General features: G+C 33.5%; 48 protein-coding genes and 1 tRNA gene. 18 read left to right on the top strand and 31 right to left on the bottom strand.

Annotated elements, in window-relative coordinates; translation table 11 throughout:
- The first annotated feature begins 314 nt into the window (after positions 1-314).
- The 8 genes from ACGH6Q_RS04760 (at position 315) to ACGH6Q_RS04725 (ending at position 7,949) form a co-directional block, all read left to right on the top strand.
- Positions 315-533: a hypothetical protein gene (locus tag ACGH6Q_RS04760; RefSeq protein ID WP_411592130.1), complete on the top strand. Its 219-nt coding sequence runs from the start codon at positions 315-317 to the stop codon at positions 531-533.
- Positions 534-1,978: 1,445 nt separating this feature from the next.
- A complete protein-coding gene (gene rpsB, locus ACGH6Q_RS04755) occupies positions 1,979-2,716 on the top strand; it encodes a 30S ribosomal protein S2 (RefSeq protein ID WP_034947534.1) in 738 nt (245 codons plus the stop codon).
- Between the two features lie 84 nt (positions 2,717-2,800).
- Positions 2,801-3,658 (top strand): translation elongation factor Ts, encoded by an 858-nt coding sequence (gene tsf, locus ACGH6Q_RS04750; protein ID WP_065590774.1) that lies wholly within the window; start codon positions 2,801-2,803, stop codon positions 3,656-3,658.
- A 118-nt stretch (positions 3,659-3,776) separates the two neighbouring features.
- On the top strand, positions 3,777-4,511 hold the full coding sequence (gene pyrH, locus ACGH6Q_RS04745; protein WP_034911998.1) for a UMP kinase: 735 nt from the start codon (positions 3,777-3,779) through the stop codon (positions 4,509-4,511).
- Positions 4,512-4,540: 29 nt separating this feature from the next.
- A complete protein-coding gene (gene frr, locus ACGH6Q_RS04740; protein WP_065560532.1) occupies positions 4,541-5,098 on the top strand; it encodes a ribosome recycling factor in 558 nt (185 codons plus the stop codon).
- A gap of 363 nt (positions 5,099-5,461) precedes the next feature.
- Positions 5,462-5,788: a hypothetical protein gene (locus tag ACGH6Q_RS04735; protein ID WP_411592129.1), complete on the top strand. Its 327-nt coding sequence runs from the start codon at positions 5,462-5,464 to the stop codon at positions 5,786-5,788.
- 154 nt (positions 5,789-5,942) lie between these two features.
- On the top strand, positions 5,943-6,617 hold the full coding sequence (locus ACGH6Q_RS04730) for a hypothetical protein (RefSeq protein WP_411592127.1): 675 nt from the start codon (positions 5,943-5,945) through the stop codon (positions 6,615-6,617).
- A gap of 843 nt (positions 6,618-7,460) precedes the next feature.
- A complete protein-coding gene (locus ACGH6Q_RS04725) occupies positions 7,461-7,949 on the top strand; it encodes an NADAR family protein (protein ID WP_296300555.1) in 489 nt (162 codons plus the stop codon).
- A 262-nt stretch (positions 7,950-8,211) separates the two neighbouring features.
- Here the strand turns inward: ACGH6Q_RS04725 and ACGH6Q_RS04720 are convergent, their stop codons facing one another.
- Positions 8,212-8,847 carry an NAD(P)-dependent oxidoreductase gene (locus ACGH6Q_RS04720; protein ID WP_296300556.1) on the bottom strand — a complete coding sequence of 212 codons (636 nt, stop codon included), beginning with the start codon at positions 8,845-8,847 and terminating at the stop codon, positions 8,212-8,214.
- A 140-nt stretch (positions 8,848-8,987) separates the two neighbouring features.
- Between ACGH6Q_RS04720 and ACGH6Q_RS04715 the strand changes: the two genes are divergently transcribed.
- Complete coding sequence (locus tag ACGH6Q_RS04715) at positions 8,988-9,353, top strand: winged helix-turn-helix transcriptional regulator (protein ID WP_411578409.1); 366 nt, start codon at positions 8,988-8,990, stop codon at positions 9,351-9,353.
- Here ACGH6Q_RS04715 and ACGH6Q_RS04710 read toward each other — a convergent pair.
- Positions 9,350-9,877, bottom strand: a complete 528-nt coding sequence (locus tag ACGH6Q_RS04710) for a hypothetical protein (RefSeq protein WP_143422114.1) — start codon at positions 9,875-9,877, stop codon at positions 9,350-9,352. The two genes, ACGH6Q_RS04715 and ACGH6Q_RS04710, sit on opposite strands and share 4 nt — an antisense overlap.
- Positions 9,878-10,138: 261 nt before the next feature.
- On the opposite strand from ACGH6Q_RS04710, the gene treR reads away from it, so the two are divergent.
- The 4 genes from treR (at position 10,139) to ACGH6Q_RS04690 (ending at position 15,179) form a co-directional block, all read left to right on the top strand.
- Positions 10,139-11,101 (top strand): trehalose operon repressor TreR, encoded by a 963-nt coding sequence (gene treR / locus ACGH6Q_RS04705; protein ID WP_174799295.1) that lies wholly within the window; start codon positions 10,139-10,141, stop codon positions 11,099-11,101.
- A 178-nt stretch (positions 11,102-11,279) separates the two neighbouring features.
- The gene (gene treB, locus ACGH6Q_RS04700) at positions 11,280-12,707 is read left to right on the top strand and encodes a PTS trehalose transporter subunit IIBC (RefSeq protein ID WP_085165870.1); all 1,428 of its coding nucleotides are present in this window, start codon (positions 11,280-11,282) and stop codon (positions 12,705-12,707) included.
- 76 nt (positions 12,708-12,783) lie between these two features.
- A complete protein-coding gene (gene treC, locus ACGH6Q_RS04695) occupies positions 12,784-14,457 on the top strand; it encodes an alpha,alpha-phosphotrehalase (protein WP_411592125.1) in 1,674 nt (557 codons plus the stop codon).
- Positions 14,458-14,630: 173 nt separating this feature from the next.
- On the top strand, positions 14,631-15,179 hold the full coding sequence (locus ACGH6Q_RS04690) for a hypothetical protein (protein WP_296302270.1): 549 nt from the start codon (positions 14,631-14,633) through the stop codon (positions 15,177-15,179).
- Positions 15,180-15,303: 124 nt separating this feature from the next.
- Here the strand turns inward: ACGH6Q_RS04690 and ACGH6Q_RS04685 are convergent, their stop codons facing one another.
- The 4 genes from ACGH6Q_RS04685 to ACGH6Q_RS04670 form a co-directional block, all read right to left on the bottom strand.
- The gene (locus ACGH6Q_RS04685) at positions 15,304-16,365 is read right to left on the bottom strand and encodes a DNA polymerase beta superfamily protein (RefSeq protein ID WP_411592122.1); all 1,062 of its coding nucleotides are present in this window, start codon (positions 16,363-16,365) and stop codon (positions 15,304-15,306) included.
- Between the two features lie 15 nt (positions 16,366-16,380).
- Positions 16,381-17,136, bottom strand: a complete 756-nt coding sequence (locus tag ACGH6Q_RS04680) for a DNA polymerase beta superfamily protein (protein ID WP_085165866.1) — start codon at positions 17,134-17,136, stop codon at positions 16,381-16,383.
- 78 nt (positions 17,137-17,214) lie between these two features.
- Positions 17,215-17,355, bottom strand: coding sequence for a hypothetical protein (locus tag ACGH6Q_RS04675; protein WP_296317585.1), 141 nt, complete (start codon positions 17,353-17,355; stop codon positions 17,215-17,217).
- A gap of 1,053 nt (positions 17,356-18,408) precedes the next feature.
- Positions 18,409-19,155, bottom strand: coding sequence for a transposase (locus tag ACGH6Q_RS04670; protein ID WP_411592119.1), 747 nt, complete (start codon positions 19,153-19,155; stop codon positions 18,409-18,411).
- Between the two features lie 154 nt (positions 19,156-19,309).
- On the opposite strand from ACGH6Q_RS04670, the gene ACGH6Q_RS04665 reads away from it, so the two are divergent.
- Positions 19,310-20,029 (top strand): JAB domain-containing protein, encoded by a 720-nt coding sequence (locus tag ACGH6Q_RS04665; RefSeq protein ID WP_411592117.1) that lies wholly within the window; start codon positions 19,310-19,312, stop codon positions 20,027-20,029.
- An 87-nt stretch (positions 20,030-20,116) separates the two neighbouring features.
- Here ACGH6Q_RS04665 and ACGH6Q_RS04660 read toward each other — a convergent pair whose 3' ends face one another.
- The 7 genes from ACGH6Q_RS04660 to ACGH6Q_RS04630 all read right to left on the bottom strand — a co-directional run bounded on the left by ACGH6Q_RS04660 (position 20,117) and on the right by ACGH6Q_RS04630 (position 29,072).
- Complete coding sequence (locus ACGH6Q_RS04660) at positions 20,117-22,168, bottom strand: DUF3732 domain-containing protein (RefSeq protein ID WP_411592116.1); 2,052 nt, start codon at positions 22,166-22,168, stop codon at positions 20,117-20,119.
- Positions 22,165-22,629 carry a three component ABC system middle component gene (locus ACGH6Q_RS04655; RefSeq protein ID WP_411592114.1) on the bottom strand — a complete coding sequence of 155 codons (465 nt, stop codon included), beginning with the start codon at positions 22,627-22,629 and terminating at the stop codon, positions 22,165-22,167. The genes ACGH6Q_RS04660 and ACGH6Q_RS04655 overlap by 4 nt, the downstream gene beginning before the upstream one ends.
- Positions 22,626-23,771: a hypothetical protein gene (locus ACGH6Q_RS04650; RefSeq protein ID WP_411592112.1), complete on the bottom strand. Its 1,146-nt coding sequence runs from the start codon at positions 23,769-23,771 to the stop codon at positions 22,626-22,628. The genes ACGH6Q_RS04655 and ACGH6Q_RS04650 overlap by 4 nt, the downstream gene beginning before the upstream one ends.
- Positions 23,772-24,095: 324 nt before the next feature.
- Entirely contained in the window at positions 24,096-25,703 is a 1,608-nt protein-coding gene (locus ACGH6Q_RS04645; RefSeq protein ID WP_411592111.1) for a hypothetical protein, read from the bottom strand.
- A gap of 163 nt (positions 25,704-25,866) precedes the next feature.
- The gene (locus ACGH6Q_RS04640) at positions 25,867-27,087 is read right to left on the bottom strand and encodes an RtcB family protein (RefSeq protein ID WP_411592109.1); all 1,221 of its coding nucleotides are present in this window, start codon (positions 27,085-27,087) and stop codon (positions 25,867-25,869) included.
- 56 nt (positions 27,088-27,143) lie between these two features.
- On the bottom strand, positions 27,144-28,295 hold the full coding sequence (locus tag ACGH6Q_RS04635; protein ID WP_411592136.1) for a slipin family protein: 1,152 nt from the start codon (positions 28,293-28,295) through the stop codon (positions 27,144-27,146).
- 701 nt (positions 28,296-28,996) lie between these two features.
- Positions 28,997-29,072: transfer RNA gene (locus ACGH6Q_RS04630), tRNA-Pro, on the bottom strand.
- Between the two features lie 314 nt (positions 29,073-29,386).
- On the opposite strand from ACGH6Q_RS04630, the gene rtcR reads away from it, so the two are divergent.
- Positions 29,387-31,000 carry an RNA repair transcriptional activator RtcR gene (gene rtcR / locus ACGH6Q_RS04625; RefSeq protein WP_296317579.1) on the top strand — a complete coding sequence of 538 codons (1,614 nt, stop codon included), beginning with the start codon at positions 29,387-29,389 and terminating at the stop codon, positions 30,998-31,000.
- 57 nt (positions 31,001-31,057) lie between these two features.
- Here the strand turns inward: rtcR and ACGH6Q_RS04620 are convergent, their stop codons facing one another.
- Entirely contained in the window at positions 31,058-31,822 is a 765-nt protein-coding gene (locus ACGH6Q_RS04620; RefSeq protein WP_411592107.1) for a DUF6882 domain-containing protein, read from the bottom strand.
- Between the two features lie 243 nt (positions 31,823-32,065).
- Here ACGH6Q_RS04620 and ACGH6Q_RS04615 point away from each other — a divergent pair, with 243 nt between their 5' ends.
- Positions 32,066-33,463 (top strand): RtcB family protein, encoded by a 1,398-nt coding sequence (locus ACGH6Q_RS04615; RefSeq protein WP_296300563.1) that lies wholly within the window; start codon positions 32,066-32,068, stop codon positions 33,461-33,463.
- 108 nt (positions 33,464-33,571) lie between these two features.
- On the opposite strand, the gene pdxY is transcribed toward ACGH6Q_RS04615, so the two are convergent.
- The 7 genes from pdxY to ACGH6Q_RS04580 form a co-directional block, all read right to left on the bottom strand.
- A complete protein-coding gene (pdxY, locus tag ACGH6Q_RS04610) occupies positions 33,572-34,438 on the bottom strand; it encodes a pyridoxal kinase PdxY (RefSeq protein ID WP_411592106.1) in 867 nt (288 codons plus the stop codon).
- Positions 34,439-34,450: 12 nt separating this feature from the next.
- Positions 34,451-35,728: an MFS transporter gene (locus ACGH6Q_RS04605; RefSeq protein ID WP_411592104.1), complete on the bottom strand. Its 1,278-nt coding sequence runs from the start codon at positions 35,726-35,728 to the stop codon at positions 34,451-34,453.
- Positions 35,729-35,866: 138 nt separating this feature from the next.
- Entirely contained in the window at positions 35,867-36,868 is a 1,002-nt protein-coding gene (locus ACGH6Q_RS04600; RefSeq protein WP_065561599.1) for a peptide ABC transporter ATP-binding protein, read from the bottom strand.
- Positions 36,858-37,835 (bottom strand): dipeptide ABC transporter ATP-binding protein, encoded by a 978-nt coding sequence (gene dppD, locus ACGH6Q_RS04595; RefSeq protein WP_065561598.1) that lies wholly within the window; start codon positions 37,833-37,835, stop codon positions 36,858-36,860. The genes ACGH6Q_RS04600 and dppD overlap by 11 nt, the downstream gene beginning before the upstream one ends.
- 13 nt (positions 37,836-37,848) lie before the next feature.
- The gene (gene dppC / locus ACGH6Q_RS04590; protein ID WP_065610751.1) at positions 37,849-38,772 is read right to left on the bottom strand and encodes a dipeptide ABC transporter permease DppC; all 924 of its coding nucleotides are present in this window, start codon (positions 38,770-38,772) and stop codon (positions 37,849-37,851) included.
- 14 nt (positions 38,773-38,786) lie between these two features.
- Positions 38,787-39,803, bottom strand: coding sequence for a dipeptide ABC transporter permease DppB (gene dppB / locus ACGH6Q_RS04585; protein WP_411592101.1), 1,017 nt, complete (start codon positions 39,801-39,803; stop codon positions 38,787-38,789).
- Between the two features lie 147 nt (positions 39,804-39,950).
- The gene (locus tag ACGH6Q_RS04580; RefSeq protein ID WP_411592098.1) at positions 39,951-41,564 is read right to left on the bottom strand and encodes an ABC transporter substrate-binding protein; all 1,614 of its coding nucleotides are present in this window, start codon (positions 41,562-41,564) and stop codon (positions 39,951-39,953) included.
- 878 nt (positions 41,565-42,442) lie between these two features.
- Here ACGH6Q_RS04580 and ACGH6Q_RS04575 point away from each other — a divergent pair.
- Both ACGH6Q_RS04575 and ACGH6Q_RS04570 read left to right on the top strand, forming a co-directional pair.
- Positions 42,443-43,501: an ATP-binding protein gene (locus ACGH6Q_RS04575; RefSeq protein WP_034915564.1), complete on the top strand. Its 1,059-nt coding sequence runs from the start codon at positions 42,443-42,445 to the stop codon at positions 43,499-43,501.
- Positions 43,501-45,738 (top strand): S8 family peptidase, encoded by a 2,238-nt coding sequence (locus ACGH6Q_RS04570; RefSeq protein WP_160408630.1) that lies wholly within the window; start codon positions 43,501-43,503, stop codon positions 45,736-45,738. The genes ACGH6Q_RS04575 and ACGH6Q_RS04570 overlap by 1 nt, the downstream gene beginning before the upstream one ends.
- Before the next feature lie 42 nt (positions 45,739-45,780).
- Here ACGH6Q_RS04570 and ACGH6Q_RS04565 read toward each other — a convergent pair whose 3' ends face one another.
- From ACGH6Q_RS04565 to ACGH6Q_RS04520, 10 genes are all read right to left on the bottom strand, one after another.
- Positions 45,781-46,062: an integrase core domain-containing protein gene (locus ACGH6Q_RS04565; RefSeq protein WP_255471437.1), complete on the bottom strand. Its 282-nt coding sequence runs from the start codon at positions 46,060-46,062 to the stop codon at positions 45,781-45,783.
- 94 nt (positions 46,063-46,156) lie between these two features.
- Positions 46,157-46,831 carry an antirestriction protein ArdA gene (locus ACGH6Q_RS04560; protein ID WP_411592095.1) on the bottom strand — a complete coding sequence of 225 codons (675 nt, stop codon included), beginning with the start codon at positions 46,829-46,831 and terminating at the stop codon, positions 46,157-46,159.
- 65 nt (positions 46,832-46,896) lie between these two features.
- Positions 46,897-48,144: a tyrosine-type recombinase/integrase gene (locus ACGH6Q_RS04555; protein WP_411592093.1), complete on the bottom strand. Its 1,248-nt coding sequence runs from the start codon at positions 48,142-48,144 to the stop codon at positions 46,897-46,899.
- An 86-nt stretch (positions 48,145-48,230) separates the two neighbouring features.
- Positions 48,231-48,440 (bottom strand): helix-turn-helix transcriptional regulator, encoded by a 210-nt coding sequence (locus ACGH6Q_RS04550; RefSeq protein WP_160408637.1) that lies wholly within the window; start codon positions 48,438-48,440, stop codon positions 48,231-48,233.
- A gap of 126 nt (positions 48,441-48,566) precedes the next feature.
- Entirely contained in the window at positions 48,567-49,880 is a 1,314-nt protein-coding gene (locus ACGH6Q_RS04545; RefSeq protein ID WP_411592090.1) for a hypothetical protein, read from the bottom strand.
- Positions 49,881-50,093: 213 nt separating this feature from the next.
- Positions 50,094-50,546: a RadC family protein gene (gene radC, locus ACGH6Q_RS04540; RefSeq protein WP_411592087.1), complete on the bottom strand. Its 453-nt coding sequence runs from the start codon at positions 50,544-50,546 to the stop codon at positions 50,094-50,096.
- 117 nt (positions 50,547-50,663) lie between these two features.
- Positions 50,664-51,254: an EcsC family protein gene (locus ACGH6Q_RS04535; RefSeq protein ID WP_075524134.1), complete on the bottom strand. Its 591-nt coding sequence runs from the start codon at positions 51,252-51,254 to the stop codon at positions 50,664-50,666.
- 348 nt (positions 51,255-51,602) lie between these two features.
- Positions 51,603-51,788 (bottom strand): hypothetical protein, encoded by a 186-nt coding sequence (locus ACGH6Q_RS04530; RefSeq protein WP_411592085.1) that lies wholly within the window; start codon positions 51,786-51,788, stop codon positions 51,603-51,605.
- On the bottom strand, positions 51,781-51,948 hold the full coding sequence (locus ACGH6Q_RS04525) for a hypothetical protein (protein WP_155266141.1): 168 nt from the start codon (positions 51,946-51,948) through the stop codon (positions 51,781-51,783). The genes ACGH6Q_RS04530 and ACGH6Q_RS04525 overlap by 8 nt, the downstream gene beginning before the upstream one ends.
- Before the next feature lie 119 nt (positions 51,949-52,067).
- On the bottom strand, positions 52,068-52,391 hold the full coding sequence (locus ACGH6Q_RS04520; protein WP_143426343.1) for a hypothetical protein: 324 nt from the start codon (positions 52,389-52,391) through the stop codon (positions 52,068-52,070).
- Positions 52,392-52,459 lie beyond the last annotated feature (68 nt).

Raw genomic sequence — 52,459 nt, 5'->3', positions numbered from 1 at the left:
AAACACAACAACCAACTTAGAAAGGGTGCACTACTTGCTACTTTAAATGGTAATAGCATTGCTGCGCTGGCTGGCTTAGGGCATGTCAATGGTAATGACCGTAGTAATAAGGAAAACTTAAATTAGTTCCTAAAATTGATAAAACTTTTAAACCTAGCAAACTTTATCCAGCTACGAAAGTATTCAAATTATTTCATTATGGAAGACAGGATCTGACACGAGCATATAAACAAATGAGTAAATTATTCTTAACTTTAGAAATAGTCGGCGATAGTATATCATTATTTAAAATTTATAACAAAACTAAAAATATAATGGTTAAAGATGATAATAGTGATAATGCGGATCTATTTATTGCTCATCCAGAAGAAATTACTAATACAGAAGAAGTTATAGAAAACTGTTCACTTGTAATCCGTATTACTGGGAGTGAATCTGATACTGATAATCAGCCTAATTATTGGTTATGTAAGCGCATAGATGGTACTGAATATTTAAAATATTACGATGGACATATTCAAGAAAAGGAATAGCATACATGATTATATTAATCTATATTGCATATTATTTTTTATCTCTTTTGCCTATTATATTTTCTTATCGATTCAGAAAATATACAATAAGCGATTATCATTATAATAAGCAATTGAATTGGAAAAAACGAGGGGGTGCTAATTTTCAATTATATCGCTTTAATTTTTCAGGTAATAGTTGCAGGTGAACTAAAAAGTAAATTAAAAAGCCTAGATAATTCTATTTTAGGTTATGAGCCTATTTTAGTTTCAGCATACATATTTCTTATTGTTTATGCATTCTTTTCTATATCATGGTTAGAAAGTCCTAAATCTTATATAAAAAAGAAAAAATTTAAATAAAAAATGATTCAAGGTGAAAGAAGGAATTGTTAAACGTGGTTATTTTGATTTATATTTTATCTTGTTTCTATTCTACCCATTTTGGTTACTATTCGTTATAGGGGATATAGTAGAATAGATTATATGGCAAATAAGCGTTTAAGATGGGAAAGGCGAATAATGTTATTTTTGTGTGTTATTATTGGATTTACTCATATTTTTATTCTTTGCGCTAACAAAACTATCATTAGTTATTCCTCTGAATATAAACCATTAGTTTTTTCTGCATTTGCGTTTTTTCTCTTTTATTCATTCTTTCCTTTATCATGGTTAACCGAAAAAATATAACCGTCTAAAATAGGATAGCAAAAGAGTAAAAAATTCTCCATGATAAAAGTATAATAAGAATAGCTGAACACTAAATCGTATCTATATTAAAAGAAACGGAAAAGACCCCATGAAGCATTAAATAATACGATATCCATTGAATATTAGACACGAAAACAAGCAGCATAATTTACTACGTGAATCGTGTATTAAGTTTGGGCTATTTATAAAAATTACGATAATAGATCTGTAACTCATTAAAGAATAAAAATCATGATAGCCAGAATAGAACTCAATCAACTCGAAAAACGCATTAAAGACTACTTATTGACTTTTTTACTTTTTAAATGATGCATTGTTTAGTGAACTTGCTTATGACTATCGAAATAACCAAACTTATTAAGTATATTTTATTTCTACAAATCATCACCCAAAAAACCGTCAAAAATCACTTTGATTTTATTTATGTTTTTGTCTTTATGTTTGTACGTTAAATAAAAAGTGAAAGTTTAATAAAACTTACCTACATCTAAATAACAATAATTAACTCCGCTAACAACAGTTAATATTACAAATAAAGCTAGCAATCTTATACTATTTATGGTATAAAACGCGCGCTACATTTCACATTATTTTTTTGCAAAAGTAATGATGGATAAAAGCATTAAATTTAATGATTAATTAACGTTATAACACACACATATCATTACACTTTTCCGGGGTGCCTTTTACTTTATGTATAGGTCGGATAGAGCGGATATGTGGAGGCATAACCCCAACGTCAAAATGAGGAAATCATGACTACAGTATCAATGCGCGATATGTTACAAGCGGGTGTACACTTTGGACACCAAACTCGTTATTGGAACCCAAAAATGAAACCATTTATTTTTGGTGCACGCAATAAAGTTCATATTATCAATCTTGAAAAAACAGTACCACTGTTTAACGAAGCATTAGCTGAATTAAACAAGATTGCCGCTCGTAAAGGTAAAATTTTATTTGTTGGTACAAAACGTGCAGCTAGCGAAGCAATTAAACAAGCTGCTGAAAGCTGTGGACAATACTACGTTAATCACCGTTGGTTAGGTGGTATGTTGACTAACTGGAAAACAGTACGTCAATCAATCAAACGTCTAAAAGATTTAGAAACACAAGCTAGTGATGGTACATTCGATAAATTAACCAAAAAAGAAGCACTAATGCGTGCTCGTGAAATGGCTAAATTAGAAAATAGCTTGGGTGGAATTAAAAATATGGGTGGCTTACCTGATGTGATCTTTGTTATTGGTGCAGACCACGAACATATCGCTATCAAAGAAGCTAACAACTTAGGTATTCCAGTCATTGCTATTGTTGATACTAACTCAGATCCTGATGGTATTGATTACGTTGTTCCAGGTAATGATGATGCGATTCGTGCAATTCAATTATATGCAAATGCAGTTGCTGAAGCAGTACGTTCTGGTCGTGAACAAAACCAATCTCCAGTATCTGAAGAAAGCTTCGTAGAAGAAGCGCCAGCAGCAGAGTAATAAACTCAAATATTTTCAGGGTCGATAATAATATCGACCCATTCTAATGAAAATCATCACAATGGTTAAATAGAGGATTAAAAAATGGCTGAAGTTACCGCTTCTATGGTAAAAGAACTGCGCGAAAGAACTGGCGCAGGTATGATGGAATGTAAAAAAGCATTAGTTGAAGCAAACGGTGATATCGAACTTGCAATTGACAACATGCGTAAATCAGGTCAAGCAAAAGCAGCTAAAAAAGCAGGTCGTGTTGCGGCTGAAGGTGTTATTATTTCTAAAATCTCTGCGGATAAAAAATTTGGCGTAATATTAGAAGTAAACTGCGAAACAGACTTTGTTGCTAAAGATGCAGGATTCTTAGCATTTAGTGATAAAGTTGCAGAGGCGGCATTAACAGAACGCATTAGCGATATTGCTGCATTACAAGCTAAATTTGAAGAAGAGCGCACAGCTTTAGTTGCTAAAATTGGTGAAAACATCGGTATTCGTCGTGTTGCTGAAATTGCTGGTGACGTAGTAGGTAGTTACCAACACGGTGCTCGTATTGGTGTATTAGTTGCTGCAAACGGTGCTGACGATGAATTAGTTAAACACATCGCAATGCACATTGCTGCAAGCAAACCAGAGTACGTTGATCCAAGTGACGTACCTGCTGACGTGGTTGAACATGAACGTAACATTCAAATTGATATCGCAATGCAATCAGGTAAACCACGTGAAATCGCTGAAAAAATGGTTGAAGGCCGTATGCGTAAATTCACTGGTGAAGTATCACTAACTGGTCAACCATTTGTAATGGAACCTTCAAAAACTGTTGGCGACTTATTAAAAGAAAAGAGCGCAGCAGTTACTTCATTCATTCGTTTTGAAGTGGGTGAAGGTATTGAAAAAGTCGAAGTTGACTTCGCAGCAGAAGTTGCAGCAATATCAAAACAATCTTAATTGTTTTATAAAACCGCCGTTAAGGCGGTTTTGTTTATCTACAAAATATTTTAAAATTACTGCTAGATAGGAGCCCTAGCTCCTTATTTTATTAAATAACGAAACAGTGAGACATCATATGGTAACCCCTTTTTATAAACGTATTCTTCTTAAACTCAGTGGTGAAGCACTACAAGGTGACGAAGGTTTTGGTATTGATGCAACCGTTCTTGATCGTATGGCTCAAGAAATAAAAGAGCTTATTGAAATGAATGTTGAAGTTGCTGTTGTTATTGGGGGTGGTAATCTATTTCGTGGCGCAGGGCTTGCTAAAGCGGGAATGAACCGAGTAGTTGGTGATCACATGGGCATGCTTGCAACTGTCATGAATGGACTTGCGATGCGAGATGCATTGCACCGAATAGAAGTAAACGCTCGCCTAATGTCAGCCATTCCATTAAATGGCGTGTGCGATGACTATCGTTGGACTGAAGCAATTAGCTTGCTTCGTCATGGTAAAGTCGTTATCCTTTCTGCTGGAACTGGTAATCCTTTTTTCACAACCGATTCAGCAGCATGCTTACGAGGTATTGAAATTGGTGCAGATGTTGTCTTAAAAGCGACCAAAGTAGATGGTGTTTACTCTGCCGATCCTGTTAAAGATCCAACAGCAACACTTTATAAAACACTAAGCTATGAAAAAGTGCTTACAGATGAGCTTAAAGTAATGGATTTAGCGGCATTCACATTAGCAAGGGATCATAATTTACCAATTTGTGTCTTTAATATGAATAAACCTGGAGCGTTGCGTCGTGTTATATTAGGTGAACAAGAAGGGACATTAATTAATAACAAAGCAACAGTAACCAGTTAATTATCTTTATTTTAAATAAGGCTTTTATTATGTTAAACGAGATTCAAAAAGAAGCGCAAACGCGCATGGAAAAAAGTATTGATGCGTTTCAAAATCATATTTCTAAAGTAAGAACGGGTCGCGCATCACCAAGCTTATTAGATGGTATTATGGTTGAATATTATGGTAGTCCAACGCCATTACGCCAACTAGCTAACATCGTTGCTGAAGATGCAAGAACGCTAGCGATTACTGTATTTGACAAATCACTTACGCCACTAATTGAAAAAGCAATCTTAACATCAGATTTAGGACTTAACCCAGCATCAGCAGGTACCGTTATTCGCGTTCCATTACCGCCACTAACCGAAGAACGCCGTCGAGACTTAACCAAAATTGTCCGTAACGAAGCAGAACAAGGTCGAGTATCGATCCGTAATATTCGCCGTGATGCCAACGACCAAATCAAAGCATTACTAAAAGATAAAGAAATATCTGAAGATGATGAACGTAAAGCACAAGATTTAATCCAAAAAGCGACAGATGCCGCAATTAAAAAATTAGATACAGTGCTTGCCGATAAAGAAAAGGAACTAATGGAATTCTAATTTTTATCTTCTTTTTTCTCTTTTCTTCCAAACGCTTTGTTTTATAAAGCAGAGCGTTTTTCCTTGATTTTAAAAATCGGTCAGTAAATGAATTGATTTTATTTATTTTTTAATCTAATTTTCATCCAAAACAGCCCCCTAAAACAGTCATCCAAAACCGAACTCCAAAAAAACATCCCACAGCACCAACATCCGCCGTTACCTCACTACGCACAATTATTTACAAAAAAGTCCGCCAAAAAACTAGCCAACTATTTTATAAATGGTTATACTTTTATCGCTGTAGGAAAACAAGCTTATTAAATAAGCGAATAATTATAAAAATTCAAATAAAACAAAATATTACTTGACACGAGGAACGTAATGCATTATCATTTTAGGCACAAGCACTGGCAAACCTATGTCTTAAATTTATCAAATAATCCTATTCGACGAGTTTTTACACAAAACTTATTTATACCTTCCAAATTATCTCTCAACGAATTATCGAAATTATCGCTCAAATCACCTAAAACAGCTTTGCTAGTATCAGTACTGTTATTATTGTCATTGTCATGGAATGTACAGGCGAATGGCAAAAAGTATCGAGCGGGTAATCGTAGTGATGCAATAATATTACTATCCGAACCATTACCAGCGGAGCCAGTTATGCCAGTTATCAAATGTAAGGCCGAATCTATATCAGGGTGAGGGAAAACACGCAGGCCCTGCTAACATATGGAATCCTAAAAAGGGCTTTTTAGTTCAATCAACCAATCCAGGATCATATAACCTCAATTTTCCAACTACAGGTGCGGATAATTTATATTTTGATTTACTCATTACAGGAATAGATGTAAGAGAATTGACATGGGCACCTGTCACGCATGAGGGAATTACTGCAAGCGTGATAAATGTTGTACCTAATGATTACTGGATTCCTTATGAAGATAGGGGACAAGTTGTAGCACGTGTTAAGCTAACAGGTCCAGAGGCAAGAAATCAAAGGTTCAGACCTGGCCGAATAGTTAGGCCAAGGTTACCGCAGACGTTTGAGTTAGTGGGTAGAGATAAAGATGGTTATGAGTTAGTAAAATATGGATTTGTGTTGAAGAAGTGGTTCATCAGTAGTGGGGCCGTAAGAAGATATTATAATGAACAATCTGGATGGTGTAGAGGTTTGGGTTATCACATGCCGGGGACAAGTGATTTAACCAATGCGAAGTGTGGTGTAAGAGGAGATCATTTTTTCCCATGTATAAAAATAAAAGTGGGTAGAGATTATATCATAATGAACGATGGCGCCAAGCCATCGTCAGGACATGGGGAATACCAACGTCAAATAGGCGCTGGATTTTTCACGGAGTGGGGCAGCATGAACAGCTACGCTGATGCGGGTTTCATCGGCAGCGGCTACTGGTTAGGTGGCAGCCGATCAGGTGATAATATGATGCTCGCTGTTAGCTCGAGCAAAGGCTACGTCTATAGGCACAGTGATAACTTCGGCGGTAACGATGGTCTTTGCTTAAGTGGTGGTTAATTAATCCTTATGGCGCGGAAGGTGGTTATGGTGTCTGAAAGAACAATATAAAAAAGAATAAAGCCCCAGTATAAGTTTGGAGCAAACCCCTTAGGGTTGAGCAGTTGCGGTAAAGCCACAATCGCGCCCCCCCGCCACCAACGCTGAAAGCGTGGCTGGCGGGGGCACAAGGACAAGCAAATAAACAAAGAGGAGTCATGCAATGGAAATTAAACAAAAATTAGCATTAAGTGACAACCCGATTCATTTTTTGAGAGAAGGACTTTTTTAAAGACATACAACCAATCGTTTTATGTGATAAATCAATTATTAGGATTCAACATAAAACCAATAATCAAACACATAAAAAAACTCGACCAAATGTGCGAGCGCATCAACGTAGCTCAGATGTAGAAACTTAGCATTCACATCAGATAGGAAAAAGCTGTGGGGCAACTCAGCTAAAATCCACTTTGCTGTTGATAGTGGTGGTCTACCTTAATAATTCACTTAAAAAAACATTTAGTTAGCAATACAACAAGCTTTAGAAAAATGGACTATGCCAAAACTAGAAAAATACAATGAGTCGGTTTATTATAAAATTTTGTGACAAAATTAATTATCACCTTTAATGGGCAAATATACAAATTTAGTATGGATTTATAAAGGGATATATTCTGAATCAGCAAATATTTGCAGATTCACCATATAGAGAATAAAATTTTAGGCGATTTATTAACTTTTATAATATGGTTAAAACGCATCATGAATTTTTAAAGAGTTATTTTAATTATGAAGTGTAAACAATCCAGAGGTTTCTTAGCTGTAAGTTTATTTATTCTACAAAAGGAGCAATTTAAATAGATGAAACAAGTCGGAAAGAAGAAAATGATTTTCTTTTTTAGTCCTGATCATTATCTATCTCAGTGGTATCCTTGTCATTTTGTTATTAATGAAATAGCATTTACTAGTGCAGAACAATGGATGATGTATTCTAAAGCGTTGTTATTTAAAGATATAGAGAGTGCCAATGCTATTCTATCTATTCCGTCATCTAAAATGCAAAAAAAGCTGGGGCAAACTGTGCGTAATTTTGATGAAAATATATGGAATAAGCATAAAAAAGAGATTGTTTTTGAGGGTAATTATGCAAAATTTTCTCAAAATGATGAGCTTAAAAAATATCTATTATCAACCAAAGATAAAGTATTAGCAGAAGCAAGCCCTTATGATAAGATTTGGGGAATTGGTTTAAGTATTGATGACGAAATGAGATTTAATATGACTAAATGGCGCGGCAAAAATTTACTTGGTGAAGTTTTAATGCAAGTAAGGAAGGCATTAAAAGCGTAATTCTAAATAACTATTAATCATCTATTTTTATACTGAAACACATAGTTACCTGAAACTTTTTGACAAAACTATCAATCTTTTTATCAACTTTTTTGTTTATGGCGCTAACATAGATTAGCTTTTTGTTAAAAATATCCCAAGCCAAATCCAACCACTAAAATAATAAGCGTTGAATATTTTTGTTGGGATATTTTATTAATTGTTATAAAAAATAAACAATTATTTCTGCTTTGAAAAGCTTAGCAACTGAATTTTAAAAATATCACTCAGTAGCCACAGTAAAACGTTGCTTAATATGCTTGGCTTTTTCTGCTTCATCAATCATGGCAATAGCATAATCGGCATAACTGATTTGGCTTTTTCCTTGGCTGTTAAATAACACCTCTTCACCGCCCAAGATATAATGCCCAGTTCTTTCCCCATCAGCATTAAACTCAATGGCTGGGCTTAAATAAGTCCATTGTACATCTTCACATTTTTTAAGCTCATCAAGTGCTTTTGCCATATTGATTGCTAATGGTTTAAATTCATCAGGAAAATCAGGTGTATCAACCAAACGAATTGAATGTTGTGGATTAACGTATAAACTTCCTGCACCACCAACAACTAATAGGCGATTAACTTTACCGCTCAAGATATCGGTTAAATGTTTTAAACTGGTTTGATGCAATGGCAGTGATTCAAGTGTCCATGTGCCAAATGCATCAATAATCACATCAAAGGGTTTTAAATCAGTATAGGTTAATTCGAACAGATCTTTAATTAGCACATTTGCTTTGGGATCGAGCGGTTGACTCGCTTTGCGCACTATTGCGGTAACATCATGCCCTCGTGAAATCGCCTCTTTGACTAAAAGTTGCCCTGTTTTACCACTCGCACCAATGACTGCTATTTTCATACTTTACTCCTTTTAATCGTTTAAGGATTAACATGATATAAGAATGGTTTTATATTAGTCTTTAACGTTTCTACTGTAAAGTAGGTACCAAATAGTGCTATAGTAACTTTTTTGAAACTATTGTTGAATTTTAAGGATTAATGATTAAATTAAATAATGATTTGCCTATTTGCCCTGTTGAAATAACATTAATGTTAATAGGTGATAAGTGGAAAGTTTTAATTGTGCGAGACCTGCTTACGGGAACCAAGCGCTTTGGTGAACTAAAAAAATCGCTGACTGGTATATCACAAAAAGTTTTAACTCAGCACCTGCGAGCTATGGAAAAAAATGGGTTATTAACCCGCAAAGTGTATGCCGAGGTTCCCCCCAGAGTTGAATATACATTAACCGAGGTTGGACAAAGTCTAAAACAGGTGCATGATGCCATGTTAGAGTGGGGAAAGGCCTACAAATTAAAAGCGGATGAGTCACCTTTTCCTCATCCGTCAATCAATCATAATTAACTATCAAATTCTTCGCAGCCAAAATAAAACTCATCTGAGTTGGCATTTTTGTCACGACCGATAAGAATGATACTAGGAAAATGATTTTCTTCTGTGATTGGGGCTGTATATTGATAATATTGTCCTATATCACCCCAAGACATTTCTTCTTTTAAATGGGCAGGGATTGGGATTGCCCCCATTGCTTTGGCAAATGTATCTATATCACCTTTGGCAACAGCATAAAAATATGAACCGCTATCGCCTTGGTATTTAATTTGCGATACAGTCGTATTCATTATTTCCAGCGGTTTGGCAAAGTGATACTCTAAATTAATCAGCCCATCATCTTCTAAGTTTTTTATGGTAATGTTTTGTTGGTTAAGTTGTTTAACCACTTTTGCATCACGACCATCAATTGGAGCAACCTTGCATAATAAAGCCGCTTTAAATTGTGCTTCAATTGTATTATTTGTTTCGGTCGCTAATGCATATCCTGAGAAACCCAAAATGAGCAGTGAACTGCATAAAAATTTGTATGACACCTTTATTTTTTTCCTTTTTAAGGCTTTGTTTAAATTATTTACTATTGTTACAAAAAATAACTGCATTAGATAGTATTTGTCAGAATTTAGTTAAATAAAATTATTTTAATATCAATGGGTAAATGGTCAATTTTATATTAAATCTTAATATAGCTATTAGTTAACAAAACTTATTTACCAACTGGTATAAATAATCTCAAATCGCTATTTTTTATAAAATAGATTAGTATGATTTTATTGATTTTTGTTGGCTAAATTATTATGAGTATATCTTCAAACAACTTAACCATTAAAGATATTGCAAAGCTTTGTTCGGTAAGTAAATCTACCGTGTCTCGAGTGATTAATCATGATCCTATGGTTAAAGAAGCTACGCGTAATAAAGTTTTGGCAATCATTGAACAGTATCACTTTACGCCGTCTAAATCGGCAAGAGCGATGCGTGGTTATGGGAATAAAGTGATTGGGATTATTGTAACTCGCCTTGATTCTCTTTCTGAAAATCAAGCTGTTCAAAGTATGTTGCCTATTTTTTATCGGCATGGTTATGATCCTATCATTATGGAAAGCCAATTTAGTACAGCCAAAGTCAAAGAATATTTATCCATGCTTAAAGGTAAACAAGCTGATGGCGTAGTTATCTTTGCATTTACTGGACTAGAGCAGTCATTATTATCCACCTGGCAAAATAGTAGTGTAGTAATCGCAAGAAAATTCCAAGATCATACTTGTATTTGTTATGATGATATTGGTGCAGTTAGATTATTGCTTGCTCATTTATATCAATCGCAACAACATCAAAATATTGGTTATATCGGTATTGAGCAACAAGACCAAACTACTGGCGCATTGCGTTATCAAGCCTATTTGGATTTTTGCCAGCAATATCAACTTAGCCCCAATGCGGTTTTAGGTCAATTAAGTTATCGTTCAGGTTATGATCTTGCCCAGTTGGTGTTAACTAAAAATCCATCGGCTATCGTTTGTGCAACTGATGGTATTGCATTAGGATTAAATAAGTATTTACACGAAAAACAGCTTGAACATATTACCGTAGCTAGCATTGGTAATAGTGAGCTACTGAGTTTTCTTTTTCCTAAGACTTGTGCAGTTGAACTCGGTTTTGATCAAGCAGGTAGTTGTGCGGCTCAAGAGTTACTTAATATGTTACAAAATCAGTTTGAACTGAAAAGTATCACTATTCCTTGCCATTTAATAAGCTAACCAGTAGTTATTTTTATTTAATTTGTGCTTATTTTGCTCTAATTTGTGATATTAATCACAAAAAAGGGAACGTTCCCATTTATTAATTTATCAATTCAATCTATGCTTAATCTATATTCAAAATAGCCAGATTATTAGTGAAATAAAAAGGCTAATTCTAATTTAAAGGAGACCTTTTATGGCTAAAAATTCCCAATTAACTAGCCAATCGATAATGCAATTAATCGAGTTGATTGGTGGGAAAGAAAATATTGCCAGTGTCACTCACTGTTTAACAAGATTGAGGTTTGCCTTAGTTGATCCTAAGCTAGCTGATGTCCAAGCTATAGAAGAACTGCCTTTTGTGAAAGGTTGTTTTAATAATGCTGGACAGTTTCAAGTTATCATTGGTACCAATGTTGATAGTTATTACAAAGCATTGATCCAGCAATTAAATTTAGATGAAGCAAGCAAAGAGCAAACTAAAGTAGCAGCTAAAAAGAATATGTCTTTTTTTGAAAGGTTTATTTCTAACTTAGCGGAAATTTTTGTGCCATTATTACCAGCTTTAATCGCTGGTGGTTTATTACTTGGGTTACGTAATATTATTGGTGAAATGCCAACTATTGATGATAAGCCGCTGATACAAACCTATCATTGGCTAGCGCCAATTTACAGTATACTTTGGTTACCTTGCGAGGCGATTTTCCACTTTTTACCAGTTGCCATTTGTTGGTCTACCGTGAAAAAGATGGGAGGATCGCCAATTTTAGGTATTGTTTTAGGCATCACTTTGGTTTCACCACAATTGATGAACGCTTATGACCTTGGCAGTAAAATACCTGATGTTTGGGATTTTGGTTGGTTTAGTATCGAAAAAGTCGGCTATCAAGCGCAGGTGATTCCGTCTATTTTTGCAGGTTTAGCGTTGGGTTGGATCGAAACACGATTACGCAAAATTGTACCTGATTACTTGAATCTAGTGATTGTGCCGATTGTTGCGCTTCTTGTTTCTGTGTTTTTAGCACATTTCCTTTTAGGTCCAATTGGAAGAATGTTAGGTAATGGTATTGCTTTTATTGTTAAATATTTAATGACTGGTGATTATGCCTTTATTGGCGCTGCTGTTTTTGGTTTCTTTTATTCACCATTGGTTATTACTGGTATTCACCATACAACCCTTGCAATTGACTTACAAATGACTGAAAGCATGGGCGGTACGCCGATTTGGCCAATTATTGCTTTATCTAATATTGCTCAAGCTTCGGCTGTTGTGGGTATTATTTTAGTTAGTAAAAAACATAATGAGCGTGAAGTGTCGGTTCCTGCTGCCATATCAGGTTATCTTGGGGTAACCGAGCCTGCTATGTATGGTATTAATTTGCGCTATAAATTCCCGATGCTGTGCGCCATGGTTGGTTCAGCTTTAGCCGGGTTAATTTGTGGTTTATTTGGTGTGTTATCTAATGGTATTGGGGTTGGCGGTTTGCCGGGTATTTTATCGATAAAGCCGATATATTGGTCGATTTATGCTTTGGCGATGATTGTGGCAATTGTGGTTCCGATTGTTTTAACTTCGATCGTTTATAAAATTAAACTTAAAAAAGGTACGTTAGATATTCGTTAAACACGAGCTAATAACCATTAACCGTTCTTGTTATTGAGCGGTTAATTTATGAAAAATAAATAATAAAGAGCAAGCAATGAATAAAATCGATATCCCTTGGTGGCAAAATGGTACTATTTACCAGATCTATCCAAAAAGTTTCCAAGCTAGTGGCGCTGGTTCGACGGGTGATTTATTAGGTATTATTAGCCGATTAGACTATCTTGAAAATTTAGGGGTTAGTGCTATTTGGTTAACGCCGATTTATCCATCCCCACAAATTGATAACGGTTATGATGTGTCGGATTATTATGATATAGATCCGAGCTATGGCTCAATGGCTGATTTCGAACTACTGGTTAAACAAGCGCACGAGCGTGGTATTCGCATTATGATGGATATGGTGTTTAATCATACTTCAACACAGCACCCATGGTTTAAATCAGCCTTAGATAAGTCAAGTCCTTATCGCTCATTTTATATTTGGAAAGACGCTAAAGCCGATGGCTCAGAGCCTAACAATTGGCGGTCAAAATTTGGCGGTAAAGCATGGCAATGGCATGAACAATCAAAACAGTATTATTTGCACTTATTTGCTAAACAGCAAGCCGATCTTAATTGGGAAAATCCAACTGTTCGTCAAGAAATCAAAAAAGTATGTCAATTTTGGGCTGATAAAGGCGTTGATGCATTAAGGCTTGATGTGATTAATTTAGTTTCAAAACAGCAAGATTTTCTGGATGATGAAAATGGCGATGGTCGTCGATTTTATACCGATGGTCCAAAAATTCATGAATTTTTACAAGAGATCAGTCGTGATGTTTTTCAACCCAACCAACTTAAAACAGTTGGCGAAATGTCATCCACCACATTAGAAAACTGCCAAAAATATGCTAGCTTAGATGGTAAAGAATTGACCATGACGTTTAACTTTCATCATCTAAAAATCGATTATCCAAACGGTGATAAATGGACGCTGGCTAAACCTGATTTACTTGAACTCAAAAAAATCCTTGGCTATTGGCAAACAGGCATGCAAGATAAGGCTTGGAATGCAATTTTTTGGTGTAATCATGATCAACCTCGTATCGTTTCACGCCTTGGTGATGAAAACCAATATCACAAACAATCTGCCAAAATGTTAGCCATGCTGCTGTATGGTTTACAAGGCACACCTTATCTTTATCAAGGTGAAGAAATCGGTATGACTAATCCTCATTTTACTGATATTTCACAATATAAAGATGTTGAAAGTCTTAACATTTATCAAGAAAAAATAGCTGATGGTATACCTAAAGCGGAAATTTTAGCAATCCTTGCTAGCAAATCCAGAGACAATAGCCGAACACCAATGCAATGGGATAATTCAGCCAATGCTGGCTTTACTAAAGGTAAGCCTTGGATTGAGGTGGCAAACAATTATCCACAAATTAATGTCAAAGCGGCACTTGATGATCCTGATTCGATATTTTATTGCTATCAAACCTTAATTAAATTACGCAAAACATACCCGATTTTTATTTTTGGTGATTATCAAGATTTAACGCCAGATATTGCTGATTATTGGTGCTATATCAGGCGGTGGCATAATCAAAAATTACTAGTGATAGCAAATCTGACCGATAAAACACTGACATGGTCATTACCTAATTCGTTACAACTCTTGAATTGGCAACAATTATTTAGCAATTATCAAGATAACCATCGGCTAGGCTCTGAAATAAGATTAAGACCTTATGAAGCCATATATTGGTTGCAACAGGCGGATTAAGCAAGCGATATGGGCAATCTATAAAAAGATTGTCCATTTTAATGTACGATAATTGTCCCATTTTAAAGCCAACCAGTTGATCGATTTAATTAAAATATCTTTTAAAAAATAGCCTAAAAGTTATAATATTTTGCTTAAAAAATGGGTAAATAAAAAATTAAAGAGGAATGAGGATGGAAGACAAAACGATTTTATTAATGAATCAGTATTTAGATAGAGATTATAGTGTTTTTCCAATGGCTGAAGATAAAATAGTATTGCAAGATATTCGCAATATTGAAAATAGTTTGGCAATTAAATTTCCTGATGAATATGTTGCTCATTTACTTGGTGAAGATTGTGATGCTATTCCCCATAGAGGCATTTATATTGAAGTAAAAGAGGAGATTTGGCGTCGTCCTCAAGCAATGGCCGTGGGACCTTTTTGGACATTTTTATATGGTTTTCATACTTATACAGCCTCTAAATTAAGTGCTGATTGGATGAGGCTTGATTTTATTGGCCATCAATTTATGCAGGAAACAGGGCTTAAAGCAATCCCAATCTTGAAAATTATTAATGATGCTGATATGTATTGTGTTAATGAATTTAGTGATATTGTAAAATTTAATCACGAAATGAATGTTTTGGAACCAACAAATATGGATTTTTGGCAGGTTTTGGAATTTGAATTAAAAGAGCTAAAAGAAAGAAAAGAAACCAAAAAATCTAAATTAAAATAATTTCATACTTAAATTAGAGTATCACAAGGAAGTGAAATAAATTAACATAATGACATGTATTGTAAATAACTCATTGAATTATTTTTATAATTCAATCATGAACTGTTATTGTTTTGCGATATCATTAGTGGTTATATAATAATTCACGCATTTTTACTAACTGTGCAATCGCTTTAGTAAAATTAGGTGTTTCTGGCAACATTGAAGTGATTGATGCGGTTTCAATTTTGCTTAACAATGTTTCTGCGATATTCATAATCTCATCATAGCTTAATTGACCATTTTTAATGGCAAGCAGTTCATCACGATTAGCGCATTTATTGGTAATGGTGCCTTTAGTCATTATTTCATGCGCCACTTGCAATAAACGAATAGTATGCATCATATTTTTAGCATCAAAATCATTACCACTTTTAATATTACTTTGATAACGCTGCTCATTTCGCTTTTCAACCCATTGCCAGTAAGCCTTATAATCACGACAATGCGATGAAAAACCATCACGATTAAAACTTAAGTAAGCATTTACTGTGGTGCCTACTTTCACCGACGACAAGCAAAGTTCGGTCGAATCATCATTTTGAATAATGCCATGATAGCCACAATCCCCCGAGGCATCATAAAAAAGTGCATATAAATCTCGACTATGTGGAATATTCACCAAACCACATAAATGTTGCTCAAAACGCTTTTCACTTAACCAATTAGTGAGGGGATAAGCATGCTGCCCTTGAATAATATAACAAAAATCAAGAACCGTTTTACGTTTTACCTCAATGGGATTATTGATTTTTTTATTCAATCCTTTAGCTTTTTTAATTTGTGACATAGCATAGTGAGCAAAGGTTTGTTTAGTTTGTTGGGATAAAAATAGATCAAGGGTTAACTGCTGCATGATTGGATGCTGATAAACAATACAGCTTGGATCCGAGGCTAACACTTCTAAAATATTCGGGTTGTTTTTCAGTAACAGTTCCACAAATCGCCCTAATTCATAATAAACAATATCATTAGTTTCATTATTAATTTGTGGAATATAATCCAATCCATAAAACTTATTTTTAGGTAGATAAAAAACTCCTTTAATATCGGTATCTGATGTTTCAGTAGCCAAACCAAATGCACGGCTACCGCTGATCACTTCAAATAAGATTAAGTTTTGTGCTTTTAAATCGTCGATTGTCATTTAGTTTTCCTTGTCTTATTTTAAGCTCATTAATGTTTGTATAAAAAAATAATCTAACTTATCAGCCTTAAAATGTTGTTCGTCTATAGCCTGTAAACTTTCTTTAATCTCAATCATGGATTGTTCAATAAACAATAAGATTTTTGGATCGATAGTGATAGGTGTTGATTCAGTCATGGTTGCTTTTAAGGCAATAATATCATTGATTTGTTGGCTTAAATCATCAGGTAATAGTGTCAATAATGGCGTAATGGCCATGGGGGCGATTTGCTGTTTTTCTAAACACCATTTGGCACTTAATAAAGGTCTTAATACATAAAACAGTTTTTTGATACCGATCTGCTGCCCTTCACTGCTTTGTAAGGCGCTTTTAGCAATCCCTAAATAGTGATGAATATTGCCACGAGCATTAAAAAAATCAGCACAAAGTTGCCATAATTGGTTAGCAATTGGTGCATTTTGTTGATAAATAATGGGTGATTGCAACCATTCAAACGGGGTAGTATTTGATTTGCGGATCAATTGTAAAGTTTTTTTTAAATCCCAACCATGCAAATCCAGCTCATCATCAATAGGAAAAGTTAAATGTGAAGCAGGGTTATCAATGGCTAAGTATTTCTCAAAACGATGCACATAAATAAAACGCACATCATAATCACTATTCGGCGATGGAAACCCCCACGCCCGACTGCCTGATTCGCAAGCGTAAAGTATATGGATATTATGTTGTTGTGCTAATTCTGCTAACTTTTGTTTTATGCGGTTTTGCATTGCAACTATTCCTTTAGGTTATTTATTTTACTTTATATCTGAATTTTTAACGCATTTAAAGTCTTTTGCCTATTACCATTAACAAATCATTGAGCATGATGATTTAGATCTAAAATGCGATTTGCCTGCAGGTAAAAACGTGTCACCTGTGTGAATGTCTAACCATGTTTGACGGTAACGTTGATATCGCTTTACTTGACAATAGTTAGCCAATGTCACATATCTTTTATCCTCCATCAGATCAATAAAATAGAGTTGCTATTTGGTTAATTAATGCAATATAATCAAGCACATATTTAAATAAGAAACAGAGGCATCATTATGCGTAAGTGGCAACCAAAAGTCCTATTTTTGTTGGTGTAAAAATGACATATATAACAATTTAACCAATAAAGTAGAAAAAATAGTCAGCAAGATGTCGAAGCTAATTTATTTACTACAAAGATGGACAATTTCACACAGCTAGGTACACATTTTGCATGAATATGGTCTACAAGAACTTTATCGGTTACCTAGCTCTTTGAAAGAAGCGGTAAAAGAGATTGAAGATAAAAAAGGGCAAACTAATGAAAATAATTAATTTATTAATTATCGTATTGTTTAACTTTATAGGTGCCTATCTAAGTTACCAATGGTGTTATCGAATGATTATCGCAAAACATCGCACACCAGAATTATATTATTTGATATGTTATGGTTTGTGTTATTTCTGTTTTATTCTGATTTCAATCTTTCTTTTAAATAAAATAAAACAACCGATAGTTTTAGTGATTTGCGCAGTGCCAATTAGTTTTATCATTACCTTAATGTCTCCAATTTTATTTATGTTAATTGTGGAAGATACTAATAAATTGATTTTTAATCTAAATTTTATTATGGAGATGTTAGGTGTCACATCAATGATAACCCTTAATTTTATAATATATCCAGCAATTTTATTATGCTGCCATTATTCTATTGGTGGGATACAAAAAATATCAAGTAAGCTTACTTTGAAGCAATAATTAATTGCCGAAATCAGCCAGAAAATCGCCAAACTATTTTATACTGTGGAACTCATCTGATTGGATTGTCATCCTGTATTTCTTGTCTTATTTTAAGCTCATCAATGTTTGTATGTTGTCCTTTACTGCTTTAATATCGGAATTTTTTAACGCTTTTAAGGTTTTTAAAGCCCTTTGCCTATTACCATTAAAAAATGATTGAACATAATGAGTTATGATTGAAACGGTATAGACTCCTGAATATTTTTTACAACCTCATTAATTATTACTATGACTTAGATCTAAAATGCGACTTACCAGTCGGTAAAAATGTGGTACCTGCTTGAACGTCTAACCATATTTGACGGCAACGTTGGCGTCGCTTTATTTGACAATAGTTAGCCAATACTAAAAATCCTTGTAATTCCATTATTCCCAAAAAATAACGCTGCCACTTAGCGGCGGTATCGGTATTAATTCCCAATTGCTGGTTAATGGTTTTAAATGTTTCACCTTGTAGCAATAAATCAATAAAAGGCAACCACCGTTCACAATGAGATAACTTATCAAGATAATACTTTTTGAGTGGATTAAACGTTCGGCGACAAGTTCGGCAACGAAAATTAAGACGGTGCCCAATGCGAACTGTGCTTAGCGATCCACAATAATCGCAAGGCATATCTGACGTATCAAGTAGCTCGGCCAGCCATGACTTAAATGTCTGAGCTTGTCGAGACACTTCTGCCGGCATCGATTGTATAAGGTTAAGTACCGCTTGATAAAGATCAGGCTCATACTGCGCTAGCCACTGACGAATAATGTTATCTCGCCTTTGAGCAGCTCGAGGTGAAAGGTTAAATTTATTGGCAATCAAGCTATGTGGCAGAGCAATTAATGTCATGGGCGCAATATCAATCAGTAATGCGACAGGCTTAAGGCGTCGACATAATGGACTTGTTGCGATTAACACTGGCACTCGTTGCAAAAATCGCTCAGCAGCAGAATGCTGCTCGTTGGGTAAAATAGAGTGATACATTGTTAACCCCCCTTTGAAACGGTATAGACTCCTGAATATTTTTTACAAATAATATAACCTAAAAACTGAACAGGTGGAATTATTTGATTAACCACTGCCCTGCATAAACAGAATATGCTATATTATTTTTTGTGTGATTTTACAAGGCGATAAGATGGATATTAAACTAACCAAACATGACAAACGCTATATTGAAAGCACGGACGACGTGTACAGTATTATGCAGCGTGTGTTATTGCGTGAAAACAAAATCGACCAAGAAAAGGAACATCTTTGGATCATTGGGATGAATCAAGCCGGTTATATCCTGTATATTGAACTAATTGCGCTTGGATCGTATAAATCGGTCAACATTGAACCAATGAACGTGTTTCGTGTGGCGGTGATGAAAAACGCCTCTTGCGTGATTTTGGTGCATAACCACCCGTCCGGATCGCTGCTCCCCTCAGCGGCCGATAAAGACATCACCGATCGCTTAATTCAAGTTGCCCATATTTTAAATATCGAGCTTACCGACCACTTAATTATCACCCCAAAAACCTATATCAGCTTTCGCAGCATCAAACTTATGGAAGAACTCGAACAAAGCCTGAAATATGTTCCGACTTACCAAGTGGTTGAACGCATCCGTAAACAAGAAAAACAAATTGCGAAAGAGAAGTTGGCAGTTGAGAGGGATAAGACCAAAACAGCTCAGCAGAAAGCAAAAGCAGAGCAAGCTCGTCGAGAAGAAGCAGAACAAAAGATTGCTTCTGCAATCCAATTTCTAAGTGAAAAAGAAATTCCAACAGAACAAATAGCTTCAATTTTAGATATAGAAGTTAAAGAAGTTAAAAAAGTTATTAAAAATAAAACAGTTAAAGTTAAAGAATAAAGAACGATCAAAAATGCGAGCTAGCTCGCATTCTTTCTGTTGTTAATTTGAGTTTTATAAACTAGTTTGTAATTCAAATTTATTTTTTTAATTTATGAAACCATCATTTTGTTTTCGCCAACGAGCTCTAACATAATTGTTATAATTATAAATTTTGTTTTGTAAGTTTTGCTCTTTCTCACTTAATTCATTTTTGGCACCATTATTATTGTTTAAAACACCTAAATTATCTACATGATCAGTGACAATAATTTGAATTAAAATATCGCCATTGTCGTCTTTATGATTTTCGCAAAATGTAATGAGTTCTTTGAATATATTTTTTACGGAAGATAAATCATCCTTTATTTTATCTCTTTTCATTTTTGATACTAAATTTTCAGGATTAAAGTTTTCTGCATCATCATCTTGAAAATTAGGAAAATACACTTGTGTTGGTTGATCTAAAAATAAAATAGGGGGAATTTTACATTTTTTATTGGTAGCAAATAAGGAATGTAAGGATAAAAACAAAGATAAATGGGAATAAAGCCAATTAGCACCACTCCCCATAGAACGCAGATATGTTTCACCTCTTTTCTTATCTTTATGATATAAATCAAAAGATTCTAGTTTAAAATGTAAGTTGATGGGGCAATATGATTTTTCAAAATCAAAGTTTTCACCTATTTGATTCATCATATTATTAATTTTATTCTGTAAATTGTTTAAAGTTCTTTTAAGTTTATATTCTTGATCAATTGCTTTTTCTAATTTATCTCGTTCAGTTTTAAGATTTTCAATCTCCTTTTGCATATCCATTTTATTTTTTGACTCCATATCTTCTAGCATAATTTTAAATCGTAATTTAAGTTCTTCTGCTAATTGTGAAATTGGTGTCTTATTTTGCAAATTTTCAGTTTGTTCAGCTAATTTTTTTAAATTAGTTTCTATTTTTTTAAATTCAATATTTTTATTTTTTATTTCCTTTTCTATTAGATTCTTTTCTTCACTTAGGGACTTAGCTAGATAAGGTGTTGCTTGTAACTCTTTGTTTAGCCAATTGATAGCATCAGTTAATTTATGTGCTTCAGAAAGCATTGGGTTTATTTCAGATTGACAAAATGGGCATTGGCATATTTGTATACCAACATCTTGAATAAGATTTATTGATGATGAATTTTTAGTAAAATCAACTATATAATTAATAGAAGAATCAATTGTATTTTTTTTATTTATCAATTCTCTTTTTTGAGCAAAGCATTGACTATATGCTCCATCTAGTTCTTTTTTTCTAATTTCATAATCAGAATTTGTTAGATCTATTTTTATAGTGTTTTGTTTTAATAATTGTAATGCTTTTTCTGGTTTATTATAGATTTCATCAATTTCAGTTTTTAATAAGTCAGTCCCTGTTAGTGTATGGTAATCATTTAGAATTTGCTTTAATTTAGCTTTTATACCAAATTCATTATTTACTTCTCTTCTTAATAATTTTTCTTTTGTTTTTATTAATTCATCAAGTTGGCTTATCTTTTGCTTTTTATAAAAATAGTCTTGATCAACAATACCCATAAAAATTTTGAAATGTTCTATAGCTTGTTCTCTTTTTTCCTTTTGATCAAAACGATAAAAAATAGCATGCTTGTTTGCGATTAAGTTTTGATGTTGTAAACAAAATGACATAAAACTACGACTTGATGGGGTAGCACTTTTTTTTAAGTATTCAACTTTTGCTAGATCTTCATCCACACTAGTAAAATCAATATCAAAGTGTCTATTTAATCTGATTTTAAAATCTTTCAAGGGATAGAAAAAATTTTCATCAAAAAAGTTAGATTTGATGTTAGTTAATGATTCTATCTCTTCTACATTAGTTAATTCCTTTATAAAACAATGTTTTGATTCAGGTCTTCTAGCTAAAACTAGTATATAGTCACAAAATTGCAATACAACATAATACATTGCTGCATTATCAGTAATAATACCAGTAGGCACCGTATAATCACTACTACCAAAGCAATAATCAAAAATTTCTATAAGGGCACTTTTACCGGTTGATGAGCTACCTGTAATAATATTTAATCCAGGAGTTAATTTAACAAAATGACTATTTTCATTATTATCTAATACTGCAATAAGTTTTATATAACATTTCATAGTTTAACTATTCCAAGTTGTCTATATATACTGGGTATATCATGGGATTTGAAGATTATTGAAGCTAGATTTTGAGCTGATTTTATTTCTACTTCAAGTTTTGATGGCATCGAATCATCTTTACAATATTCAATCGATAAATCATCACAAAGTTTTAAATATTGCTTACTGATTAAATCATTCACAATCTGATTTGTCGTTGTTTTAAATTCATTTACTCTCTGGTATAAACCAAGAATATTATCTTGGTAATTGCAAAATGTTCTTAAATTACTAGTAGAGCGAGCTTTTGATAAAAATTTTTGAGATGGTGGATATAAAACCAAAGGTAGGACTAAATAACTAAGTAAAATATTTTTAGGGCTATTTGGTAATGCTTTATAAAATGCCCCAACTACAGGAGCTAAGATAATTGGGCTTCTTGTTAAGGTGATATAGTAATATATTCTATCTTTTTTCATCTTCTTAGCTTCCAGTGAATATTATCATTATCGTCATCAGCTAGAATATGATATACGCCATTCCTGAAATCACTCGGTGTGTTTGTATATGGACATAACAACTGAGGATCTTCACCCATTAAGTGATCATAAAAGCATTGGGAAGAGATAACTATATCATGATCAGCATTTAATTTTAATTCAGCGCATTTTTCTCTATACTTTGAATTATGTTTTCTTTTTAATTGGTTCTGATATTCTAAATAATACTCATAACTTTTTTGAAGCCCTTTCAACTCCTTCCAAATTATTGTATTAGCATATAGATAGTCATTAATTGCCTCTGTAAGAACTTCGTGGTGAGATATTTCATTAATTTTTTTTATAAATAATTTATCTACGTATTTTGTATGATCTAAATCTGCTGATTTTTTTATTTTAGGAAATATATGTTGCCCATTTTGATATAAAGAGTTTATTTTTCGAACTTCTTCGGTGAATTGGCTGTTCGTTATTTCCCAACCATCTTGTACTTGGGCGGATATTAGAAAACCGATTAATGCTTGAATAAATAATTGTTGATTTTCTGATGGTATTCCTCTTGCATATTTCCTTACCATTTCTGACCATTTTTTTTCATAATTAGGAGCATCAGAAACAATAACTATTTTAGGGATAATCTCTTTTAATTCAGCATCTTTTTTATTAAATATTTCTCGTTGAATAGCTAATACTTCACTGGGTTTATAGTGCGTTTTTTTAACTTTTTTTTGTTGAAATCTGTTTTCAGCCGAAATCCAAAGCTCGTATAAATCAGAATATCTTTTTTCGACATTTGATGATTCCCATTGATTAAAAATACTCTTTAAGCCTATACTTTGAGTTGTACTTAATATTAGCGATTTATAATAATGATGTTCAAAACGTTTATCTAACCAGTTTTTTATGGTATTCCAAAAAGCAATGTTATTATCAGATAAAGGTTTTGCTAGATGTTTTACCTCTATTTGTGAATCATGAGATATTGTTACATCACCGTATTTTTCTATCCAGAGCTTTTGGTCTTGATCTAGAGAATATGCTATATCTAAAGCAATAAGCAATTGGTATGAAATAGCTTTTGTTGAATCAACTGCAGAATTAGGTAATTTATTATTTTCCATTATTTACAACTGCCCTGAACTATGCCATTTTTTTTCAAAAATTTTAACATAACATTACGATATGTAAAACCATATAATTTAAAACAATTGCATAATGCTATATAATTATTTCATTTATAAATATTATAATTAAGATCAATTATCTACATAATTAACAAATGAGACGAGGTCAACCTTTTCCTTTTAGCAATGATACAATTAACCTCACATTTTACCCCATAACCCACACCACCAACCGTCATTAATATACAATTCCGCCCCCCCATTTGGGGCGGTCATAACTGCGTCGATATTTTTATGTTTGTTAGCACGTAAATAGAATATTTAACTATTGTGCGAAGCAAGTAGCGTTACTAACCTTTTTTTAATTTCATCATTAGGTTCATTTGCAATAAGCCCTTGCAGGGCAAGCGTTATTTTATCTGTCCAACATTGTCGATCCCAAGCTTCAATGGCATTTAATGCCATGTTTCGGTTGCGTATTACTGGGCTGTTTAGACCAATTAATATAAGATCTTCACCCATACTCGGAAATCGATTGAGCTCTTGTAAAATAGCATCCAATGCACGGTGTGCTTTATATTTGATGCCAAATGCAGATTCTAGCGCTGGCCCAGTTGCGATTTTTGTAAAGTCATATTGTTGCCTAGCTAACTGTATAACTTGTTGTACTCTTTGTATATCATCGGCTTGCATTAAATAATACCACTGTTCACCCTGATGATTTTTTTGATATGCAAAACGCGCATCCCATGCATCAAATCCAAATTGCGTGTAAAGATCAGCAGCTAGGCAAAATTTACTGCTATCATCATTCATTAAATCATGTTCAATTAATGCTAACCATTTATCTTGATGGATAAACTCATTCGCTTTTTCAATAATTGCGTTTTTTATTTTTTCATTCCAATTAGGATAGCTTTCATTAAGTTGGTTGCTAACAAAATCACGTATAGTCAGTACTGTTCGTAAAGGGGGGAGTTCAGCTAATGAGGGTAGTTTTAGTAAATGTTTTAAATAATTTAAACAAACAATAGCACCTTCCTCATAACAATGCATATCTTCGGCTGGTCCGCCCATGATGAGTGCCTCTAAAATTTCACCCGCAGATTCTAATAAAGGTAAATCAACATAATCTTGTTCTAAAACCTGATTTAATTCACCTGTGGTTGCGCAAGTATAAGCAAGATATTCGTTCATAACGCTATTTTGATAACCCGCTCTTAATAACCAATCTTTAGTAGTTGATGATAATTGATATTCGGCCAATCGTTCAACAATATGGATCCTACCCCAACCATCCACTTTTTTAGCTAAAGTAACTAAGGCATTTTCGACTTGTTCGGGTGATGATAAGGTGTTTTGTAATGCAACTGCTGAATATAAGGTAAACTCTTCATGCATGCCTAATAATAAAAATAAGTCTGTTTGTTCGGTAGTAAAACATCCTAATACAGCAATACTAAACTTAATGATTTCACGATCAGGGCTATTTGTTGCTAACCAATAGGTAAATTCATATAACTTATCAAAATCAATGTCAATTTTTGGTATTGCATCACTTAAATCATCAATAAAACTTAAAGTACCTTCCGTATTTATTAAGGTGTAAAGTTTTTCGATATCGTGTTTATTGGGTTGTGTTGATATTGTGATTAGTAACGTTAAAATTTCTTCAACACATGTGTGTTCCGATGATGCGCCATGATGATTGCTAACCCCATCCATCGCCCCTGCTGCCCATTTTAATTTTGTATCATCAGATGATTCATCAGGAAGTGTTTGGGCTATTTCAGGCAGTTTTTCTGCATGTTGATAAGGCAGTAAAAATTGATAAATACTGATTTTATTGTTATCCCATACCATTGGAAATGGTTGAGTCGTCGCCATATTTGAGGGTTCTGTCGTTGAATTTTGAGTAGTTTCTTTCATCGTTAATCCTTTAAATATTTTATTGTTAGAATGATTAATTAGTTATTTAAATCAAATTGAATAATCATGATAGTAATGCATTATTTTAGATTTATCATTGATATAATTAAGGTTTTTAATATTTTTATTTCCACCAATATTGAGGATTGCTCCTCAATATTTTTTACCCTTTCACACACACAACTTGCCGTAATTGATGGACAATTTCGACCAGTTCATTTTGGGCTGTCATTACCGCATCAATATCTTTGTATGCCATTGGGATTTCATCAATCACGTTGGCATCTTTTCGGCATTCAACGTGTGCTGTTGCTTTAATTTGGTCTTTAATGGTAAATTTCTTTTTAGCTTCTGTTCGGCTCATAACTCGCCCTGCACCGTGCGAGCATGAACAGAAACTTTCTTCATTACCAAGTCCTCGCACAATATAGCTTTTAGCTCCCATTGATCCCGGAATAATCCCTAGTTCACCTTTTCGAGCAGACACTGCACCTTTACGTGTAATGAAAATGTCTTCACCAAAATGTTGCTCTTTTTGCACATAGTTATGGTGACAATTTACCGCCGACATGTGCGTGGTAAATGGTTTAGTAATGACTTTACGCATTGCTAAGATAACATTATTCATCATGGCTTCACGGTTGAGCTTTGCAAATTCTTGCGCCCAATGCACAGCATCAACATAATCATGAAAATGTTCGGTTCCTTCTTCCAAATATGCTAAGTCTTTATCAGGTAGATTTTTGTTATGGACTTCCATATCTTTTCGTGCCATTTCTATAAAAAAGTTACCAATAGCATTACCTACACCTCGTGATCCACTATGCAACATAATCCAAACTCGATCGGCTTCGTCCAAACAAATTTCGATAAAATGGTTGCCAGTGCCAAGTGTGCCTAAATGCCGGTAATTATTGGTTTTTAAAAAATTTGGATATTTTTCTGTTAACTTTTCAAAACCGGGTAATAACTGTTGCCAATACTGGTCAATGAGTAATGGTGGATTTTGCCAGCTACCAATATCTTGTCGACGATTATGAGGCGATCGGCCATGCGGTACTGCTTTTTCAATTTCATTTCGTAACGGTAATAGATTGTCAGGTAAATCACTCGCTATTAAAGACGTTTGCACAGCAATCATGCCACAACCAATATCCACCCCTACAGTTGCCGGTATAATTGCGCCTATCGTTGGGATCACACTACCGATAGTTGATCCTTTACCGACATGCACATCAGGCATGACGGCGATATGTTTAAAAATAAACGGTAATTGTGCCGTTTTGGTTAATTGTGTTTTGGCTTCTTCTTCAACAGGCACGCCTTTTGTCCACATTTTTATTGGTTTGGCATTATCTGTTTGTAATAAGTTATATTGTGTCATGCTTTATTCCTTTTTTATCATGCAACAGTTAATTGCATGATGTTACATTTTTATTTCTAACCTTTAGGTTGGATATTAATCAAACCATGTAATACTTGATCTAGTCCCCCCACTACCGAGATCTTATCGATGCGTTCAGCAATACGTTCTAGGGTTTCCATCTCTTTTAAGCGTAAAGCCACTGGGTTGTTTTCCATCACTTTCGCTGTGTTTAATAATGAACGAGTGGCCGAGGTTTCTTCGCGGCGACGTATCACATTGGCTTGTGCTGATTTTTCAGCTTCAACCACTTGCGATAAAATTGCTTTCATATCGCCGGGTAAAATAATATCTTTTACTCCTAACGAGATAGTTGCAATGCCAAAACCTTCTAAACGCATTTGTACATGCTTACTTACCACTTCATCGATGATGTTTTTATTTTCAAGCAATTCATCTAATGTGCGAGTGCCAATTGCTTCACGTAAACCAAACTGGAGTTCTCGATAAAGTAATTCAGCAGGGCTTGCTGTTTTTTCAAATGCCATTAAAACATCTGTATAACGCCAGTTTGCAACCAAATTGATACGTAAATTCACTTTATCTTTAGTTAAAATTTCTTGACCTGCAACTTCTAATACTTGCAAACGAGTATCAACGATATCAACCGATATTTCACGGTTAAAACGCCAATAAGCTGTGATACCAGCTGTTAATAGCTGCTCAATTCTACCATTAACTTTTAATACTCCTACATGATAAGCCGGCACTTGGGCGATTAATACGCCATTATCCCCTATGATGCCTTTTTGCCGTAGTTTTGGTTGTAATAATTGTTCAATCATTTCATTATTTAAGGTATACCCCTTATTTAACTCAACCTTAACTATATGTTGTTTATCACTATTTTTCCAGTAAAGTCGTTTTGTTCCTGGCGGTAGAATTTCAACTAGCAAATCATTTTCATAACGCAACCCTACTTCGTTAGCGCCAACGTCCATTGCTATACAAAATTGTAATAGTTGCTGTGGTGTACGCTGTTCAATGGCATTAGCGATACGATCATCAATACGGTTTTCACGTAAATTAAATTTACCAAGTACAATAGTGTGTTTAAATGGACAGTAACCGACTACCGTTTCTGGCGCAATAATTTTTATTAATTGGTTATCAACAAATAAAGTACCGATTTGTTCATGAATAAAATGATGTAGAACTAATTTATCGATATTATTAATTGGTTCATTAGTGTTTTTTGCTTGCAGTAATTCATTAGTAATTTCAGTCGGTAATGCATAATCTTGTTGTAATAACACTTTTTTTATTGAGTGAGATTTATAGCTGTTCCAATATAATGTTTTGGTTGCAGGTAAAATCACTTCAACTAGTTTTTGCTGTTCATAACGTAATGCGATTTCATTAGTAGCTACATCGACCAAATAACAGTGCTGTTTAACAATGGTTGGATAAAAGTTAAGTAGTTGTTCAGCAATTTCTTCGGCTACTTTGGATACAGCTAAATCAATTATTTTATAACTAAGCGTATTGAATGGATCGGCTTTATGGTAAACACCTGCTGTTAAGATCTGAGTAATCTCGCCATGTTTATATAATACTGCAATTTCATATTTTTTTACTTTAATGGTTTTTATCATTGTATTATTCCTTTTACGACAATCAGCCATCGTGTTTGTGCCAATTTGCACGGGTTAAGTAACGAAATAATAGGGGGAGCATTAAAGTGAATAAGAAAATAATCCTTCTTATTGGTGTTTAACTTTCTGCCTATTATCCAGTTTTTTTATCTTAGCCATTTTTATTGATCACTAAGTTAACCGGTTTAAACTGGTGAATAAGAAAGTGGTAATACAGCTTTACCTCTTTCTTATTCAACACGATCACTGATTGTGTTTATTATTACTTTCATTTTTGGTTTTTGAAGTAGGACTCGAACCTACCACATATCGATCCCTTGTCGATTGTTCTACCTGATGAACTATTCAAAAATTTGCTTTGATACAGCAACCTAATCACATAATTAGAAATACATGTTGATAATCTTTGGCTCCTTTATCCCATGGATAAATACGTAAAGTATTCGCTATGTACCTTGCTGCTATAAAAAAACAGCATATGTTTACTTAGGTACATTCAATAATGCTAAAAGTGTGCCAAAATTTTCAAAAAATAAAAAATTATTTGTAATTATTTGATTTATATATAAATAATAAGGTTGAAATATTTTTTGATAAAATATAAGTAGATTGTAATAGATTTATTTTTTATAATTTTATCTAGTTATTTATAATTTTTTATAAAAATGAAAAAGAATGTAGTGTTTGGTTTTTTAGGAAATGTATTGGATCAACGTGGTAAAGGTAAACGACGATGGTTGCAATGGCGACCGACTATCGATTTATGTCATCAATCTGATCTACCATTAACTCGATTTGAATTACTCTATTATCAAAACGATTATCATCTGCTTTGCGAAGTTGTTAAAGATATTAAAATTTTATCACCACAAACCGAAGTAAGGCCAATCGCAGTAAATATAGATGATCCATGGGATTTTGAACAAGTTTATACCTGCCTTTTTGATATTTCGAAAAACTACTCATTTAATTCAGAACAAGAAGAGTATTATTTGCATATCACAACAGGTACGCATGTCGCACAGATTTGTTGGTTTTTACTAGCAGAATCGCGCTATTATCCAGCTAAATTATTACAAATGTCTCCACCATCCAAAAAGGAGATAATAGAAAAAAATTATAACTTAGAGGAAGCAGATCTTATTGCGCAAGTACCTTACGGTAATATGAATATCATCGATTTGAATTTGCATCGTTATGATAAAATCTTAACCCGTTTTCAACAATATGCCATTCAAGCAACAGATCTGTTAAAGTCAGGTATCGCTACTCGTAACCAACAATTTAATCAATTAATTGCTGAAATAGAACAGGTTGCTAGCCGATCGCATGCCCCTATTTTATTGTGTGGGCCAACTGGTGCAGGTAAATCATTTTTAGCTAAACAAATTTATTTGCTAAAACACACTAATCATCAAATTAACGGTCAATTTGTCGAAATTAACTGCGCCACCTTACGAGGTGATAGTGCAATGTCAACCTTATTTGGCCATGTGAAAGGAGCATTTACGGGTGCAAATCTCGCTCGTACCGGTTTACTTAAAAATGCTGATGGGGGATTATTATTTTTAGATGAAATTGGTGAACTTGGGCTTGATGAACAAGCAATGTTATTAAAAGCGATCGAAGAGAAACAATTTTATCCATTTGGTAGTGATAAACCGATTCAGAGTGATTTTCAATTAATTGCTGGGACTAATAAAGATCTTAAATTGGCGATTGAGAATGGTGAATTTCGTGAAGATCTGTTTGCCAGAATCAATTTGTGGAGTTATCAACTGCCGAGTTTAGCCGAACGAAAAGAAGATATCGAACCGAATATTGATTATGAATTGGCGCGTTATGCTAAAGAATACGGCATTATGCCACGTTTCAATCAACAATCAAGACGTGCTTATTTAGCTTTTGCTACCTCTCAGGAAGCCTTATGGCAGGGTAACTTTCGTGAATTAAATAGCTCGATTATTCGAATGGCTACGTTAGCACCACAAGCTAATATTACGTTGGAACAAGTAGAAAAAGAGATTCTACGCTTAAAACAAAACTGGGGGAAACACAAATCAGATGACTCTTTAATTCCATTAGAAATAGATGAATTTGATCGCTTCCAATTGGAAAAGGTGATTGAAATCTGCCAAAAAAGTAGCTGTTTATCTGAAGCTGGCAGAAAATTGTTCGCTGTGTCTCGCATAAAAAAACAACGTAGCAATGATGCTGATCGATTAAAAAAATATTTGGCAAAGTTTGGTTTAAGTTGGGATATGGTTAATAAAGCTTAATCAATGTATTGGTAAAATCTATTCCATAAATGAAAAGATTTTTACTGACAACTGTATTTATACATTTAAACTAATTAAACGAGATTGTTCATCAAATTTAGCAACTACTCTTTGCTCACCTTTTATTGCAACAAGCTCTGTTTGAGCTGTCAAATCGCTTTGTTTGACTTGATAATCTTTAGCAATTAGATAGTACTTAAGTGCCTGGTAATGATCCACATCAAAGTTTGAAATAAATTGAGAAAATATTTCAAAAATTTGGGTTTGATTATTTTTCTGCTCATGGTTATCACTTTCAAATGAAGAACTCCCAAACAGATTTGTTATAAATTTTGGAAAAATTTTAGAGATTTTATTCTGGTTATTATTTTTTGAGTTAATATGATCTTTTTTTATGGTTACCAATGCTATTCCTTGCCCAAAATCAGCCAGATAATATCCATCGGTATTAAACATTCCTGTAGCAATTACCCCTATTTTGTATAAATCTTCTTGTGTAGTGTCAAATTGAGCAGAAGTGAATAAATTAATATCATTTTCTTCACCATAGCTTTTTAAACTCAACGCTTGTTCAATAACCGATGTGGGTAACTGCGATGCTTCGTTATTCCAAGACCAAAGCCATGTTTCAGAAGATAAAGAAAAAGTACCTAATAATTGAATAGAAAAGGTTATATTATCACCAAAATAGATAACACCTTGATTGATATCTATTTGCCAATTGCTATCGCCAATTATTTCATAAAAATTGAGCTGTTTTTCAAATCCATAACAACCAAAGTGCTCTAACAATTCTTTTTCTGATTTGCATGGTGTTAGCATAACTTTTTGTATCCCCATACCCATAATAATTCTTTATTTTCTCTTTTAAATTTTATGTTTTGATTTAATACTGATATGTAATCCATAATATTAATATATGGTTTATCAAATCTCAATATCTTTACAGATAAAGATTTTTTGTATAGAATGTGCCCGCTTTCCTGAATAGTGCTGCTGCAGGAAAACAGTAATTATCTTCTCAATATGAGGAGACACTATTTTATTGTTTTCTAGGTGGCTATTATGTCTACATTTACCCGTTTACAAAAACGTTTGTCCCGCCTTGGGATTGAAAGTCATTTTAATAATGATATTTATACTTTTAATAAAGAAAATACTACTGCTCAGGTATTATTGCCTAATCCTTTACCATTAGAGGAAAAAGCCGTAGAACAACTATTAAATTTTGCTTCAGTTAAAATACCTAATAGTTTAGGTAAAGTTTGTACTGCGCGTGCAACACCCGATTTTCATCCGGGTACTATTGCACCAGTAGGTAGTATTGTCGCTACCACGCAGAATTTTATTATTCCAGCTGCAATTGGCACTGATATTAATTGTGGTATGCGGCTTTTTACAACGGGCTTAAGTTATGAGCAAGTGTGTAAACAAAAGTCTTCAATTATTGCGCAATTAAAACGCGTATTATTGCAAGATGAACGTGATGTTCCTGTTACGCCGCAATCTTTTCAAGCATTATTTGATCAAGATATTTCGGCATGGTTATCTGAATTACCTCAGCATGGGCTATGGAATTCGGTTAATTATGAACGGTTACGGGCAGAGCTTGATAAAATATCTGGTAATCATTTAATTGTGGCAGATAGTAAATATGCACCTGAAGCCTTTTTTGAAAAGCGAGATATTATCCGTCCTGCTAGCTTAGGTACTGTTGGTTCTGGTAACCATTTTGTTGAGTTACAAATTGTTGATGAGATAATGGATCGTCATTTAGCTTATCAATTAGGTCTTCAAAAAAATAGTATTGTTGTTATGATCCATACTGGATCACGTGATGTTGGATTTTATATTGGTCAACGTTGGCAAGATAGAGCAAAAGCCCTATGGCCAGCTAATGAAAAACAGCCTAAATCAGGATTGTTTGGCTTGACTGATAATGACGCTAAAGCTTATTTACAAGCAATGGGCGTTGCTGCTCGATATGCTTGGATAAATCGTATTGTCATCACCGAGTTAATACGTAAATCGTTATCAACGATCTTTCATCAAGATGATAGTCAATTAGTGGTTGATATTTCTCATAATATTATTTTACCAGAGCAAGGCATGAATATTCATCGTAAAGGTGCTACGCCTGCATATACAGGTCAAATAACATTAATTCCTGGGTCGATGGGTGATCACTCTTATGTAGCAGTTGGTAAAGGTAATGAAGAGTGGTTATGGTCTTGTTCACATGGTGCAGGAAGAGCAGAAAGAAGGCAAAACATGCGTAATAAAAAGGTAGAGTTTGAAAAGACTACCTTACCATGGCAATGCATTACTCTCAAAGAAGAGCGGCTACGCGAAGAAGCGCCTATAGCATACAAACCAATTACACCAGTAATTGAGGCGCAACAAAAAGCCGATTTGATTCAAACCATAGTTAAACTTAAACCTTGGATTACGTTTAAAGTATAATAAGGAAAATATTTTGTGCTAGAATTTATTATTTAATCAAAATATTAATATAAAATTTTAGCACAAAATACTTATTGTTTAGAAGAATAACATAGAAATGATATTCTTTTATAACATCAACTCCATCCCCCGATACCGTAAATCTGGTTTTTTAATCCACGCTTGAGCATCAATAATTGCCAATTCTCGAGCCTCTTTTTGTTTGGTGATCTCTAGCACGTGATTAGCGGCATTGGCGGCTAATTCAAATGCCATTAATTGGGATTGTCCATTAATTAGATGCACAGTGAACAAGCTACAAATTAAATCACCCACACCTAATGGACGATGTGGAAAGTCATATAGTGGGCGAGCAAGATGATAGTTTTGGGTTGGCGTAGCTAACACCATTTCAAATAGGTTGGTTGTTTTGCCAGCGTGCACCAAATTTTTTACTAATATAGCTTTAATAGACTGTTTTTGTAGTTTTTTTATTGCATTTAGTACATCGTTAAATGTTTTAATTTCGATATCAGAAAGTATTTGTAATTCTAATAAATTTGGTGTGATATAGTCGGCTTGTTTAACCGCTTGTTTAGTGAAGAAATCAATAATACCTTGTGGCAGTGAACTACCTTTATTGATATCGCCCCCCATAACAGGATCACAAACATAGATAGCATTAGGGTTATAGTATTTAATTTTGTTGACTGCTTCTAAGATCTCTTCGCCTTGTTCAGCAAGACCAATATAACCTGAAATGATGGCGTCAATGGACTTTAAAATCCCAATTTTTTCTAGACTATTAACTATTCGTGTAATTTGTTTAGTACCAAGCACTATGCCATCATAATGAGGATAAACCGTATTACTGGATAATTGCACGGTATGGATCGGCATAACTTCAACGCCTTGTAGCTGCATGGCTAATGTCGATACTTTGTTACCGGCATAACCATAAACAACATTTGATTGAATTGATAATACTGTTTTCATATGTTTGCCTTATTATTCGTCATAGTAATGATAGCGGTTTAGGAGATAGATACAGATGATAGATATCAATGCTAAACAACAATAAAACAAGGCTAATGGTATCCAAAAAGCTTTGTAAGTATAAATAATATATGCCCCTATCATCGGAATTAGGCTACCAAAAATGGCAGCGCAACCTTGATAGCTGATAGATAATCCTGTGTAACGTATTCTGGTAGGAAAAACTCGACTTAAATAGCCCGCTATTACGCCATAAAAGCCACTGTAGCAAATTACGTTGAGCGAAATACCAATAATAAAGCTATTTTTTGTGCCTAGCTGAATGATTGGGAATAATAAAAATACCGATCCCATTGCTAAGATTGCCGAACAAATTAAAAATCGTGTTGCCAAGTATTTTTCTGAAAAATAGGCAATAAAAGGTTGCACAACAAAATGCACAATTGCAATCCAAAATAGAGCATCAACAATTATCTTGTCTTCAATACCTAGTGCAATAGTGGTATAGCCAATCATTAATGTATTAGAAAATATTCCACTAAATGACAATACATTAGCGCCAATGCTTAAAATTAATAGCGGTGTTGATTTTTTTAAAACTTCAATAATCGGTATTGAGTCTTGCTTTAAGTTTGCTTGCTTTTTGCATGATTCGATAAAGACAGGTGACTCGCTTAAGGTGACTCTAGCAATAATGCCAATAATTAATAAAATAGAACTGGCTAAAAATGGAATACGCCAATAGCCACTATTAATAAGCTCAGCTATAGGTGAACGGATAATATAAGAAAAGACCAATAATGCTAAAATATTTCCTGCTGGGCTTCCCCACTGTGCAAAGGAGGAAAAGAAGTTTTTCAACCCTTTTGGGGCATGTTCATTGGTTATAAGCACTGCACCGCCCCATTCACCACCAACCGCAATCCCTTGTAATATGCGTAATGTAACTAATAAAATTGGTGATAAAATGCCTGCTTGTTGATAAGAGGGTAATAAACCAACACAGGTGGTGGCACACCCCATTAAAACCAACGTAGTAATTAACGATTTTTTACGCCCCAAACGATCACCAATATGACCAAATAGTAACGCTCCTAAAGGACGTGATAAAAATCCCACGGCAAAGGTGGCAAAAGATCCTAAGATTTGCACAAATTGATTATCATCAGGAAAAAAAAGCTGACCAAATATTAATACTGATGCCAAGGCATAGATATAAAAATCATACCATTCAATGGTCGTACCAATAAAGGCGGCAAAAGCGACTTTTTTAGCTGATGAATTGGACATAAGTAATCTTAGGTCTATCGCGGTTGTAAGTTAATAATGAGTACGAAACTAGCACAAAACTATTAATATGACAATTTGTTATCTTCTAAGAAAAGAAAAATACAATGGATAGATTTAGTATCTAATTTAGTGACAGAATTAACTGTCACCTTTATTATTTTCCTCTATACAGAAACACGCAATTTTATGTTCATTATAATTAATAAGCTGTGGTTGTTCTGTTGTACAACGTGAAAATGCTAAACGGCATCGAGCATTAAACGCACAACCCATAGGTGGATTTAGCGGACTTGGTAATTCACCTTCTAATTTAATTCTATCTCGTCTAAGATCAGGGTTTAATCTTGGGGTTGCTGATAATAGTGCCTGAGTATATGGATGTTTAGGGTTACGATAGATTTCATCTTTTCGTCCTTGTTCAACGCAACGACCCAAATACATTACCATTACGTCATCAGCAATGTGTTCAACGACGGAAAGGTCATGAGAAATAAAAATATAAGATAAACCTAGGTCTTGCTGTAGATCCATCATCAAATTTAGCACTTGTGCTCGTACAGAAACGTCTAATGCTGAAACAGGTTCATCAGCAACTACTATTTCGGGATCAAGCATTAAACCTCTTGCGATAGCAATGCGTTGACGTTGTCCTCCTGAAAACATATGGGGATAACGGTTATAAAACTCTTCTTTTAATCCAACTTTTTGCATCATTGATAGTACTTTTGCTTTACGATCATTTGCTGTTAGATCAGTATTAATAATTAGAGGCTCTTCTAATATGGAACCGATTTTTTTGCGGGGGTTCAATGATGAGTATGGATTCTGGAAAACGATTTGAATCTTTTGGCGACGCAATTTTTGCGCTTGTTGATCATTATCCAACAAATTCTGATTTTTAAAATAAATTTCTCCAGATGTGGGTTTTTCAATCATTGTTAGTAATCTTGCTAATGAGGATTTACCACAACCTGATTCACCGACAACCGCAAGTGTTTTAGCTTTGTCTAATGTAAAAGATACACCGTCAACGGCTTTAACTTGCTTGGTTTCAGAAAAAAGTCCCGTTTTAACATGATAATATTTTGTCAAGTTTCGGGCATCAAGCAGTAATTCATTATTTTCCATGTTATTGTTCATATTGTGGTATCCCTTCGCTTGATAGTGGATAATGACATTTTACTTTTCTAGTTTCACCATAGCTAACTAGTGCTGGTTCTTGGGTATAACAATGTTCAGTAGCATAAGGACAACGAGGGTTGAGTAAACAGCCTGTTGGTCGATCATATTTTCCTGGTACAACGCCTGATAATGATGCTAATCGTTCTTTATCTTGAGTAAATTCAGGGAGAGAGCGTAATAATGCCTGTGTGTAAGGGTGTAATGGTTTTTTAAAGATAATTTCAGCATCTCCTATTTCAACCACCTGTCCAGCATACATTACAATAATTTTTTGTGCAGCCTCAGAAACTAACGCTAAGTCATGAGTAATAAGTATTAATGCCATATTATTTTTGCGTTGTAACTCAAGTAATAACTCAATAATTTGCCCTTGAATTGTGACATCTAGTGCTGTTGTTGGTTCATCAGCAATTAAGAGTTTTGGATTGCATGCAATGGCTATTGCAATCATTACTCGTTGGCTCATTCCGCCAGATAACTGGTGCGGGTAAACCTTTAATCGATTTTCAGCATCAGGAATTCCGACTAATTTAAGCAATTCAATCGCTCTTGCTTTGAGCGCTTTTTTACTGCCACCTTGGTGGATTTTTAATGTTTCAATGATTTGGTAACCGATGGTAAAACATGGGTTTAAGCTAGTCATCGGATCTTGAAAGATCATTGCCACATCTGCACCTACAATTTTACGGCGCATTTTAGTTGAGATTTGTTGAAGATCTTTGCCATCAAAGTGTAATGCATTTGCATTGACCTTACCGGGAAAATCAATTAATCCCATTATGGCGAGTGAACTCACTGATTTTCCTGAACCTGATTCACCAACAATACCAACAACTTGCCCTTGTTCAACGTCATAACTAATGTGATCTACTGCTTTAAATCCACCAAATTGAACAGATAATTCTTTTACTTCTAATAGTGCCATGACTGTATCTCCATTACTGTTTCAATTTAGGATCAAGTGCGTCTCGCAAACCATCTCCCATTAAGTTGAAAGCTAACACTGTCATTAAAATTACTAAACCAGGAAAGGTAACGACCCACCATGCTGATTGTGCAAATTGCAATACGTCAGCAAGCATTGTTCCCCATTCTGGTGTTGGTGGTTGTGCACCCATGCCTAAAAAACCTAATGCAGCCATGTCTAAAATTGCGTTCGAAAATCCTAATGAAGCTTGTACAATTAATGGTGCTAAGCAGTTTGGTAGGATGTTGATAAACATTTGTCGTAAGGCTCCCGCCCCAGCAACTCGTGAGGCAATGACATAATCTTTATTAATTTCAGCAATCGTTGCTCCGCGTGTTAAGCGAACATAATGTGGTAATGCAACAAAAGCTAATGCTATTGAAGCGTTAATAATTGATGGACCAAATATTGCAACTAATACAAGTGCAAGTAGTAAACTCGGTAATGCAAGCATGATATCCACTGCACGCATAATTACATTGTCTAAAAAACCACCTGCATAACCAGCAATTAATCCTAATGTAATCCCTAAAATTAATGAGATAATAACTACTAAGCAACCGACTAATAAGGATAAACGGGCACCGTAAATGAGTCTGGATAGGATATCTCGTCCCACATCATCAGTTCCTAAAATAAATTGCCAACTGCCATCTTTCATCCAAACGGGTGGTGTTAGTAATGCATCTCTAAATTGTTCAGAAGGGGAATGTGGTGCAACAAAATTGGCAAAGATAGCTAGTAATACAACAATAATAATAAAGACTAGTCCAACGACTGCACCTTTATTTTTTGAAAAATAGAACCAGAACTCACGCATAGGCGTTAATGGTTTAGGTACGGCTAAACTGGTGTCTTGCGTATTGGTTGGTTCAGTAATAACCTGTTTATTCATCTGTAAAAACACTCTTATTTATGTCTAATACGCGGATTAATAACCCCGTACAACATATCAACTAATAAATTCACTAAAATAATTATGACCGCAACAATTAAAACGCCACTTTGTACAACGGGGTAATCTCGACGCTGTAGCGCTTCAATTAACCAACGACCAATTCCTGGCCATGAAAATACAGTTTCGGTCAATATGGCGCCGGCAAGCATTGTACCAACTTGTAAGCCGATAACGGTTACAACAGGGATCATTGCATTACGCAATGCATGAACAAGGACGATTCGCATTCTACTAACGCCTTTAGCTCGTGCGGTTCGAATATAATCTTCACTCAATACTTCTAACATAGAAGAACGAGTCATGCGGACAATTACTGCTAATGGAATAGTTCCCAACACAATTGCAGGTAAAATTAAGTGAGTAACTGCATCGATAAAATCGTCCGTTTCACCCCATAATAAAGTATCAATTAACATAAATCCGGTTAAAGGATTACTTTCATCTAAGAAAAGCATATCACTAACACGACCAGATACTGGGGTTAAATTTAAGTGTACTGAGACTAACATGATTAGCATCATCCCCCACCAAAAAATTGGCATGGAGTAACCTGTTAAAGATAGTCCTATTGCTGTGTGATCAAATATTGAACCACGTTTCACTGCGGCAAGAACACCGATTGGGATCCCAAAACTAACAGCAAACAACATTGCACAAAATCCAAGTTCAAACGTTGCTTTAAATCGGGGTACAAATTCATCCCATACTGGAATTTGGCTTTTAAAAGAGGTTCCTAAATCGCCATGAAGCATGTTTATAATATATTGAAAATATTGTTGATACAGTGGTTTATCTAAACCCAGTTGAGTCATTAATTCAGCATGGCGTTCAGGGGTTAAACCTCGCTCTCCTGCAAGCACCATAATGGGATCACCAGGAATAAGGTGAACAAAAATAAAAGTAAGCAGTGTGATACAAATAAACGTTGGAATAAGTACACCTAACCGCTTTAGAATAAATTGAAACATGTAGTAGCTCTTAAATATTGCTTTTAAACTATCGTTTATAAAATAGATAAAATTTTTATTATTATTAAAAAATAGATTTATAGCTCTAAATTTAGCAAAACCCAACGTAGTGATTAACCACACATTGGTGGTTAATCGTTAGGAATACTATTTTTCAAGCGTAACTTGGTTAAAGTCATGTAATGACAGAGGCGCCATAATATAGCCTTTAACTTCTTTGCGTAATGGCATATAAACCATTGAATGCGCAATCATCAATGCAGGTGCTTGATTATGCATTTCAACTTGTGCTTGTTTATATAGCTCAACTCTTTTTTCGTGATTTGACTCAATACGCGCTTGTTGCAATAAATCATCAAATGGTTTGTAACACCAGCGTGAATAGTTTGAACCTGCTTTAACCGCATCACAGCTCATCAAGACAGAATAAAAGTTATCAGGGTCGCCATTATCTCCAGTCCAGCCCATTAATACAGCATCATGTTCACCATCACGAATACGAGATAGATATTCTCCCCATTCATAACTCACAATTTTAGCTGTTACGCCAATTTTAGCCCAATCCGCTTGAATCATTTCGGCCATACGGCGTGCATTTGGGTTATATGGGCGTTGTACTGGCATTGCCCATAAATTGATAGTAAACCCGTTCTCTAATCCCGCTGATTTTAATAACTCTTTTGCTTGCGCTGGATCATAAGGATAATCTTTCACTTCATCGTTATAACTCCACATTGATGGAGGAATAAAGTTTTTAGCTGGTTCAGCTGCACCTTGAAAAACAGCTTTTATAATCGCATCTTTGTTCACGGCCATATTTAATGCTTGACGAACTTGCAATTTATCAAGTGGCGGCTTATCCATATTGTAGGCTAAATAGCCAATGTTAACGCCAGCCATTTCTTTAACAACAATATTTTTGTCTGATTTCATTCGTTCAACATCGGCTACATTTGGGTATGGCATAGCATGACACTCGCCTTTTTGTAACTTAGCATAACGAATTGCGGCATCTGGTGTAATAGAAAACACTAAGCGATCAAGTTTGGCTTTTGGACCAAAATAATCGGGATTTGCTTTATAAAGAATTCTGGAGTCTTTTTGGTATTGTACAAAAGTAAATGGGCCCGTACCAACAGGAACTAAGTCTAATTTTTCTGGTGTGTTTTTCTTAAGCATAGTATCAGCATATTCAGCTGATAAGATTGATGCAAATGACATTGCTAAATCTGCTAAAAAAGGGGCTTCTGGATGGTTTAATTCAAATACAACAGTATGGTCATCAATCTTTTTAATTTCTTTGATTAAATCTGGGAATCCCATACTTTCAAAGTATTCATATTGTCCACCAGAAACTTTGTTATAAGGATGATTTTTATCTTTTTGTCGCATAAATGTAAAAATAACATCATCAGCATTTAGGTTTCGTGTTGGTTTGAACTCTTTATTGCTATGCCACTTAACATCATCGCGTAAATGAAAAGTATAGGTTAAACCATCTTGGCTGATATCCCAAGATTTGGCTAAAGAAGGTTCAATTTCGGTAGTACCTAATTTAAATTCTACCAAACGATTATAAACAGGAACTGCACTCGCATCCATTGAAATACCACTTGTTGCTAACTGTGGATTAAATATTTCAGGTGAAGCTTCTGCACAATAAACTAACGTTCCTGCAGCATGAAGTTGTGCACTCGCAAGCATTGTTATTAGTCCTGCACTCAATAAGAATTTACGTTTATATTTCCTTAGATTACTCATAAAACCACTCCAATTATTTAACTGTAAACCGATTTTGTAACATTTAAACACAGGTAAGAATGTCGTATTTTTAATATTTTTTAAATATAGATTTAGTAAAACGTTCTAATTTTTATATTAATTAACTTTTATTTGGTTTAAATTCATATTTTTTATTTTTTGCACATATACAGTGCAAAGCGTACTATAATTAAAATTGCGATATAGCATAAAAGTTACAATAAAATTCCATTTTAGATTAAAAATAACTTTTAACAACAATATAACGACAGTTAAGTACTATGTAACAGATAAAATAAGCAAAAATAGTGCCATTTTTAATTTACAAATTCATATTAAAAAAGAACAGGTATATTTTATTTTCGTAGTTCTTAATTTATATCTAGTTCTAGATTTATTATATAACTTATCACTTACTAATTGATTTTTATAGAATGTATTATAGTCAGTGTAAGTAAAATAATCATTAAATTAATGATGTAAAATTAACTTATTACTGGATTTAGCTTAATTTTAGTTGAACACTGTTGAGTAGTGAAACAAGGTGAAAGGCTTATTTGAAAAGGCTTTAGGCATAAAAAAACCTGCTAGAAGCAGGTCTTAGAATTTGGTGATTGGTGCCCGGACGCGGAATCGAAGATGTGGGTTGAAGCCTTGTGGTTACTGGATTTGAGAAATTTAGATGAAAAATGTACCCGTATTTGTATCCATTTACATTTAACTTAAAATAACTGTATAATAATACAGTTCTGCAACCCTTATTTTTATACTTTTCCTTATATAAAACAATTTCTATTTATAATATTGTCCCAAAACCGTGTTTTTTGTCCCATTTATGGTATACTTAATTTAAATAGATATATCCTTAGGTGATTTTTGTGAAAAAAAAGAATGTGTTAAATTTGATTAAATATCATGTTGAAAGAAATGAAAGTGCTTTTAGAGATGAAGCTATTGAAATTGCTAGATATTTTGATTCTATTGGCGATCATCAGTTAGCTGAATATATTATGGGATTTATTGCTGAATCAAATCTTTATATTCCTCAAGCAAGTGAGTTTGAGAGTGATTTTTTAAAATCAATAAATGTAAAGGTAGTGGATTCCCTAAATTTGCCAATTGAAATCACTGATAATATTAAAGGAGTGATTAATGCTGTTAATCACAAAATTGGGATAACCAAATTTTTATTTGAAGGGTTTCCTGGTACAGGTAAAACTGAAGCAGCAAAACATGTTGCGAGACTACTCAAACGTTCGCTGTTTTATGTGGATTTTGATAATTTAATTGATAGCAAGCTTGGTCAAACGAATAAAAACATAGCCCAAGTGTTTAGTGAAATTAATAAAATACCTTATCCAGAAAAAACAGTGATTTTATTTGATGAAATTGACGTTATAGCATTAGATAGGATTAATAGTAATGATGTTCGAGAAATGGGACGTGTAACATCAGCAATTTTGAGAGAGTTGGATAGATTAAATGATTTAAATAAAGACATTGTAATCATTGCTACCACAAACTTATATAAGAATTTTGATAAGGCTCTTTCTAGACGCTTTGATGCTATTATTAATTTTAATCAATACAGTAAAGAAGATTTAGTTGAAGTGGCTGAATTTTATTTTTCATCTTTCTCAAAAAATTTTAGAAACGTGTCTAAAGATGCTCGATTGCTGAAAAAAATTCTAAATACATCAAATCAATTACCATATCCTGGTGAATTAAAAAATATTATCAAGACTTCTTTAGCGTTTAGTGATGTAAATAATGGTTATGATTATCTGAGAAGATTATACAACAATATAATAGGAAATCTTGATCAAACTAGTTTAGAACAATTACACATTTTAGGTTTTACTGTAAGAGAGATAGAAAAACTTAAAGGTGAACCTAAAAGCACAATAGCTAGAAAATTGAATGAAGGAAATAAGTAATGGCAAATAATGTTTTAGAATTAAAAGGAAATCGATTTGTTCAAGCGTCTAAACAATTTAAACCAAAAGTTATTCCTAATATGAATGGTAACAATGGTGTTACTAGCGAACATGTGTATAAGTTGCAAACGAAAATGGAACAAATCAAAAATTTTTGGTTGAATGAACCTAAGCCATTTGACGGTATTCTAATTTGTGTTTGTTATAATAAGATTGTGGCAAAAAGTAATAGAATCGGAGGATTGTTTAGAGGGAAGGATTCGAACTATGCAATAGTGGGAGCTAAGTTTAACAAAGATAGAACTAAACATATTATTACTTATTTTTTAGATATTAATGATTTAAATAAAAGTATTGTTTTACTTGATAAAACAAAAATTGTTTTAGATAAAGCCTTTTCAGGAAAAATAGATCAAGTTACTTTCAAGGATCATGAAAGTATAAATAGTGTTCATTTTAAAGAATTTGGTATAAGTAAATCCTCATTTAAGCAAGTTATAGCTGATATTTCTTATATTGATGATTTTGAGGTAGAGAACCCGTCAGGAGAATCAGTGCAAAGTATTATTACTTTGTATGATATAAGAATGGATACAAAAAGATTATTAAAAAAACTAGGTATCGATATTTTATCCAGTCGGATTTTAGATAATCAAACGATTTTTTTGGATAAGAATCAATCGGAGATCTTATTTACTAAAGCTCCTTATCTTATTTCAATGGCTACAGCAGATTTATCCCAGCTATCGCCAGAAGATTTCATTCAACAACATAAACAAAATTTGCAACATATTCCAGAACCCACAATAGAACCTACTATTGGTGTAATTGACACATTATTTGATGAGGGAGTTTATTTTAGTGATTGGGTCGAATACCATGAAATGGTTGATGAAAATATTCCTAAAGCACCTAATGATTATAGGCATGGTACTGCAATATCATCTATTATTGTAGACGGACCAAGGCTTAATCCCTGGTTAGATGATGGCTGTGGAAGGTTTAAAGTACGTCACTTTGGTGTAGCAGTTGGTTCACAGTTTTCTTCTTTTACTATTATAAAGCAAATCAAAGAAATAATAGCAAAAAATAAAGATATTAAAGTTTGGAATATTTCACTAGGTAGTGATCAAGAAGTTAATGATAATTTTATATCTGCTGAAGCTTCTGTATTAGACCAAATTCAATATGAAAATGATGTCATTTTTGTTATTGCGGGAACAAATAAAACAAACGAAAATATTAATAGAATTGGTTCTCCTGCCGATTCAATTAATAGTATGGTTGTAAATGCAGTATCAAAAAATGGATTATCAACAAAATACTCTAGAAAAGGAATTGTTTTATCATTTTTTGCGAAGCCTGATATAAGTTACTATGGTGGAAGCAGTGAACAATATATTCATGTATGTGAGCCTTTAGGAGAAGCTAAAGTTGCGGGAACATCATTTGCAGCTCCTTGGATTGCTCGAAAACTTTCATATCTAATTGATATATTGGAGCTTAGCCGTGAAGTGGCTAAGGCTCTTATTATTGATGCTGCAAGAGGATGGAATAACGAACCAACTTCCAGTGAAATTGCATTATATGGGCATGGTATAGTGCCAATTAAAATTGACGATATTGTCAAAACAAAAGAAGATGAGATTAAATTTTTAGTTTCAGATATCAGTGAAAAATGGAACACTTATAATTATAATTTTCCAACACCAATGAATAAAGATGATAAATATCCTTACATAGCCAAAGCAACAATGTGCTACTTTCCTAAATGCGATAGAACTCAAGGAGTGGATTATACAAATACTGAGTTAAATTTACATTTTGGAAGAATCCAAAATGATGGAAAAATTTCTAATATTAATGGGGATAAACAAAACCAGAATATAGATACTGAAAGAAACTATTTATTAGAGTCTGATGCTCGAAGTAATTTCCGAAAATGGGATAATGTTAAATATATAGCTGAAATAGTTAAAAAAAATAATAGACCTAAAATATCATACGAAAATAAAAATTGGGGTATGGAAATTAAAACAAATAATCGTTTAGATCCCAAAGATGGAGAAGGTGTTCGTTTTGGAGTTGTTGTTACATTAAAAGAAATTAATGGCGTAAATAGAATTGATGAGTTTATTAGAAGCTGCCATTTAAGTGGTTGGTTAGTAAATGCAATTGATGTTAATGCCAAAGTTAATATTTATCAAAATATGAATGAAGATATTGAATTTGAGTAAATTTTTTATCTGTTAGCTCAAACTTAATCTGACAAAAACTTATTACTCATCGGACACACATTTTGTTAAAATGAAAGCCGATGAGTAAAATAAATTCTCCAATTGCTTTTCCTTAACCAATCCTTTTGCTCCGTTCCAGGTTTGCCATGGTGTCTTTCCATAACAATATTTTCCAGAGTGTGCTCTTTCTCGATTGTAAAGATCAAACCATTGTTCAATATCGTTTTGTATTTCACATAATTGCGTGTAAATCTTACGTCGAAATAAAATATCAAAACATTCTGTTTTCATCGTCTTGTGAAATAGTTCACAAAATTTATACATAACAAGATAAAAGTAGTACCAAAAACAAAAATTTAAATCACTAATGAATTCCCCTTATAAAGCTTTAAATAAGCTTTATAAGGGGAATAACTAATCATTCAGTACATTTTGAAATAGTAGAAATACAATACTCTTCAGGAACACTTTTACCATCGTAATCGGAACTAAAACTTTCACCGGTATAATAGATGTAATTACTGGAATAAAATGTGCCACTTTGTTCAAGTGCAATATCATGGCCATATCGTTCGTAATCAAAGTAATTAGTTAAGTTACCGAGTTCTTTTAAACTATAACAACCACTTTCAGCAATCCAGTAGAAACCTAAATCATATTCATTGCTGATGTTATATAGACATTGAAAACAATCTAAGTTATCCGTTAGATTAATTAAGTCTGTAATTGAATTAATATTTACGCCAATGTCAATGGCTGCTTCATAGATTTCCATTTCATCATGATTCAATTCATCAAGTTTACAGGCTAAATAATTTAGTTCATTAAGATTGCTATTTTCAGAGATATAATTTGTTATGCCATATACAGACGATTTGTAACCACTTAAAAAGAACTCTTTGTAATTAACACTATCAATGCCAATTTGTTTAAAGCATTGTTTTACTTTTTCTGGTGTTGTTGGTAGCTCTAGCCATTCGCCGATCAATTTTCCTTCGTTATATTTTTCTAAATTGGTGATAAATACTGAGATCATACCAGAACCCACCGTAGTGGATTTTAGGCATGATGATACACTAGGTAATGTTTGCATAAACAATTCCTTAATTTTTTGATATTAATTGATATTGAGAAATGAATTAAATAGTAGGGTATTTTTTAATTTGTTTTGAACTCATAAGGCATAATAAACTCAGTGCGGATTGAATCTAAGTAATCAGCCCACCATTGAACCATTTTAGTTCGTTCGATAATGTGTTGTGCTTTATGGATATAAGCGGCTCTAACGCCATTACGTTCTTGATGACTCATCTGGCGTTCAACTGCATCTCGTGACCATAGATTAGATTCAACTAATGCACTACAAGCCATAGTTCTAAAACCATGTCCACAAAGTTCTGTCTTGGTGTCATAACCCATTGTTCGAAGTGCTTTATTAACCGTATTTTCGCTCATTGGTTTTCTTGCAGAATGATCACCAATAAATACCAGTTCATACATTCCACTAATTTCATGTATTTGTTTTAAAACATCAATTGCTTGATCGCTTAGCGGAACTAAATGAGGCGTTTTCATTTTTGAACCTCGGTGAGAATGAGGTACACCATCAATTTCCTCCCTTTCAGCTGGAATAGTCCAAATCTTTTTATCGAAATCAATTTCTGACCAACGAGCAAATCGTAGTTCACTAGAACGAATAAATATAAGTAGAGAAAGTTTAATTGCTAATTTGGTTAACTCTCGTCCTTTAAAATTATCAATGCGTTCTAAAAGTTCAGGTATTTGTTCGAGTTCAAGTGCAGGGCGATGATTTACTTTTACTTTACTCACTACCCCTTTTAAATCTTGAGCAGGGTTATAAGAAATATAACCATTTTGTACTGCATAGCGCATTATTGCTGAAGTACGTTGTTGTAATCGGTTAGCGACTTCAAAACGCCCCTGCTCTTCAATAGCTTTAATTGGAACAATTAACTGACGAGTAGTTAATGCTGAAATAGAATAAGCTCCAATTTTAGGGAATAAATACAATTCTAATGTTCGTAGTACTTTTGCTCTATGTGGCTTAGACCAAGTTTTATTATTGGTACACCATTTACGAGCAATTTGTTCAAAAGTAACTTGTATTTCATCTTCAAACTGTTTTGCTTTCTTTTCTACCTGTGGGTCAATATTTCTAGCTAGTAATGATTTGGCTTCGTCTCGTAGCCTTCTAGCTTCGCTTAATAAAACATTAGGATATTGGCCTATAGACATTAATTTTTCTTTAGCATTAAAATAATAGCGAAAACGCCAATATTTAGAACCGTTGGAGTGAACAAGCAAAAATAAACCATCACCATCAGAAAGTTTATATTGCTTATCGTGAGGTTTGGCTGATTTTATTTTTAAATCAGTTAAGGACATAACGAAATTCCTCAATTATAGAAATTTAGACATAAAAAAAGCCGCATAGTCAAATATGCGGCTTTGGTTAATAGGACATTTAACTGTTAATTAGCTTTGGTCTTTATCCATGCTTCAACCTCTTTCAGACGCCAACGCGAGGATCTTCCTAGTTTAATAGGAGGTGGAAATTTATTTTGTTTTATCAAGGCATAAAACCATTTATCTGTCATGCCTGTGAGTGTGGTGATATATTTCATATCAATTAGGTAATCTGGATGTGTTTGTGCATCCAAAGGGGATAAGAATGTTGACATTGTTGTACCTCTATTGAGTGATGTGGGTTAATTACATTCAATAGATAGGTAACAACAATATTTTTTTACTACTTTGGAGCATAAATTGCTTGTTTTTACAAAACAGTTTATAAGCATACTAATTGATTAATTTGCAACCATATTTATAAAACTCATAATAGGTTGATTATAAATTTGATCAACATAGTTACTTTTATAAGCATTTTGAAAGCAAGATGATGACATACTTGAGTCAGATTTTACGGACGGATATCCATCGGCTTTAAACTCTAATTCACAACCCATTAATGATGGCTTTCTTTCACCTATTAGAACCCATTTTATCTTTTGTTGATAACTTTCAGTTTTTATATCTTTTGAGCGTTTTTCAAATTGATTGATTTTGTTAGTTATATTTTGATTATATGGATCAATTATTTTTTCTACAATACCTCTGACTATGCCATTTTCTACTCCCTCCAAATAGGCTAAAATTTCCTGATAATTTTTAACAGATAATGTCGTCTTTTTACCATCCTTAGTATTTAAGGTTATATTCTTGGCTGAATTACCTTGAAGAAGATATTCGAAAACCAATCTAGAATAATCATTATACAGATGAACTGATATAGAACCATTATATCTATAAAGCGTAACTAATTTCGGATCTTCTCTTTTATAAAGATCTAAATTATGCTTGCTCAATATTTTTTTGATAGAAGTTAAATCTTCTTTAATTTGTTTTATTCTTTTAGCAAGCTCTTTATTACTAAAGTCACTGTTACTGGTTGGCGCATAATGAAAATAATCAAAATCAAAAAAAGGATCACAACTTAGAAGTCCCCTAGTTTGATCATCATTATAGCCATAGATACCAGTGGCCACATAATCACTTACTTCCATTTTTATTGTTGCTTTATTTGATAAAAGATATTTCCTATTTTCCTGATAGCGAGCTAAAGCATTGCTTTTTTCTATTTCAAGAAGTGCTTTCTTCAACTCATCATAAATAACCAGTTTAGCTTTCGCTTCAATGTAGCTTCTAGCTTTTGCATCAATGTGATTTTTATACACCGTATAATGGGGATATTTGACATTCTTATTCTTATTTCGTTCTTCCTCTTCTTTAAATTTTGCATAATCATCTAATGTAATATTGATATTTTTATCTACAAGCATAGTTTTTAAATTTCCAGCTATACCAGAAAATGTTAGGTTTAAAAATTGATTTGGACGATCCTTTTTAAATTCACAAGTATATTCAACAATATTTCGATCTCGTTCATCTTTATATGAATCCCATTTCGTTTTATTACAGATATTTCGGTTATCAAGCGCATTACCGACAGTAAGAGTTGAGTCGACATTGTCATACACATAATCTTTAACTTGCTTAACCTGTGATGAGTCTCCGCATGCAGTAAGAATCAGTACTGATAAAACAATTGTTATTTTTTTCATTGTTATTCCTTATAAAAAAAAGAATTAATTAGCTTTACTTAAATTGTATTTTTGTGTGGTAACCAAAACTTAACTTGAAACATACTAGCTATTGTTTTAATTAATTTTATATTTTCATCAATTATTTAAATGAAGTCATATCGTTTAAACAGATCAATAAGATCTTATTGATCGTTAAAAACGATCAATACATCTTAAGTAAATTTTCAAAAATTACCCATTCACTTGTTCAGCAAAGGAAAAATACGATTGTTGACCAATCACAATATGATCTAATACGCGGATATTAACGATATCTAGTATTTCTGTTAATTTTTGATTGATATTGCGATCTGCACTACTAGGTTGTGCCTCACCTGATGGATGATTATGGGCAAAAATAATGGCTGCTGCGTTATGTTTAAGCGCTTGCTTAATTATTTCTCTGGGATGGATTTCCACAGAGTTAATTGTACCCATAAAAAGTGTTTCTACTTTAATTAACTGATGTTGATTATTTAGGTACATAGCAACAAAATGCTCTCTTTCTTTTTGTTCTAATTTTAGTCTAAGGTAGTCAATGACTTGATTAGGTTTTGTGAATTGGTTATTTTCTATTTTCATCTGCTTTTCGAGCAATTTTAACGCTATTGTCACAATGCGCTTTGTTGAATAGGAATTTTTCATTTTTTCTCCTGTTAAGACTGAGCAAAGCATAATGTCTTTCATGTAAAAACTGAAATTAATGAGATAAATTTATAAATAGGTGAATTTTTAGATAATTGAATTATTAGTATTATTCAGCTAATAGATTTGATTAAATTGTTTTTTAGCAAATTGGCCAATGCGATAAGTAATAATGCGATCAACAACAGCTCCCATCACACCACCAAAAATCGGGATCACTTTAATTAACTTTAAGCTATGCTTTGCACTTATAATACTAATAAGCTGTTTAATGACCGATAGACTTATTTTACGAATTACTTCATTTGGCTGTTTCATCAATGTAGCTAAACAAAACTGCTGTAATTTTAACTTGCTTGTCATCACACATAATGATAAGAAAATTAAGATTTTAATTCTTTCATCATACACATCATGACCTTGCAAGATAGCAATGGTTGTAACGAGCCTCAATTGAATAAACAAGACACTTAAGGCGTTTGTTGGCAAAGTTATAGGTAAACTTGCAATTCCGCCTAACCCTGTGATAAAACCTGTAGCTGTTGCTTTGTCTGTTTCATGTTTGATTAGTTTATCAAGATTATCTGAATGTAAAGGGAAATTGGCTTTATGTTGCTCGGCTAATGTATAAGCAGAGGAAAAACCATAACCACCTGTCAAACAAAGCTGATAGAGTTTATCAAGTAGTAAAGGTAATTTATCTGACATATCATGCTTCCTTATTTGTCGACTTAAATAAAGAATGAAAATGATTGTAAGAAGGCTCTAATAAATAAATTAAGGTGTTTCGTAATATTTGATGATTTAACATGGTACACTCCTTATAAAAATGTTAATTGAACGGACATATTGGTATGTTCAACTAATGATATTTATTTAAAATTATTTATAATAAGAGTGTAGTTAATATATTGGAGAAATATGAAGCAAACAGGATAAATGAGTTTGCTTCATGAATAAGATTAGAGGAGGAGTTCAATATTTTGTGTCATTTAGGTAAACTGTGTAGCAAAAGAGGAAATGACACAGAATTATGAACAGGAGCCTCATTTATTACTAATACTTCTTGTTTTTTTCATAACGAGCTAAGCTTTTCTTAGCTTTTGCTTTTTGCTCATCTGTTGCTTTATCTGAATTTAAAATGGAGTTAGCAGAACTTACAATAATTGCGGGAAGTACTTTTGTCACTGTAAAGTCTCCTACTTGGTAAAGTTTTTTACCCAACCATTTAACTCTACTCATAATAGTCATCTTTATACTCCGAACACTCTGGACATGGAAATGTAAAATTAACATCCCCACCACATACAGGGCAATTTTCGGGATGGGGTTCACCGCCATATTCTAATGAACAAGGGATGACTCCCGTACCATTGCATTCGCCACAATCAGATTTAGCCATTTTATTTATCTCCTTAAATTATTATTGAATTAAAATACATCATTATTATTAGAAATATATTGTGCACTGTCATATCGTTTATAACGATCAGTTAAGATCTAATTGATCGTTATAAACGATCAATTAATTTGGTTGAGAGTATGCATGCTGTTAATATACAAAGCATGAAGAGGATCATGTTTCTTCCACGAAAGTTGTGCTAACTCAGATAAAGCATTCTTAGTTAGTTTTTTTTCAACATTAATACCATATCCATCAGTTTCATTCTTCCAAAGATTGGTAACGGAATTCATAATAACGTTATAATTTGCATATTGTTCTGAGCTAAAGTACAACATGGTTGGAAAATAAAAGCCGTATTGTTTATTAAAAGCCATTACCCAAACAATGCTAAGAATATGATTGGAAAGTAATGTTAAATCAGACAAGTTCAACATATCCATATACGCATCTATTCCATATTGTCTTTGATAGGCATCGTCATGATAGGCAAAATCCATTCTGACTGGAT

Source organism: Gilliamella sp. BG2, assembly GCF_046635645.1.
Taxonomy (GTDB): Bacteria; Pseudomonadota; Gammaproteobacteria; order Enterobacterales; family Orbaceae; genus Gilliamella; species Gilliamella bombi.
The sequence above is the reverse complement of the archived record's forward strand: the minus strand, read 5'-3'. Positions and strand labels throughout refer to the sequence as shown.

Bases quoted from the DNA above. Each gene is read 5' to 3' on its own strand.
- dppC (WP_065610751.1), bottom strand. From the start codon at position 38,772: ATGAATAAACAGGTTATTACTGAACCAACCAATACGCAAGACACCAGT.
- tsf (WP_065590774.1), top strand. From the start codon at position 2,801: ATGGCTGAAGTTACCGCTTCTATGGTAAAAGAACTGCGCGAAAGAACT.
- pdxY (WP_411592106.1), bottom strand. From the start codon at position 34,438: ATGAAAACAGTATTATCAATTCAATCAAATGTTGTTTATGGTTATGCC.
- ACGH6Q_RS04720 (WP_296300556.1), bottom strand. From the start codon at position 8,847: ATGAAAATAGCAGTCATTGGTGCGAGTGGTAAAACAGGGCAACTTTTA.
- ACGH6Q_RS04530 (WP_411592085.1), bottom strand. From the start codon at position 51,788: ATGAGTAGAGTTAAATGGTTGGGTAAAAAACTTTACCAAGTAGGAGAC.
- ACGH6Q_RS04685 (WP_411592122.1), bottom strand. From the start codon at position 16,365: ATGACAATCGACGATTTAAAAGCACAAAACTTAATCTTATTTGAAGTG.
- ACGH6Q_RS04680 (WP_085165866.1), bottom strand. From the start codon at position 17,136: ATGCAAAACCGCATAAAACAAAAGTTAGCAGAATTAGCACAACAACAT.
- ACGH6Q_RS04545 (WP_411592090.1), bottom strand. From the start codon at position 49,880: ATGAAAAAAATAACAATTGTTTTATCAGTACTGATTCTTACTGCATGC.
- ACGH6Q_RS04760 (WP_411592130.1), top strand. From the start codon at position 315: ATGGTTAAAGATGATAATAGTGATAATGCGGATCTATTTATTGCTCAT.
- ACGH6Q_RS04655 (WP_411592114.1), bottom strand. From the start codon at position 22,629: ATGAAAAAAGATAGAATATATTACTATATCACCTTAACAAGAAGCCCA.
- ACGH6Q_RS04725 (WP_296300555.1), top strand. From the start codon at position 7,461: ATGAAACAAGTCGGAAAGAAGAAAATGATTTTCTTTTTTAGTCCTGAT.
- ACGH6Q_RS04650 (WP_411592112.1), bottom strand. From the start codon at position 23,771: ATGGAAAATAATAAATTACCTAATTCTGCAGTTGATTCAACAAAAGCT.
- dppB (WP_411592101.1), bottom strand. From the start codon at position 39,803: ATGTTTCAATTTATTCTAAAGCGGTTAGGTGTACTTATTCCAACGTTT.
- ACGH6Q_RS04620 (WP_411592107.1), bottom strand. From the start codon at position 31,822: ATGCTAACACCATGCAAATCAGAAAAAGAATTGTTAGAGCACTTTGGT.
- ACGH6Q_RS04560 (WP_411592095.1), bottom strand. From the start codon at position 46,831: ATGCAAACATTACCTAGTGTATCATCATGCCTAAAATCCACTACGGTG.
- ACGH6Q_RS04550 (WP_160408637.1), bottom strand. From the start codon at position 48,440: ATGTCAACATTCTTATCCCCTTTGGATGCACAAACACATCCAGATTAC.
- ACGH6Q_RS04565 (WP_255471437.1), bottom strand. From the start codon at position 46,062: ATGTATAAATTTTGTGAACTATTTCACAAGACGATGAAAACAGAATGT.
- dppD (WP_065561598.1), bottom strand. From the start codon at position 37,835: ATGGCACTATTAGAAGTAAAAGAATTATCTGTTCAATTTGGTGGATTT.
- ACGH6Q_RS04600 (WP_065561599.1), bottom strand. From the start codon at position 36,868: ATGAACAATAACATGGAAAATAATGAATTACTGCTTGATGCCCGAAAC.
- ACGH6Q_RS04580 (WP_411592098.1), bottom strand. From the start codon at position 41,564: ATGAGTAATCTAAGGAAATATAAACGTAAATTCTTATTGAGTGCAGGA.
- rtcR (WP_296317579.1), top strand. From the start codon at position 29,387: ATGAAAAAGAATGTAGTGTTTGGTTTTTTAGGAAATGTATTGGATCAA.
- ACGH6Q_RS04660 (WP_411592116.1), bottom strand. From the start codon at position 22,168: ATGAAATGTTATATAAAACTTATTGCAGTATTAGATAATAATGAAAAT.
- ACGH6Q_RS04640 (WP_411592109.1), bottom strand. From the start codon at position 27,087: ATGACACAATATAACTTATTACAAACAGATAATGCCAAACCAATAAAA.
- frr (WP_065560532.1), top strand. From the start codon at position 4,541: ATGTTAAACGAGATTCAAAAAGAAGCGCAAACGCGCATGGAAAAAAGT.
- rpsB (WP_034947534.1), top strand. From the start codon at position 1,979: ATGACTACAGTATCAATGCGCGATATGTTACAAGCGGGTGTACACTTT.
- ACGH6Q_RS04555 (WP_411592093.1), bottom strand. From the start codon at position 48,144: ATGTCCTTAACTGATTTAAAAATAAAATCAGCCAAACCTCACGATAAG.
- pyrH (WP_034911998.1), top strand. From the start codon at position 3,777: ATGGTAACCCCTTTTTATAAACGTATTCTTCTTAAACTCAGTGGTGAA.
- ACGH6Q_RS04605 (WP_411592104.1), bottom strand. From the start codon at position 35,728: ATGTCCAATTCATCAGCTAAAAAAGTCGCTTTTGCCGCCTTTATTGGT.
- ACGH6Q_RS04715 (WP_411578409.1), top strand. From the start codon at position 8,988: ATGATTAAATTAAATAATGATTTGCCTATTTGCCCTGTTGAAATAACA.
- ACGH6Q_RS04570 (WP_160408630.1), top strand. From the start codon at position 43,501: ATGGCAAATAATGTTTTAGAATTAAAAGGAAATCGATTTGTTCAAGCG.
- ACGH6Q_RS04735 (WP_411592129.1), top strand. From the start codon at position 5,462: ATGCATTATCATTTTAGGCACAAGCACTGGCAAACCTATGTCTTAAAT.
- ACGH6Q_RS04525 (WP_155266141.1), bottom strand. From the start codon at position 51,948: ATGGCTAAATCTGATTGTGGCGAATGCAATGGTACGGGAGTCATCCCT.
- treC (WP_411592125.1), top strand. From the start codon at position 12,784: ATGAATAAAATCGATATCCCTTGGTGGCAAAATGGTACTATTTACCAG.
- ACGH6Q_RS04615 (WP_296300563.1), top strand. From the start codon at position 32,066: ATGTCTACATTTACCCGTTTACAAAAACGTTTGTCCCGCCTTGGGATT.
- treR (WP_174799295.1), top strand. From the start codon at position 10,139: ATGAGTATATCTTCAAACAACTTAACCATTAAAGATATTGCAAAGCTT.
- ACGH6Q_RS04535 (WP_075524134.1), bottom strand. From the start codon at position 51,254: ATGTCAGATAAATTACCTTTACTACTTGATAAACTCTATCAGCTTTGT.
- ACGH6Q_RS04690 (WP_296302270.1), top strand. From the start codon at position 14,631: ATGGAAGACAAAACGATTTTATTAATGAATCAGTATTTAGATAGAGAT.
- radC (WP_411592087.1), bottom strand. From the start codon at position 50,546: ATGAAAAATTCCTATTCAACAAAGCGCATTGTGACAATAGCGTTAAAA.
- ACGH6Q_RS04645 (WP_411592111.1), bottom strand. From the start codon at position 25,703: ATGAAAGAAACTACTCAAAATTCAACGACAGAACCCTCAAATATGGCG.
- ACGH6Q_RS04665 (WP_411592117.1), top strand. From the start codon at position 19,310: ATGGATATTAAACTAACCAAACATGACAAACGCTATATTGAAAGCACG.
- treB (WP_085165870.1), top strand. From the start codon at position 11,280: ATGGCTAAAAATTCCCAATTAACTAGCCAATCGATAATGCAATTAATC.
- ACGH6Q_RS04520 (WP_143426343.1), bottom strand. From the start codon at position 52,391: ATGGATATGTTGAACTTGTCTGATTTAACATTACTTTCCAATCATATT.
- ACGH6Q_RS04670 (WP_411592119.1), bottom strand. From the start codon at position 19,155: ATGTATCACTCTATTTTACCCAACGAGCAGCATTCTGCTGCTGAGCGA.